A 57,671-nucleotide genomic window follows, 5' to 3' on the forward strand; every position below is an offset into this window, starting at 1 on the left:
CGCAGCTGATATGGGAATAAATATTTCATGGATGTCATGGGCAGCAGCAGGTTTTGTTCCTGGATTGGTAGCCTTTATCTTGACTCCAATAGTATTGTATAAGATCTTTCCACCAGAACTTAAGAAAACAGGAGATGCACCTAAAGTAGCTGCTGAAAAATTAAGAGAAATGGGTAAGTTAACTGTATCGGAGATATTGATGTTAATGACTTTTGTTATATTGCTAGTGCTTTGGATCACAGGAGACTTATTTAGTATTGATGCTACTACGACTGCTTTTATTGGTCTAGCAATCTTATTGTTGACTTCTGTGTTGACATGGGATGATGTAAAAGCAGAAAAAGGAGCTTGGGATACTATCGTGTGGTTCGCAGTATTAGTGATGATGGCGAGCTCATTGAATAAATTAGGATTCATTGGATGGTTCAGTGATTTAGTAAAAGGTAAGATGGGCGATATGGATTGGCATTATGCTTTCCCTATTATCGTCATTGTATATTTCTTTAGTCACTATATCTTTGCGAGTGCCACTGCTCATGTAGCAGCTATGTATGCTGCCTTATTAGGAGTAGGGGTATCACTAGGAGTGCCACCTGTATTATTAGCGATGATGTTAGGTTTTATGGGATCTATCTACGGAACACTAACACACTATGGACACGGTCCTGCACCGGTATTCTTTGGAAGTGGGTATGTAGAGCTAAAGTCATGGTGGACTTATGGTCTAATCATCGGAGTAATGTTACTGGCTATTTATTTAGTAGTAGGTACGAGTTGGATGAGTCTGATAGGAGCTTTTTAATACATAGTTTATAATTTATAATTTGATTTAGTAGGGCTAAGTATTCTTTTATATCTTTCGGGAATAAAAGAATGCTTAGCCCTTTTTTTATAAGCTAATATTAAAATATAGTGGTAAAATGGAAAAAATAGAAGTAGTAATAGTCTGGTTTAGACGCGATTTAAGATTAGAAGACAATGTTGCCTTGTATCACGCTGTACAGAGTGGATATCCTATTTTGCCTTTATTTATCTTTGATAAAGATATTTTAAAACAGTTTAGTCATGTAGAAGATAGGCGAGTACAGTATATTCATGAGCAGATCGGGAAGATAAATGATGAGCTTAAGAAGTATAATTCAGGTATTCAATGTTTGCATAGTACTGTATCTCAGGCATTCGTCCAGTTAAGTGATACATATCGAATAAAAGCTGTTTATAGCAATGAGGATTATGAACCTCAAACTATACAGAGAGATCGAGAAGTAGCTTCTTTCTTTCAACAAAAGAATATTCCTTTCTATCAGTATAAAGATCACGTCATTTTCAGAGGAGGAGAGATCCTAAAACAAGATGGTACAGCATATCAGGTATACACTCCTTATGCTAAAAAGTGGAGATCATTATTGACAACGAATCATTTGTTTGACTACACTGTGCCTTTAGAAAAGATTTTGTTTCATCATTTTCAAAGTGATATTATTTCTTTAGACCAGCTAGGGTATCGTTATTCAGAGTATATGCATGTAGCTAATGCAATAGATCTAGCTGTTATATCAACCTATGATCAGTATAGGGATTATCCTAGTATTAAAGGAACTAGTTTATTAGGCACAGCATTGCGTTTTGGAAGTTTATCTATTAGAAAGTGTGTGCGTATTGCTTTAAAAGAAAATGATGTATGGCTATCGGAGTTGATTTGGAGGGAGTTTTTTAGTCAGATTATGTATTTGTATCCAGAGGTAGAAAAGCATTGTTTTAAACGTAAATACGAAGGTATAGAATATCGCAATAATGAAGAAGACTTCTTAGCATGGTGTGAAGGAAATACAGGTTATCCATTAGTGGATGCAGGGATGAGAGAATTAAATGCTACAGGATTTATGCATAATAGAGTGCGTATGGTAGTTGCTAGTTTTTTAGTGAAGCATTTATTGATTGATTGGCGTTGGGGAGAAGCTTATTTCGCTCAACACCTATTAGATTATGACTTAGCTTCTAATAATGGAAATTGGCAATGGGTAGCGGGCTGTGGATGTGATGCTGCACCATACTTTAGAATATTCAATCCTACAGAACAGGCAAAGAAGTTTGATAAGGATGGTAGCTATATGGATAAATGGGTTCTAGAGTGGCGAGAACTTTACTATAGAAGACCAATAGTAGAGCATAAGTTTGCTAGAGAGAGGGCTTTAGAAGTGTTTAAGAGGGGATTGAAAGAATATTAGTATAAATTGTTTTTAAAATATAATATATTAATAAAATAAATGGTAAAAACAGTGTATAAGATTATTTTTTTATATTTTTAGCTTTTCTTAGAATTAGGAAGTGTAATGTTTAAAAAATACATTTTATATTGTTTATTAATATCCTTTTGTTTTAGTTGTACTAAGAATAAGGAAAGGCAACTAGATGTACAAAAACACACTCAGGAACTCGACTTGATAGAGAAAGAAGAGGATAGTGATTCTATTCATTATTTAGAGTCAGGCCGATTGGCTAAACGTCTACTATTATTAGGTAATGCATATTATTATAAGCAAAATACTTTAGCTAATAAAGAAGATGTATACAATGAAAAAAACAGATTGACTTATCAGTATATCAATGCTTTAAAAAATAAGGACAGCGTATCACTAGCAAGTACTTATTTTGAGTTAGGAGAGCATTATCAATACACTGCTATTTCAGATAGTAGTTATTACTATTATAATAAATCAGCACAGTATTATAAGAGGATAAAGGATATTAAAAACCTTCAAAAAACCTATTTATATTTCAGTATATTACTTTCTAGTAGAGGTGTTTACTCAGAAGCTCAATTGCAGTTGTTACAAGCAATAGCATTAAATGGAGATAGTGTAGATAAGCACACTTTATACAGCCAAACATTTGTATCAGCTGTAATAGAATTGGGCTTAGAAAGGAATGATAAGGCTATAAGTATGCTAAATAAAGCTGAAGCGTATTTAGATTTTGAAGAACTTAGAAATTTCTATTCAGAGGAACAGATACTGATGAATAGGATTTCTATTAGAAATAATTTATCTCGTGCATATATAGATAAAGGAGAGTATGATCAGGCAGAATTAGCAATTCAAGAAGCTTTTAAGTGTTTAGAACAATTAGATAATAAGGATAAAGAATCTTTTTACTCTATGCTTTTGCATACGAATGCCTTACTTCAGTTAAAAAATGAACAATATGATTCGGCTGTAAGTTATGTAGTTGAAGCTATGGATCATAGTCTAGCTATAGGGAATCTACATGCTTATAACTTGAACAAATTACTATATGCAGAGTATTTATTAGAAAGAGGAGAGCATGTAAATGGAGTGAAGTTGTTAGAAGACATACTCTCATCTGCTGCTGAATATGATGATTTAAAAATACAGAAGAAAACTATAGAATTGTTCATGATGTATGATAAAGTCGACTCTAGGTCTAATCTTTATTATTATAAATATATCAATGAATTGATAAACAAGGATATAAATACGGTTAGAAGCAAGTTTGCACGCTTACAATATGAATCCGATTTACTTATTCGTTCAAATCAAATTTTAAAGAATCAAAATAACCTTATTACTTATGCGAGTATTGCTCTTGTTTTTAGTTTTATCGGGATACTATGTGTCATCTTTTATAGGAATAAGGCAAAGGAAATAGCGTTGGTTCAAATGTATCAAAAGGACACAGAAAAATATTATGATTCTATTATTCATATTCAAAATAGTATAACTAGAGCACAAGAATTAGAACGAAAGAAATTTGCTAAAGAATTACACGACGGTGTCTTGAATAAGCTATTTGTTACACGATTTTCTCTTCTGCAATTAGAAAACGACAATCTAGAGACAATTAAAGCATCTTTAGTCAAAGAGGTGCAAGAGGTAGAACATTTTATTAGGAATAGTTCTCATGCCTTGTACAATGAAGAGAAGTTTCTAGTTAGTAATTTTGGACAACTTTTAGAGGAGTTAGTTTATTTACAAAATAGAAATGTTAGTACAGTTTTTAGTTTTAAAATTGATTCTAGAATAGAATTAGAAAAACTAAGTCATAAGGTAAAGATTAATATTTATAGAGTTCTTCAAGAAGCATTCCAGAACGTTCAGAAATATGCTGAAGCTAAAGAATGTAGATTGGTAGTGGAATATTTATCTGATCAATATTTCAGAATTGAGGTTATCGATAATGGTAAAGGATTTAATGTTAAATCTGTCAAGCGGGGATTAGGAATTAAAAATATGGAAGAACGACTTCGAGGGTTGAATTCAAAGCTTATTGTAAGGAGTAAAAAAGGAACAGGTACTTCTATATCTTTTACTATTCAGAATCGTTAGACTTATAGCCTGTATATCATCCAAATATTGGGCTCTGTATAATATCCCTTATTAAGTTCAACATTTACTTTAAGCGTAGTAAGTCCCATCGGTAAAATATATTCTCCAGAAGACTGAAAGGTATAGCCAGTCCATTTTTCCCATTGTAGTATAGTTCCTTCAACGTAGAAGGATGAAGAGCAAATCCCTTGAATAATAGCTCCGCTGACTACATGTTTTCTAATTTCAATATCGTATGGCAATCCCGAATTATTAATCCATTGAGAATAATTCATTATATCTTGTAGAGGATAATGCTGTTTCATCTTAGGTCTTATGGGACAGATAATGTTTTGATATCCTTCTTGAGTAGAAGTGATTTTTAAGTTATTCATTATATATTGGTGTACCTCATTTTCTATGTAAGATTTATCTGTAAAAATAGATAAACAACACAATGTATTGGTTTTAAGAATACGTTCATGGTCAGCAAAAGATTTTTCCAATGCCCATCTCCATCCACCATCTGAGAGTTTAGCAAATTCTGTTTTAGTTAAATGTAAAGGAACACAGTGTACAGTAGCAACAAGATTATTGTTCTCTAGTACTATAAACTGATGAGCAGGAAATACCTTAAAAATAGTGTTCCAATATTTAACTTTAACACTGTCAGCTTTTAAGTATAGTGGAAAGCTGTCTAGTTCTATGAGTTTTTGTACTAAGTTATCTTTCTGAACTGAATTTAATTGATCAAAACATATAAAGCTAAATTCTGCTGTATTCATTGTGTGTAGAAAATTACCATTTGCTAAGAGTTAGAAAGATACTGCATTTACACAGATAAATATATTTTTATTTAAATTTTTATTAACTATTTTATAATCAGACAATAAAGTTAATGTGCTTTAAAAAAACGTATTTTAGATATAGAAATGGCGTAAAATTTGAGTGTAGTATATAAATTCAAATATTGAAGCTATTTATAGTTTTTTAAAACACAATAGATTTAATCAATAGTTGTATTGAATCAAAGTATGCTGAAATCTAGTTATCAGTATATTATAGCTGTAAGTTTGTAAAAGAAAAAGAGAAATAAACGACAAAAATAAAAATTATGAAAGAACAAAAATTAACGACAGCTTCAGGAAGACCTTATGTAGATCACGAGGATTCATTAACAGCAGGTGCTAGAGGTCCTGTATTATTAGAAGATTATATTTTACATGAAAAGTTAGCTCACTTTAATAGAGAGCGTATTCCAGAGCGTATTGTACATGCTAAAGGTTCAGGTGCTTACGGTACATTTACAGTAACGAATGATATTACCAAATATACGAAAGCAAAACTGTTCAGTGAGGTAGGAAAACAGACAGAAGTATTTGTTCGATTCTCTACAGTGGGTGGAGAGAAAGGATCGGCAGATTCAGAAAGAGATCCACGTGGTTTTGCAGTGAAGTTCTATACAGAAGATGGTAACTGGGATTTAGTAGGTAATAATACACCTGTATTCTTTATTAAAGATGCTAAGAAATTCCCTGACTTTATCCATACTCAAAAAAGACACCCAGGTACTAATTTAAAATCACCTACTATGGTGTGGGATTTTTGGTCATTGAACCCTGAGAGTTTACACCAAGTATTAATCTTAATGTCAGATAGAGGTACTCCTTTTGGGTTTAGACATATGAATGGATACGGAAGTCATACATTCTCTATGATTAATAGTGAAAATGAAAGAGTATATGTGAAGTTTCACTTTAAAACAGCTCAAGGAATTAAAAACCTTACTGGGCCAGAAGCTGATCAAATGAGAGCGACTGATATGGATTATGCTCAACGTGATCTATATGATAATATCTCTAAGGGTAATTTCCCAAAATGGAATTTGAAAATTCAAGTAATGACAGAAGAGCAAGCTAAAACAGCTGTAGTAAATCCTTTTGATGTTACTAAAGTATGGCCTCATGGTGACTATCCATTAATTGACGTAGGTGTAATGGAATTGAATAAAATGCCTCGTAACTATTTCCAAGATGTAGAGCAAGCTGCTTTTGCACCAACACATATTGTAGATGGTATTGGTTTCTCTCCTGATAAGATGTTACAAGGACGTATTTTATCTTATCCTGATGCACAACGTTATAGATTAGGGACAAACTATGAACAAATACCTGTGAACCGTTGTCCATTTATGACTAATAATTATCAAAGAGATGGTTATATGAGAGTAGATGGTAATGGTGATGATGCACCAAACTACTTCCCAAATAGTTTTGATAATATTACAGTAGATCAAAGTTATAAAGAACCAGCTCAAGAATTGAATAGCATAGTGGCAGATAGATATGATAGAAATGGAGAAGGAGAGAATGATCACTTCAGTCAACCAGGAAAGTTATATGAGATCATGACTGCAGAGGAAAAAACAAATACCGTTGCTAATATTGTTGCAGCAATGGGGGGTGTAGAAGGACCTAAGCGTGATGAAATCATCGGAAGACAGTTATGTCACTGGTTTAGAGCGAATGTTGAATTAGGGACTAGAATTGCACAAGGACTTAACTTCGATATTAGTAAACACATGAATTCATAATAGTTATCTATATATTTTAAAAGATCCCATATTGCCTTCGGCATTTGGGATCTTTTTTATGGTAAATGTTACAGATTGTATTCTAAATTATTATACCTATTTTTGTTAGTAACAGTAATATTAATATTTATGCGTTATTATACTTTTTTTACGATAATACTTATATCATTTTTTTTTGTAGGATGTTCTTATCAAACCTACCAACCTATTTCTTTTTCTGATTTAGATAAAACTGATAAGGTAACAGAAGGTAAAAAAGGTTATATGGTACAATTGGCTCCTGATGAGAAACTTGTTCTTGATCAACATACTCAGGTGGAGACAGAAGTAGGTAAATATTTTGTACATACTAGTGAGAGACAAGTATATCCTATTGTATCTAATCATGATACTATTTATCAATCTAATAGACATATTGAGTTTAAGAAGGTTCATAATTTTCGAGATATGGGAGGGATTATAAATAAAGATGGAAAGCAGATTGTATGGGGGCACTTTTTTAGAAGTGGACATTTATCTAAGTTAAAGAAAAGAGAGTACGCTAAACTTGATAAGCTAGATGTAAAAACCGTTATAGACTTGCGTACAGATAAAGAAGTGACGAAAAAATCGGATAGAATACCAGAAGGCATAGAATACAAGAATGTCCAGGTATATGATGATTCTGAAGATATGTTTTCTAAGACTAAAAAGGATGTACTGAAAGGGAAGGTTACTCCTGTACAGTCAGATAGTCTAGTGATGGAATTTTATAAACTGTATATGACAGAGAACCCACAATTAGTGAGGGAGATAATGGATGATGTTTTTGAATCAAAACACGCAGTATTATTTCATTGTTCGGCTGGTAAAGACAGGACAGGTATGATAGGAGCCATGATACTTAGCATTCTAGATGTAGATAGAGAGACTATCATTTCTGAATATATGTTGTCTAATAATTATAGAGTTAGCGAAGTCGAGGGTAGAATGAAACTCGCTAAAGTAGGTAAAGTGATTTTTCCAAAGATTAACTATCAAGTTATAGAGAACTTCTCTTGGATTAAACCAATCTATATTCAAGCAATGTTTCAAGGGATAGAAGAGAAGTATGGTTCTGTTGATAATTATATTGAGCAAGGATTAAAAATAACTAAAGAGAAACGAGCTGAATATATTCAGAAATTTACGTACTAGTTATTTTGTGTTCACTTTCAATTGTTTTAATTTAGAGAAATTAAAAGGAGAATTATGTATAGAGTAGTATTTACTATGGTAGCCTTTCTTAGTGTAACACTTCTGTTTGCACAGGAGCAGTCTTTTAGCAAAAAGATTGGTCAATTAATGGAATTGGTTACAGAGGAAAATGTTGATAATGGTCAAGTAAGAGAAATATTAAAAACATTAGCTATTGCTCCTAAAGAGATGAAGGAAGGGGCTATGGATTACAGTATATATGATAATTATGAAGGAGATACTTTGTATTATATCCCTTATAAAACCGCAGATGAATCTCGTTTTTCTGTTGAAAAATTAAGACAAGGAGATAAATTGTTTTATACGCTTCAGTTTTTAATGAAAAGTACTTATACAAGAGATGCAAAAGGCGAAGTAGAGTTTACAGATCCTACATATCTTTATAATACAACAATAGAAGAGCTACAGCCTTACTGTACTACCCCTATGAAGTATAAGAATGGTAAGGGAAACAGTCCTGATTCTCCTTTGTTAAGCTGTGTTTATACTAATCCTAAGAGTAATAGAAAGCTAATGTATTGGGTAGTTTGTGAAAATAAAATAGGAGATACAAAAGGGAATACTATCAAAGAAATTAAGATACAAAGTCAAGAGCTTTGGAGATAAACTATAAATACAAATTAGAAATATGTTATTGTCTAATGTGAGTAGAGGAGATGTTTTACTTGTTGCGATTAAGTTATTGATAATATCTTCAGTAGCAAGTTTAAACTGTTTATTAATCCAGTACAATATATATACTAAAGTGAATCTAGGTGTTCAATATATGAATAAGGATTTAATAAGGTTTGAGACCATAAATTTTATTGTCACAGTCTTGAATATTGTAGCAGCTCTCTTTTTCTTTATAGTATTCATTATATGGTTCTATAGAGCTTATATAAATATGCAATCTTTAGATACTCGATTACGTGATTCTAAGTATTGGATAATTTTCGGATGGTTGTTGCCTGTTTTTAATTTAGTGATGCCTTATCGATTATTGAATAAAATGACTATCAGTTCGGTATCATATATACATGAAAATACCAATACTAGATTAAAGAAGTTTAGGTCTTATTGGATCTTATTACTTTGGATTAGTTTCTTATTGATCTATTTGTTGCGTATGTATCAGTATAGTATAGCTTCTAGAGTGGATGTTATGTATATAATCGAACTAGGAGTGATTATTAATGCTCTGTCATTACTTACTCTTTTTGTATTTGCGTCATATTTTAGTTTCTATAGAAAAATGGAGGCCTTGATCTATAAGTTAGAACATGAAAATAACGATGAGGGTACAAATTGTATTGAATTAGTAAGAGAATAAAATACAATCTTTTAAACTGTTTTTATGTCAGGAAAACAAGTTTTTTTACAATTCGTCCACAGTATCAGTGTACGTTATTTACAGGAAGGGTTTGTAGCTACACAAAAAGGTATGATACTAAAACAAAGAGTGGAAACTTCAGATTTTGAATTCATATTGAAGTTTCATGCTATTCAGAGCGAAGTAAAAAATAGTGTACAGTTATCATGTCTTGTCATGGTATTATCAGAACAGCTAAAAGGATGGAGATTACAAAAGTATAGAAGTAAAGATTTAGCAGTAGATACTGTTTTTATAGCTAATCTCAACGATATTATATCTGTTCAATCTAAGAAATTTAGTTGGGAAATTAACTCAAAGAATATCGATGATCAAATAGCCGTTTTTAATAAACTTCTATCGACTTATGTGAATCCTATATTTGAGCAGTTTAGAAATAGAGAATCACTTATCGCTTACACTATAGAGCAAGGATGGAGGTTTAATGTACATATGTCCCCTAAACAGTTTATTTATCCTATTGATTTTATGACCTGTTTCGCTTCTTATGAAGAAAACTGTTTAGGATTTAATAACTTTATAAAGCAAGAAGGACTAATAGGGCAGGCTAAACGCATCTATAAAGAAATGAGCTCTCCTAAGTATAAAGGGTATATTAGCAGTGATGCTATAGAGGATAAATTATTTCAACAAGCTTATCTACATAAAATACCGATTTGGTGATAGGCAATATAGAAAAGAGGAAAGTACATTTTTATGATACTTTCCTCTTTTTTTAGGTTTGAAGGTATAAATTACTTTAAATCTACCCTTTTATATGTGAACTCTTGATTGTTTTTTTCTAGAACTATTATATTTTCACTAGTTGCTTTTACTATAAAGCGGAGTGTATCCTTATTAGAAAGAACTAGCAGTTCGTGATTCTGTACCCACCAATTCTTATATTCGTTATTGATCATATTCACAGAAGTTGCTTCTCCATTTTCTTTCAATGAGAAGCTCTTAGGCTTATTCGCATTAAAAGGAGTGAATTCTGTCCAATCCCCAATAATAGCCTTGCTTAATGACTTTTCGTGTTCTGACATTTCAGGAAGTTTAAAACTATCTTCCTTTTTACAGCTATAAAGGACTACTCCACATAAAATAATAAAAATATAAGTCTTAAATGCTTTCATATTAATTGTTAAAATAAGTAAATACTAAACAAATATAGTTATAATAATTAAATATCTCTGCTTAAATTGATGTGGGTTGCTTTCTATTTAGAAGGTTTTAGAGCATGTATGGAACGATAGAGGATATCTAGGTTAACTTCCATTTCTTCTTTCGTTAAATGACCAAAACCTAACCTTACTCCTGTTAATTTCTTATCTTGATAGAGTAATGTTTTAGGGAGATACAGATTATTTTTAGCACACTGTTTATGGAGTTGCATTAGGTTGATAGGTATATTCCATTCTGTCCAAATCGCTAATCCACCAGCAGGTACTGTAAAAAGGATATCGTCATTGAAAAAATGTTGTAATAGCCCAGCAAAAGAGTCGCGTCTTTCCTTATATATTTTAGAAGCTTTTTTTAAGTACCTAAAGATCTCGCCTTCTTCTATTAATTCATTTAATACCTGCTCCATGATGATGTCTCCCCTAGGATCTAGTAATCTTAGGTATTTCTGCATTTCTATTAATACACTTTCTGGTGCTACAATGAACCCATGTTCAAAAGTCGGGGCTAAAGATTTGCCAAATGATCCAATGTATATTACCATCCCTTCTGAGTCAACACTCGCCAGTGGTAATACAGGACTCTTATCATAATGAAAATCATAGTCATAATCATCTTCTAAGATAATAAAGCCATATTTACGTGCCAAGTTAAGTAGTTTTACTCTGCGTTGTGCACTTAAAGTTACGGTAGTAGGGTAGTGATGATGAGGTGTGAGATATAACATGCGAATAGTGTGTGATTTACATATTTCTTCTACAGCTCGTACATCTATACCATATTCATCTACTGGTACTGTTAGTACGTGAGCTCCTGTTTCTTTGAATGTCATATTACTAGAGTAATAGCTCAGTTTGGCTACGATAACTTTATCACCAGGAGAGAGTAATACCCTACATGCTATATATATACTCATCTCAGTATTGCGTGTAATGAGGATATTATTCTTACTTATATGTAGTCCCCTAGATAAGTTTAGATAATTAGCCATATTACTTTTGAAAGGATAATTATCTTCACTTTTTATATTGTATAGTTTCTTTCGATTGCTTTTTCTTTTCAGATTAGCACTGTAAAAAGAAGATAATTGGCTCAGTTGACTTATTCTAGTATCTGTTGTTCCCTCGTTAAATATATAGTTACAATGATTTGTCTCATAAGGAGAGTCTAGTACATTATTGACTTGAAAGGAGTATCCAGGTTTATCAGGATATTGTTGAATATTTTGATAATCAATATCAGTATTTGTTTTAGGTCGAATTGATTTTTTGCTTAATACAAAACAGCCTTTATTAGGAATCATTTCTATCCATCCTTGCGCTGCTATCTCTTCAAATGCGGCGATTACTGTATTTCTATTTACAGAGAGCAATGTAGCGATTGTTCTAGTTCCAGGTAGTTTAGTTCCTTCAGGGATAAAGTTGCGTTGTATCGCATTACTAAATTGATTAGCTATCTGCATATATATTGCAGTAGATGAGTTTTTATCTATTTTTATAAAACTCTGATAAGGGATTTTAGCCGGACTAGCCATCATTAGAAAAATTAAGTGTAATCTACACCGGCAATATACAGTTTTTAGCATATAATAGTACCTTTTTAGAACCAATATTTTTGAGAATATTGGCATTTAGTTTTTTGTGTCGTATTCTATATTTATATAATTTAGAGCTTTATTTTATAGCTATGAATGTATCGATACTTCAGATGGTTAGTGTAGTAAGTTATTCTAACGCATATTTAAATGATCGCCTACCAGAGATTTCTAATCAAGGAGAGAAGATTTCTATGTATTGTAATAAAGTGTTATTTCATATTCCTGTAGTAGGCGATAAGAATCAATATACAACTCAGGCACCTATAGATTGGTTTATTTCTCTAAAATTTAGAGGAGTGAAGCAAGTGAAGTTATTTTATCAATCTTTTGCTAAACCTAATACTCCCGAGTATATGACAGCCGGGTTTGTAGGAGGTGGAGGAGTATGGATGGTAGAGACTATTCTAGAAGATCGATCAGAATTTTGGTATAGTAAGTGGGAAGTCAATGAGGATAAACGTCAGCTAGGGGCAGATAGGGTGTGGGATGTAATCTATAGACTTGCCCCTATCCATGAGTTGCCTAGTACTAAATATGATGTGACAGAACAGAGTGTTGCCCTTGCGTCTGTATTAGATGCATTAGTAGCTTTCTGTAAGGCAGAAGAATTGTCTAATTGGGAAACCATATTCGCAGGAGCTAAGCAGGTATTAGAGAGTAAGAAGCCTTCTACTAATACTTATCTAAAAGATATGATAGTAGAAGGAAGTTATACAGAAGAGGCTTTAGCTTTAATGGAAGCTGCTGATCGAGCTTATGTATTTGGAGGAATGGGGTCATGGAATGATATAGGGCAGCTAAGTAGTGAAACTCAAGAGAAGAAGTATAAAGAACTGTCAGAACAATTATACTCTGTCTTAAACAGAAGTATTCTCGCATTTGCTAATTCGTGTTTATAGGATAAGTATAATTTGCTTTAACCTATGAATTTCTATATTGAAAATAAATGAGAATTTTATTTTCATTTGATAAAAAATAATAAAATTATATTATCCACCTTTGCACGCTTAAATTTTTAGAACAAATGAACTGGATAATTTTAATTATTGGTGGATTATTTGAAGTAGGTTTTACTTTTTGCTTAGGTAAAGCTAAGGAAGCTACAGGAACAGAAGCAGTGGGATGGTATGCCGCTTTTTTAATAGCCTTAGTTTGTAGTATGGCTGCTCTTGTAAAGGCAACTCAATCCTTACCACTAGGAACAGCTTATGCAGTATGGACTGGTATAGGTGCTGTAGGAACGGTATTAGTAGGTATTTTTGTATTTAAAGATCCTGCTACTTTTTGGAGGATGTTTTTTATAGCTACTTTGATAGGCTCTATTATTGGGCTTAAAGTAGTTGCTGCATCATAAGTAGTACTAAAAAGTGTTTTTTATAATCTATTATAGATAAATTAAAAAAGGGGCTATCATTTGATAGTCCCTTTTTCATGATAAAAAGTAGTTAATTGTGTTATTAATAGTAGTAACTATAGATTAAGACCATCTAACCATTGATTGTCTCACCCTAAAAGTAATAAAGCTTTTTATAATATAAAACACAGATATTTGTTAAGCTTCATTATAAATTGATATTATTTGAAAAATGATATCTTTTGTTGTAAAGAAAGCTTTTTTAAACATTTTTATATTGCGCTAAAAGGTGTTTCTTTGTTTTTTATTTTGGAGCAATGAGTATAGAGGAGCAATATTTTCAAGTTTTTAAAGCACATTTAAGACAGACTATTACACTAGATGAGCAGGCTGTGAATAGAGTATTAGATAGTGTAGAGATAGTCAAATTAAAAAGGAAGGAGTTTCTGCTTACACCAGGACAACCTTCTAGATATATGCGCTTTATAGTAGAAGGAAGTGCTAGATGTTATTATCTAGATGAGAATAGTCAAGAGCACACCTTACAGATTGGTATTGAGAATTGGTGGATAAATGACTTGTATAGTTTTTTGACACAAAAGGATTCTCAGATGTATATTCAGGCTATAGAACCTGCTGTAATCTTACAAATCAGTCAATCCAATCTAGAACAACTTTATCAAGAGATTCCAGAGATATCTACGTTTTTTAGAATTAAGATTCAGAATGCATATGTAGCGCTACAAGAACGTATGTTAGAAAATTTAAGCACAGAGGTTTATACTAGATACCAGAAGTTTATTAAGGATTACAGAGATATAGAACAGCGAGTACCTCAGTATATCATAGCTTCTTATCTAGGTGTTACTCCTGAATTTCTAAGTTATTTAAAGAAAAAGCACTTATAATAGATCAGTTTCTTACCCAATAAGTGTTTCTTAAGTTATCTTAAGAAGTACGTTGTCTTGAGCTAATACATTTGTCCTGTACAAATAAGGATAGAAGACAAATGAGATTAGCTTTTTTTTATGTAGTAATTTTAATGATTTTTGGGCAAGGTGTTTTAGCTCAGAAATTTTCATATAATCCAGAAGGAATGGTAGGGCACCGTTCTTACTTTTACACCCATACATTTAATTATCAGATTAGTGATAAGGTAAAACTTCAGAACCTTATTCTATTCGATACAGAATATGATAATGATAAGCACAATATTCTATTCATGCGTAATACGCTAGCTTATCAATTCTCAAAACACTTTAGTTTAAATACATCTATAGGAATTAAAAATCCAGGCAAATTTGCCAGTATGTTAGTACAGTATCAGGTTGCGAAAAAGGACATCTTGTTTTCTTATGCGATTGGGACAACTTATCAAGCAGGTTTTACTCTAGAACAATCATTGTTATTTGAATACAGCCCGCAGATTACAGATAAAGTAAAGGGACTATTTAGAGTATCAGCAGTAGGTAATATGAATGCAGAAGAATACACCAGAGGATTTCAACACATTCGATTAGGGGTGAAGTATGAGGAATATAGCTTTGGGGTTGCAGTCAATTTAGAACAGTTTAATAATTCATGGAAACACCTTGAAAACGTAGGAGTTTTTGCAAAAATAAATCTTTAAAATACAATAGAAATGAACAAGAATCAAGACATCGGTTTATTAATTACGCGTATTAGTATTGGCTTTCCAATGTTGCTATACGGGATAGGAAAATTGTTTAACGGTATTTCGTTTATTCAGAGCGTGTTATTGGATAAAGGACTTCCTGCCTTTTTTGGATATGGAGTTTATGTAGGGGAAGTAATAGCACCACTTCTGATCTTAGCTGGTTATAGAACACGATTAGCGAGCTTAGTATTTGCTATTAATTGTATTACAGCTATGCTATTAGTACAAAGCGCAGATATCTTTAGTCTAAATGATAATGGTGGATGGAAGGTAGAATTATTAGGTATCTACGCTTTAGTCGCTGTTGGGTTATTTTTTACAGGAGGAGGTAAGTTAGCCTTGTCATCTGAGCATAAATGGGATTAAATAAAAGAGGTGGAGTAGGTATCAATTTTATTTTAAAGTTTTCAGAAAAAAGCTGTATCGGTTGAATACAAGGCTTTTATGTGGATAATCAAGATTGTAAGGTAACGATTTGGTAACGGTGCTTATTACTTTGCTTTTCAACGTGTTTCCGTTAGCTCAAGGCAAATATACAAAAATAGAAGGATAGGTTTAATTTTCCTATCCTTTATTTATCACTCCTAAATATTTTTGATTCTTATGAATGCCTCCTAGAATAAAACATTAATTTCCTGATATTCCATTAACAAAAGTGTCTACGAATCCTATGATTTTATTTAGAATACGATCTCCGATTTCCTTAGATTTTAATACACTCGGTCTCCCTTCTTTTCGCAAATCTAAAATTTCTTTTCGCAAAGGTTCACGTTCTGTAAACAAATAATTCTCTATCAGTCTTTCTGTTTTTTCTTCGGAAAGATTTTCTGTCTTGACCAATTCCTGAAGTGCCTTTTCTTGCTCTACAGTCCAGAATTTTTCAAACTCTTCGGGAATGGTATCCGTATCTTCAATATGTGGTAAACTTTCCTGAATAAATTTTTCAATCAATTCTCTTTTACTTCTTAATGAGACTTCGGTGTTCAGTAAATTGAAAATGTCTTTTTCAATACTTTCTTTGTCTTTTGCACTATGTTTCGAATTGAATTTAATCAATAACTGAAGTATGTAAGTTACATTGATGGTATCACGTCTAATCAATTCCAATTCAAAATCTATATCATTGAGAATAGACGCTTTTTTAGACGGGTCAGTAGGATCAAGTCTTTCCTTTAAATCCAAATATTTGCTCGTGTAATCTGCAAAAAGCTGTTCTTCCATCTGTAAATCATCCCAAGTAAATTCTGTATAATGGCTCATTTTTTTGTGCAAACGCATCATGGCACGGAAAGCCAAAATAAATTGTAGCTGATCTTCTTCCGAATATAAACCGTCGACAGATACTACTTGTGGAACGATTTCTAATAATTTCTGCGTGGCTTCGTTGAACTTTTCTACATACGCTTCGTATGGTTCCACTATAATTTCGTCAATTGCTTCTTTATTGCTGAATAAAGCGATGGCTTCGTCTGTTTTGTCTTTAAGGTTTCGGAAACATACAATATTTCCCTGTGTTTTATTCTTATCCAGAATACGATTGGTACGGCTAAATGCTTGTATCAATCCATGATATTTCAAATTCTTATCAACATATAAGGTGTTTAAATATTTACTATCGAACCCTGTCAAAAACATATTGGCAACCAACAAAATATCTGTCTCATTTTGTTTTGACTTCTTTGCTACTGCATTGTAATAGTTGTAAAATCCTTCGGTATCTTTTACGTTCTGTTTCTCTCCAAATAGTTCATTAAAGTCTTGCACATACGTTTCTAATAATTCTCTACGATGTGGCTTGTATCCGTATGCTGCTTGTGGTTCGGCAACCATTCCTAAGTGGGAATAAACAGCATCTTCCATTTCCTCTTCGTTCTGAGCAAAGCTAAAAATAGTCGCTATTTTTAAATCGTGCTGTCCTTCTTGTTTTTTACGCTTGAAAATTTCATAGTATTGAATGACGGAATCAATATCCTGTACACACATCATGGCACAAAACTTCCTGTTTTGCGTTTTCTGATCGTGGTATTGAATGATGTAATCTACAATGGCTTCCTTTCGTTCAGGAGCTTCAAAAACTTCAGTTTCATTGATTTGTTCTACTTTTAAATCAATGATATGTTCTTTCTGTTTGAAAGTCTGAATGTATTCTACAGAAAACTTCAGTACATTCTCATCACGTATGGCATCTGTAATTACATATTTATGCAGACATTTTCCAAACAAGCTTGCAGTTGTTTTTTCTCCATCTGCATTCTCTGCCAAAATAGGTGTACCTGTAAAGCCAAATAATTGAATATTGGTAAAATAATTGACGATGTTTTTGTGGGTATCACCAAATTGCGAACGATGGCACTCGTCAAAGATAAAAACCATCCTTTCGTGCTGAATGGATTTCATTTTTGATAAGTTTCTACCTGAAATTGCATTATTTAGTTTTTGAATGGTGGTAACAATGATGCGAACATTCGGGTCGTTTAATTTACGAATAAGGTCATCCGTATTAGTAGCAGAACTTACCGAGCCCTTACTGAATTTATCATACTCCTGATTGGTTTGATAATCCAAATCTTTTCTATCTACCACAAAAACCACTTTTTTGATAGCTGGAATTTTGGATAGAATCTGACTGGCTTTGAAACTGGTTAAGGTTTTTCCACTTCCAGTTGTATGCCAGATGTAGCCATTTTTTTCGATATTATAGCCATTCAGTATTTCGTTTTCTTTTACCTTTTTGATAATACTCTCTACCGCATAATATTGGTATGGGCGAAGTACCATCAGACGTTTATCGGTTTCATTCAGAACGATATATTTACAGATCATTTTACTGATATGACAAGGTTCTAAAAAAGAATCGGTAAAGCCGTTTAAAATATTATTTAATGGATTATTTTGTTCGTCTGTCCAATGAAAAGTTTGAAGATATTCCTGTTTATGTGTTCCAAAATTGCTAAAATATTTAGTATTTACACCATTGCTAATAATGAATAACTGTACAAAATGAAACAAACCCTTTCCAGCACCAAAGCTATGTTTTTGATAGCGGTTGATTTGGTTGAATGCTTCTTTCATTTCCAAACCTCTTCGTTTCAGCTCGATTTGCACTAAAGGCAATCCATTCACCAGTAAGGTAACATCATAACGGTTTTCATATTTTCCTTCTTGCGTGATTTGATTGGTTACCTGATATTTGTTCTGACACCAATGTTCTACATTGAGAAATTCAAAATACAGATTATCCCCATTATCCCGAATAATATGATGTTTCTTTTCACGCAATACTTTGGCTTTTTCGAACACAGAACCTTTATTGAGTATATTCAATACTTTTTCAAATTCACTATCGCTAAATTGTATATGATTGTGCTTTTCTAATTGTGTTTTCAGGTTTGCCAGTAAAGCTTTTTCATCAGCAATAAAAGCGTATTTATATCCCAATTTCTGTAATTGGTCAACGAGTTGCTCTTCTAGAATTTGTTCGGACTGTTTGCTCAAAATAATTATGAATTAGGAGTTTATCTTATTCTTTTCATCTATGTACAAATTTAACAAAATAAAATGTTCTCCTAATCCATAATCTAAAACTTATCTAAGAGCCTTAAACATCTGCTCAATAGCTTTCTTCTTTTGTTCCATATTAGGATGTACATAAAGATTTAACGTGGTGCTGATGTTGGAATGCCCTAATAGTACACTTACCGTTTTATAATCGCAATTACTTTCAATACATCGGGTTGCGAAACTATGTCTTAACCCGTGAAATTTAAGTTCAGGCATTTTTAATTCTTTCATTAAATTTTTGTAATAGCTTCTATAGGTTCTCGGTTCAGTTGGTTTAGCATCGTTTGTCAATACAAAAAAGGACGGATTCACAATCTTTTTAAATGGTTTCAATATTCTTAATAAATCCTTACTTATCGGAATTTCACGAATAGAATTTTTAGTTTTCGGGGTATCCAGAATCAATTCCGTTCTACGAGTTCCATCCTCTATCACATAAATACGCTGGATAGTTCTGTTAACACTGATAATTCCGTTATCGGTATCAATATCTTCCCAAGTTAAGGCACATACTTCCCCAATACGCATTCCTGCACTTAAACATATATATACACCTAAATTTCTAAATGTAAAATGTTCTTGTATATAGTTCATTATTTTTTTCTGATCAGTCTTGGTTAGCACTTCAATATTATGCTTTTCTCGTTCAGTAGGAAACTGAATATCAAAAGGGGTATACTGTAACCATTTGTTTTTAGCTCCAAATTTCAAAATCATTTTCAGAACAATTAAAATATCCTTAATTGTTTTATGACTTAAACCCGTTTCCAATTTTTGAAAAACAAAGCTTTGAACATCAGCTTCCTCAATCGCAATTTTGTTCCCGAAATTAGGCAGTAGATGATTTTCAATCAATAGCGTATAAGCTGAGAAACTTGATTTTTTTACATACTGTTTTTTGTCTATTTTCCATAGATCGATAACTTCTGAGAGTTGTTTTTGTTCATTCATTATAATTTAATTTTTTAAAATCTCAAAGGAAAGCAATTAAGGACACTTTATCCCCCAGATAGATTTGTGACTAAGGTTCCTAATTTGAGATTTCCTGAATTTACAGAGGAATGGCAGTCAAGTAGATTAGCTGATACATGTGAGATAAACCCTAAAAATGAAGGGTTACCTAGTTCATTTGTCTATATTGATTTAGAAAGTGTTGAAAATGGACGATTATTGAAAGAAGATTTTATTTCAAAATACGGAGCTCCAAGCAGAGCTCAAAGAGTGTTGTCGAAAAATGATGTCCTTTTTCAAATGGTTAGACCGTATCAAAAAAATAATCTATTTTTTGATAAAGAAGGAAAATATGTAGCATCAACAGGATATGCACAGATTAGAACAAAACAAAATTCTCGGTTTATTTTTCAATATTTACATAATCAAAAATTCGTTGATAATGTTATTGAAAGATGTACAGGTACTAGTTATCCTGCTATCAATTCAACAGATTTAGGAAATATTAAAATAGGTTACCCAAGTCTTGAAGAACAAACTAAAATTGCATCATTTCTATCTCTGATAGACGAAAGAATTCAAACCCAAAACAAAATAATTGAACAATTAGAAACCTTAATTAAAGGGCTTTGTCAGAAACTAATTCTAAATCAAGTACCAAATAAGAAAATAAATAATTGTGTTTCTTGCTATTCATCATCATTAACAGAATCTGATGTAATTGATAAAAATGGAATTTACCCAGTTTATGGAGCTACAGGTGTTATTGCATTTACGGAAAATTCTCAAATTAATGAAGATGCGATTTTAATAATAAAAGATGGTTCTGGAGTTGGAAAGGTTCAATACGCATCGGATAAGTTTTCGCTTATTGGTACTTTGAACTATCTAACTGTAAAACCAGATGTTAATTTGAAGTATATTTTTTTCTGTTTAAAATTCTTCAACTTTGAGAAATACAAAGTTGGCTCTGGGATTCCACATATCTATTTCAAAGACTACGGAGAAGCTTTTATATATTGTCCTTCTGTAGAAGAACAAATTAAAATAGAAAGGTTATTATCTTCTATTGATGAAAAAATAAAAACTGAAAAAACTTTACTACAAAAGTATGAGATAAAGAAAAGGCACCTACTACAAAACCTGTTTATATAAACAGGTTTTGTAGTAGGAATTGCTTTTTAGATTGATATTTATCCAAAATATTTTTCTCTGTTTGGAGCTTTTGGTCAATGCTTGATAAAAATCGAGCGATAGTAATTTGTTCTTTTGAACTAGGCAATGAAATTGTTAATTTCATTAATCCAATTTTAGACATATTATATCGAGTACTCCCTTGGGCTAATTTAACTATTTCGTTTCTAAATACGGAACTTCTAAACAGGTAACTTGCAAAAAGCGGATTTAGAACTTGAAGTGAGAAAGGTCTATATCCAAAACAAAAACTATTCAGGTACATTTCATTCACTTCATCTAATAAGACCGAGGACATTCCTATTTCATCAGGAGTTTCAGATGATATGGTAAAAAAAATATCACCATACTTCACACTGTTTTGATTTTCATTTTGTGCAATTTCTACAAGTCCGCATTTTTTTATTTGAACTGTGGCAGAGTCAAAGATCTGTTTGTATTGAATATAAGGTATGCCTTTCCCAAAATCCTCTTTAGTTTTTCCAGATAAACCATTAAAAGTATTGCCCATTTCTCCCAAACTCTTCACTTTCCATTCGTCAGTAAATTCCTTAAATCTAATTTTCTGAGAAAATATCTTTTCACTTAGCCCTTTAATTAGGGATTTTATTTCCTATGTGATTACGCTTCGCAATCAACTATACGAACAAATTCTTAATCAAGAAAATGAATATGTTCAAGTTAAGGATACTTTAAACTATGAACAGCCAACTAAATATTTGGTTACAAATACGGATTATTCATCTGATATTTCGCTAATTCCAGTTCTAACTGCAAATAAAGCTTTTGTATTAGGATATACTGATGAAGAATTTGGTATTTATGACAAAGGTCAATGTATCATTTTCGATGATTTTACAATGGATATAAAGTTTGTTAATTTTCTATTTAAAGTAAAATCTTCAGCAATTAAAATACTGACAGCGAAACCAAATGTTAACCTAAAATTTATATTTGAGTATTTGTCATTTTTAAATCTATCATCAAATGAACACAAACGGCATTATATATCCGAAATTGAGCCTATGGAAATGCAATTACCAAATTATGTTCAACAAACATATGTTGCAGATTTTCTATCAAGTATTGACGATAAAATAAAAACTGAATTTGAAATTCATACGCTATTACTTAAGCAGAAACAATACTTGTTAGCTAGCTTATTTATATAAATAAATTAGCTAACAAGTATCTCTTTTGTTCTTCAAATTTATGCAATAGTTGGCTTTCAATATCAATCTTTGAATCTATAGATGAAAGGTAATCAGCAATCTTTTTTTGCTCTTCAATACAAGGTAAATCAAATTTAATTCTCGCAAAATTGTCATAGAAAAGATAATCTCTTACTCCTCCTTCAACATTTTTTAAAACTTCTCTATTAAAAAAATCTGTCTTTAGATATTGATATAGAAAGTTATCATTTACGATGTTATCTGTTTTAAAACAAACATACAATGAACTGATAATAATATTCTCTAAGTTTTCACTATAGCCAATAGATCCCACATTAATTCTTGCTGGATTATAGGCAAAGGTATTCTTGTCAATTATTTTGTATAATTTAATATCGTAACCTCTATCTTCACTATCAACTCCCTCGAATTGCTCACTTTGCGGAACGAATCCTAATTTGTTATTTATAGAATAAACAGGAAACTTTTCGTTATTTTTATTTCTCCTATTTATAAGAGTTGTAACCTCTCCCAACTTTTTAGTATACCAATCTATATAATTTTCATTGTTTCCATTTTTAAATCTCAATTGACGTAAGAATAATTTCTTACTAATCGTAATCTTTAATAATTTCAACTCCTCAATTATTTTGTTTTGGGTTTGAATTCTTTCGTCAAGTAAATCCAAAAATGAAGAAATTCTATTTTGCTCATTAAGCTTTGGTAGACTTAAAGAAATAGAAGCTAGTTGACTTGAATATAAATGTACTACGGAAATACCTTGTGCTAAATTAGCTATTTCCATTTTCTTTTTACTGTTTAGATAATAAGACAAAAAGATTCCATTATTATTCGTTTTAATAATATTCAAATCACCCCCTAGTGCAATGCCAGATTTCAAGACACAGGAAGCTGTTGCAATATCGATTGTTGTTTCGCCAGAAGCAGGAATTATGACGTCATTCTTTTCACTTAAGACTAAAGTCGATGGATTTACATTAGTCTTGGATTTTATCTCGTTGATAACCTCTCTATAATGCGTATAGAGTTCGCCATATCTTATACATTCAATAATTCCATCTTCTTCTATATCACTTTTAGAAATTCCCTTTCCTTTTGAAAACGTAGCAATCTCCCCCAACTTCTTAGTTTCCCATTCCTCTGTAAATTCAGGAAATCTCAAATTAGGAACGTTACCTACTTTTAATTTTTTATTTATCATCTCGATGATTCAATTTTCGTTAGTAAAAACATTAAGGATGTAAAAAATTAAAAAACAAGTCCCAATTCTTTGAAGTATACATCAATCTCTTTGTCTAGTTCCGCTCGTTTTGCTTCTAAAGATTTAATTTCCTGCATTACGGCTTGGATATCGATTTCTTCTTCGGCTTCAAACGTGTCTACGTAGCGAGGAATGTTGAGGTTATAGTCGTTCTCTTCAACTTCTTTTAAAGTAGCTAAGTGACTGTATTTTTCAATAGTCATTCTGTTACGGTAGGTTTCTATAATCTTATCGATATGTTCTTCCCGCAACATATTTTGGTTCTTTACCTTTTCAAATTCTTTACTGGCATCGATAAATAAGATATGGTCAGGATCTTCTTTACATTTTTTAAATACCAGAATACAAGTCGGTATACTTGTTCCGTAGAAAATATTGGCAGGCAAGCCGATGACTGCATCCAAATAATTTTTCTGTTCAATCAAGTATTTACGGATATGCAGTTCTGCTGCTCCACGGAACAACACACCATGAGGCAGAACAATAGCCATTGTTCCATTCTCTGCCAAATGATAAATCATGTGTTGCACAAACGCAAAGTCGGCTTTACTTGAAGGAGCTAATTTTCCATATTGGCTAAAACGGTCATCATTTAAAAATAATGGATTGGCACTCCATTTCGCTGAGAAAGGAGGATTTGCTACAATCGCTTCAAACGGCATATCGTTCAAATGCTGTGGGTGTTCAAGTGTATCTTCTTGCTTAATATCGAACTGACGATAATGCACTCCATGCAATATCATATTCATTCGAGCAAGATTGTAGGTGGTACGGTTCATCTCTTGTCCGTAGAAATTATTGACATCTTTTACTTCTCTTGCAACCCGTAATAATAATGATCCCGAACCGCAAGTTGGATCATATACTGATTTTAAACGATTTTTTCCAGTTGTAACGATTTTTGCAAGAATCTTAGAAACTTCCTGAGGGGTATAAAACTCCCCCGCTTTTTTTCCTGCACCGCTGGCAAACTGACCAATCAAATACTCATAAGCATCACCTAATACATCTAATTCTGTATCATTCAATTTGAAATCAATTTCATCGAGATGCTTTAGAACTTTTACGATAAGTGTATTTCTAGCATCAGCCGTTCTCCCCAGATTATTACTATTCAAATCCATATCAGAAAATAAGTCCTCAAAGTCTTCTTCACTTTGTGTCCCCATTGTACTGAGCTGGATATTGGTCAGGATTTTTTGTAAATCTTCAAGAATAAAATTGTTATCACCTCTTTTGGTAATTTCGCTAAATAGCTCAGAAGGTTTTAAAAAATACCCTAATGTTTCCAAGGCTTCTTCTCGAATAGCTTCAATATATTCCAAGCCTTTAGGAGTATCTTCTTTAATATCTCTGAATTGGATTTGATCCTCCTCCAAAATGGAATTCGCATAGATTTCCATTTTTTCAGCCAAATATTTATAAAAAATAAATCCCAAAATATAATCTCGGAATTCATCTGCATTCATTTTTCCACGTAACGTATTGGCTATATTCCAGAGCTGTTGCTCTAATATTTTCTTCTGTTCTTCTGACATTGAAATAAGCGTTATTTGATTAGGGATTTTTAATCCTTAAGAATCCACTAAAATAGTAAACTTTTAGCTACTAAACATTATGTAGGCTGTAAAAAAGGTGGTTGTTTGAATAGATAAATTCAGTCTAGAAAATTTTAAAAATTCGTTTATTACAAGTAATACTAAGAGAAGTCGTCTATTTCTTTCATTTTATTCATCTGTTTCCTTATATGTTTTTTATAAATCTTTGTCCATATATTCTTCTAAAGAAGATTTCAGTTGGTCTAAAAATGCGGTTCGGGAGCCGGCACGGTATTTCATTCGGTGGAAAGAATTGTGCAAATCTCCTAATGTAATCTGGAATAATTTTTCTAAAGTCAAACTGATTTTTCGTATTCCTACTTTACCATAGGAAAGAGAGCCATTCGCATAAAGAGCATAAATTAATTCTATCAAGGCATTTTTGCTATCCGTCCAAAGAATACCATCGGATGAAATATCCCTTGCAGAAAGAGAACCTGTTATTTCATCCTCATTAATTTTTTGGAGAATGTAGGTATAGAGTAGTTCGTTGGCTATTATCCGAGCCACTTTGTTATCATAATAGGTTGAAAACAATGGGTCAATTTCAAAGACAAAACTATTCAAGCCGTCGTGGAAATTGATGTTGCCCAACCTAAAGTAAGTTTCATCACGATCGGTTCTTCCTGAGCGATAATATCGGTAAAAGTCCGAATTATAGATGTGTTCCCTGTATTCCTGTTTTAATTCCCTTAATTGTTCTGAAAAATAACTTGTGTACATTTTTCCTCCTTCAACAGGGCAGGCTGTCTGTATGCGAAATATCTTATTGTGGTAAATGAGTTTAGAGAGGATATATGGCTTGATATTGCGAAAAAAATTGATTTCCTCCCAGTGGTTTTTAAAGCCCTGCTTGGTAATATCCTCTCTTATCGACCACAAGTACTCTTTCAGATAAATCGTCATTTGATATGCTTCATCAATTGCATTAGGAGCAGACAACGAAATAGCATTTTCCTTTCGTTGTATCTCTGAGATGATATGATTTAATGAAGATGTCATTTTGTTAGTTTATTTAATTTCCTTCTTTTCCAATCTCATTGGAAAGTCGAGGCATCCGATTAGCCTAAAATTTATGTTTACGATTGTCACATGAATTATACTTCCATATGATTTTATCTGCTTTAATAAAATTAATAAGGAATATTACCTTTTCTTAATCTCAAAACAACGTTTTGAATTTGAGGTAAAAGAAGTAAAACAACAATTACGATAATCACAGCTGTCAGCATCCAATCATAATAATCTCTGGTAGCACGAGCCAATATTTGATGACCTACCATTTGATTAAAATAGCCTGAGGATACTGCTTTTGAAGTATAGATATCGCTACCGGTATTCATATATTGATTTTGAATATCGAGTAAGGTAGTTGGCAATTGAGGGTTGGTTTCCGTAACTGCTTCCCGAATCTTTTCGCGAACTGCTGATTTTGCAAATAATTGAAGTTCGTTATTCAGTGCCAGACTAGCTGTAAACCCTGTAAACCTAGCCAATATACCAACGAGCGATGCATTGATAGCAATTGCTGGCGGTGCTGATGAAGCGGTAAACGAAACAATAGGAACAAATAAGATTCCTGTTGCCACACCATAAATAAACATCGGTAAAATGAAATCCATTGTTTCGCCCTGTACAGAAACAAATAGTATCATATATGCATAATAAATCGCCATAATTCCAAAGCCAACAATAATCATTCTTATCAGGTTATAACCCATCAAAACAAATCTGGAAGTAACGAACATGCTCAGTGTAGTCCCTAAAATTACAGACGTCCATATCGGAATGGTGCTCAATGGGTCATTTCCTAAAATCACTTCAAGATAGCCGTAGGCAAGTCCTGTACTTCCTTTAAAAATATAAAATGTAAAAAGGAGTAATAGACCAATGACAAAATTCTTGGTCTTGAAAATCTGTAAGTTGATTAATGGTCGTTTAAGTTTCAGTTCTCTAATGATGAAAAGTGAAAGAATAATTAGATTGATTACACTAAGCGTAGTGATTAATGAACTACCGAACCATCCCAATTGTCGCCCATAGACAAGGATGTATCCCAAGATTAAGATGAAAGACACGTAAAACAGATAGCCTATCCAATCCACCTGATACAATGGAATCTTTTTGGTAAATCGAGCTTTGCTGTTCATCGTAAGCAATATTGTAATCGTTAGAATGAAGAGTATGACGATAAATCCGTAGAATAGCCAGTTAAAATCAAAAAAATGAATGATTACACTGGTAAAAATAGAATAAAAAGGAACGGCAATCTGTATGCTGCCATACAGTAGACTAAAAGCAATCACACGGGCACGTACAGATTGTAATCTTGGAAAAATGAGTTGTAACACAATTCCTGACATCAATGCACAGGTAATTCCTTGAAAGAACTGGCAAATAACAAACAATGTCCAATCTTTAAAATGAAAACAGAGCACAGAACATATTGCGTTTACAGCAAGGGCAATCAGTAAATATTTCCTAGGTGCAAAATATTTTACGATCCGAAAATCAAGTGCCAGGAAAGCTACAGTAGAGCCATAGATAACGACCATGCCATATTGCACATCGGTAGGTTGTATACCGTAAAAACCCATCGCAGCAACTGGATTACCGTAATAAGCAAAGCTAAACAGACAGGTCATAAGAATGGCAAATATGACAGATCTCGCCACCCATTCAGATAACCAGGATTTGAAAATCGGTATTTTATGTGCTTGCATCATTAATCTTTTAAAACATAAACATTAGCATTCATCCCGGCAGAGAGTTTCCCTAATTTTTCAGGCGTATCGGTCAGTTTAATTCTTACAGGAATCCGTTGGATGATTTTGACAAAATTACCTGTTGCATTATCTGGTGGAAGTAGCGAATAACGTGAACCTGTGGTGGGCGAAAGTGATTCGATAGTACCTTTGAATTTTTCATTCGGAAAAGCATCAACTTCAATAAACACTGCTTGTCCAATCTTAAAGTTGCCAATCTGTGTTTCTTTAAAATTTGCAATCACCCATTTTTCCTCGGCTTTGTTCACCAAAAAAGCCAAAGTTTGCCCAGCTTGTATCAGTTGCCCTTCCTGAATGGTCTTTTTACCAATTTGCCCATCAAAAGGTGCAGTGATAACCGTATATCGAATGTCCAATTCTTGTCTTTGAACAAGTGTCTCTTTAATTTTTATCTCTGCCTGTATAGCATTATGTTGAGCTCTGAAATCATTCAATTTAGATTCTGCTACTTCTAAAGAAGCTTTAGCCTGATCATAATCTGACTGTGCAATGGATAAAGAAGCATTGATGTTGTCGAATTTTTGTTGTGTGGTAGATTCATCCGCCAGTAGATTTTTATAACGGTCAAATTCTTTTTGCTGTTGGTTCAATCTCGCCTTAGCTCCTGCTAATTGTGCTTTTATAACCTCAATACTTTTAAGTTGCGTTTCTTCGCTCGCAGTTAAAATCGGTAATTTAGCGTGTGAGCTCATGAGTTCTGCTGATGCCGCGTCTTTTTTCAGTCCATACTCGTCCAACTCAATGACCACAAGTGTATCACCTTTTTTAACAAACTGATTGTCCTTGTAATATATTTTGCTGATATAGCCACCCACTTTTGCGTTTATCGGTGAGAGATAAGCATCTACCTGTGCGTCATTAGTTTGTTCATAGCGATATCCTTTAAAGAAATAGGTAGCTCCCCAGATAATGATCCCTACGAATAATGCGATACCAAACCATTTGGTTAGGCTTACAATAATTTTATCTGTTTTATTTTTGTTCATAATATTTGTATTAAAGAATTCCTATAATTGCTAATAGTCTGATATGGGTTACTTTTACGTTTGTTTGTGCTGTTGTCAGATTGAATTTTGCTTCCAATAAGGCATTTTCTGCTTCCAAAAGATCGGTCAGTAATGATTCCTGATTTAGGTAGCTACTTCTGATAACACGAACGGTTTCGGCGGTTTTAATAATATTTTGTTCTGCCGTTAGCACACTTTCCAAAGCCTGTTTTTGCTGTAAATAAGCTTCTTTTACCTGAAGAGAGATTTCGTCCTTCTTCATTTCTGCTTTTTCTTTCGCTTGATTGCTGACAACTTGGGCACGAGCAATGGTATGTTTGCTTTTGTACAAATTATCAATAGAATACTGGACTTTAATTCCTGTCTGACCAAATCCCCACAAATCGTTTGAATACGGATAAAAGGAAATCTGTGGATAGTTGTAATTATAGTTAGAGTACAAAGAAACTTTGGGTAATAGCGTAGCTTTCACTTGTTTTACGTTCAGTTCACTCCATTTGATGTCACTACCAGCCATTTTGTATTCTGGGGATTTGTTGAAAGCAATGTCTACATAGTAATTGTAGTCACCGTCTGTGATAGTGTTTAATTCAATTGTATCTTCGTATTTGATTGCTAGCCCCATATCATTTTCACGTCCCATCAGAATATTGAGCCGTTGTTTGGCGATTTCAATCTTTTTCGTAACATCGGAAAGATTAAGTTCCAGTTGAGACAATTTCACGGAGGTTCTCAGTACATCACTCTTTAATACGGTACCGTTTTTATGCAGACTTTCTATCAATCTCAATTGCTTTTTTTCGGCTTCAATCTCTGCATGAAGAAAATCATAGAAATGCAAAAACTTATATAAATCAAAATAAGCAACTGCGACATTATATTTTACACTATGCTTTTGCAGATCCAATTCATATTGTTTTCTTATTTCTTCTTCCTTTTTCATGGCAATGTTTCTTTTGTCTTTACCACCATTGTAAAGATTAAAGTTCAAGTTGTAACCTACTCCGTAACCATAGCCTTTTACAGGCACATCCTGTGGAGAAGAGAATAATCCATTGTCGTAAATCAGAAACTTGGAATTGAGCTTTACGTCTCCACCTACTGAAAGTTCGGGCAACAAACGGTCTTTAGCTTCCAATATTTCTATTTTACTTTGCTGATGATTTAGGTCAGATAGTTTTAGTTGTCGATTATTCATTTCAGCAACTTTCCATATTTCTTCCAAACTTAAGGGTTGGACTTCTTCTGTATGCTGAGCGTAAATAGAGGATGTAAATAACAGCAACAGTGTGCTCAAAATCGAAACTGCTTTATATTGTTTCATTAGTTTTGTTTTTATAAATAATTGGTTTTTTTCTCTTTTCAAAACATTGTTTTATAAGTTTTTTCAACTCATCAAAAGCAAAGCTTAAATCGACCATTGGCATAAAGGGACTGGAATAGGCACAAGCCAGCCAGTAGATATTGGTTTTATCTATTTCTTCATCTGTATGAGGTAATTTATGTTCAGATTTTCGGGCTTGTATTTCAAGCTCAAAATCTTTGTCAGGTTTTATGATTTTATATTTCATAATGATTCAACTACTATTAACACAGCAAAATTATTAAGCACATCAATCTATGTTTTTATATAATTAGCCTAATATTTGCTATATTTGGCCATATGGAAATTCTTAGCCAATTAATACAAATTGTGGATCAAAATCCTGATTCCATCCTCGTGATGCGACAGCAGACGGAACAGCGTTTGCCTGCTCATCAGCACGATAAGGCTCAGTTATTATTGGTTTATGGGGGAATTGCTTACCTACAAACAGACGAAAAGGACTTGTACATTCCAGCTAATCATTATATTTGGATACCAAAAAATTATCCGCACAACCTGATGTTTAATACACAAGATTTGTACATTATCAATATTTACTTTCCAAACAAAAAAGCGGATAGTTTTTATGATGAACTGGGTATTTATCCTGTGAGTAAGCTTCTGGCAGAGATGCTCTCATTTAGCGAGAAATGGCAAGGTGATTATTACAAAGGTTCATGGGAATTTGAGTTTTTATTAATGCTTAAACGAGTATTATCAAAGGAAAATCTCAAAAAATTCTCCATTCAACTTCCTACAACGGACGATCAACGGCTTAATACCATAATCGACAGCTTTAGAAATCGATTAAATGAAAATCTAAGTTTAGATAATATTGCCCAGCAATCGGGAATGAGCGTGAGAAGTTTGACCAGATTATTCCAAACGAAATTGCATATCACTTTTGTTCAATATTTAAAAATGCTTCGTATTATCAGAGCGATGGAACTGATAAAAGATACCGATTTGAATATGACAGAGATAGCCTATGAAATAGGGTATTCGAATATATCTGCGTTTAGTAATAATTTTCATCAACTGACCAATATGAGGCCTACTGAGTTTAAAATGCGTTCTTAATACGTAAAATAGAATTTGTAAATAGTTGATTGTAGTCCTATTATTTTTTTAATCTTTAATCTCTGCTAACACTTTATTAAGCAATTCAGTTAGATTTTTTAAATCATCTTTCGTTAAGGTTTTAGAAGCTTTTTTAGCTACTGTCTCCCTAAAATTCTCAGAATTATCTATAATGAATTTGCCTTTATCCGTTACACTCAAATTGAAAATTCTACGATCGAGTGATGACTGTTGCTGTTTAATGAAATTATGCTCAATCAAAAATTTGAGCTGTTTGGAAATAGCAGGCGGACTTATGTTAAACGCTTTAGCAATCTCCTTTACGATACATTTATCATTGCGGTATATGTATTCGATAATGTTATAGTGAGTTGCTGTTACTCCATTTATATCACTCCTATTCATATTTGCCAAGATGAAGCATTGTAAATCTGTAAACACTTCATAAAATTTCTTTTCAGCTTTGTTCATAGAATGTAAAATAGTTAACTTTATTAATAATTTCCAAAGTTAATTAATATGGCGCATATTAACATCATAAATGCAAGGCAAAATAATCTGAAGAATATTTCTGTACAGATACCTAAGAATAAAATTACTGTTTTTACAGGTGTTTCAGGTTCGGGTAAATCATCTTTAGTATTTGAAACGATAGGAGCTGAAGCACAAAGACAGTTCAATGAAACACAAGGCAGTTTTATCAGAAACCGCCTGCAACATATCGGCGTTCCTGATGTGGATAAAATAGAAAATCTTAATGTCCCTATTATTATCAACCAAAAAAGATTAGGCGGAAATGCAAGGTCAACCGTTGGTACAGCCACTGATGTTTATGCATCTTTGAGATTGCTTTTTTCCCGGATGGGAAAGCCATTTGTGGGATATTCCAATGCTTTTTCATTCAATAACCCTTTGGGAATGTGCAAGGAGTGTGAAGGGCTTGGCATTGTGCAAACTGTCAATATAGATGCACTTATAAATAAAGAAAAGTCCTTGAACGAGGGTGCGATACGATTTCCGACTTTTCAACCTGACGGTTGGCGTTTGACACGATACACATTATCAGGTTATTTTGATAATGATAAAAAACTGAAAGATTATACTACGGAAGAATGGGATATACTTTTGAATGCTACCGAACACAAACCGAAGAACCCCCATAAAGAATGGGGGAAAACGGTAAAATATGAGGGTATAATCCCCCGAATTGAAAAAGCATTCTTAAAAAAGCAATCAAAGGAAATCATCATCAGAAAAGAGGCTTTGAAAAATATTATCATTACCAAACCTTGTCCTGTATGCAACGGGCAAAGATTGAACGACAAGATTTTGTCTTGTAAAATAAACGGTAAAAATATTGCTGACTGTACGGCTCTTTCGATAGATGAACTTTTGGAATTTGTTGGTTCTTTACAATCCAAAACTTTTGATATAATTATTACTGAACTGAAAAAGAAACTTCAAAACATCGTAAACATAGGTTTACAGTATTTGACATTGGACAGAAGAACAGACTCCTTGTCGGGTGGAGAAAGTCAAAGAATAAAAATGGTAAGAAATCTTGGGAACAATCTTACGGATTTACTCTATATTTTTGACGAGCCAAGCATTGGACTTCATCCAAAAGATTTGCAAAATATCGCTACAATTATTAAGCAGATACGTGACAAAGGCAATACGGTATTGATTGTTGAACACGACCCTGATTTAATAAAAATTGCTGATTGGGTTATTGATATGGGATTACAATCAGGGAAGAATGGCGGAGAAATTGTTTATGAGGGCACATTTCAGGGATTGAAAAAATCAAAAGGAAAAACAGGTATGTACTTTGCAAAAGCACCTGAAATCAATAACAGTCCAAGATTTGCAAGAGGATATTTGGAAATCAGGAATGCTAACCTGTATAATCTTAAAAACATCAATGTAAACATTCCCCAAAACGTAATGACAGTAATTACAGGCGTTGCAGGATCGGGTAAGAGTACACTGATTAACAAAGTGTTGCCCAAATTTTATCCTGAAAGTACCATTATTGACCAATCTTTGTTTGCTACAGGCATACGCTCCAATCTGTTGACTTATCTGAACTTATCTGATGACGTAAGAAAACGGTTTTCAAAGGTGAATAATGTATCCGATAAACTGTTTAGCAGAAATAGCGAGGGAGCTTGTGAAAACTGTAGAGGTATCGGTATGGAAAAAATTGATTTGGCATTTATGGATGATATTGAACAACCTTGCGAAGTCTGTGGTGGTTCGGGTTTTAAGCCAAAGGTTCTGAAATATCATTACAACAATAAAAATATTGTTGAGATAATGGATATGACCGTAGAAGAAGCCTTTGATTTTTTCCCTGACAAACTCTATCGTCAATCTTTTGATATGTTACTTAAATTAGGTTTAGGGTATCTTACTTTGGGGCAAAGATTAGACAGTTTTTCGGGTGGGGAAAGACAACGCTTAAAACTGACCAAAGAATTGAAAAATTCCAATAAAATAATTGTTCTCGATGAACCAAGCACGGGCTTACATCCAAGCGATACTGAAAAACTATTACACTTTATAAATGGGCTTGTTGACAACAATAATACTTTAATCGTTATAGAGCATAATCTTGACGTAATTGCTCAAGCCGATTGGGTTATAGATATTGGGCTTGGAGCCGGTAAATACGGTGGAAATATTGTATTTACAGGAACGGTTTCTAATTTGTTGAAAGACAATGTTTCGGTAACGGCAGAATGTTTACGGCAACATCTGTGTAAGGTGGAATAGTCGCTTCACAACTTCCTTCGTTTCTTTTTCTTCTTCATTCGATTGGCAAACTGTTCTTCCTCGTAATCCTCGCCCTGTGCATCGGGCAACAGGCTGAACAATCCCCAATCGAAATTAGACGAATGTTTCTGTGGACTAAACTCAAAAAGGTCTTTCGTTGGCAAATCGTCCGATGTGTTTGTTTTGGAAACAAGGCTGTCCTGTATTTTTAGTTCGGGTTTGTTGCCGTTGTGCCACCATTCGTTAAATACATTTGCCGACAGGTTTCTGTCCAACTGTGAAGCGTTCCAAACGTTTCTACTTTCGTGGTCGATAAAAGTCATTCCATAAATTCGCCCGCTTTCGTTCCTGCGGACAACCGTATTAATACCTTGCTCTACAAGTTGCTTTTTAAACTCCGTTTCGCTGTTTGTGGTATGTATCGCTAATTCAATGGTATTCTTTAGGACAGACCTTACAGGATTGGTTTTCATTTTTTCTTTGGACTGCCCAAAATGTTTTTGAAGCTGTATTACTCCTGCATCTTTTCCAAAAAGTGATGCTTTGAACGGATTACTTACCTTGTATCCGTTCCCATCTAATACCATGTAAACCAATCCGTTTACAGGCTGTCCGTTCCGCTCTCCTTTGACTTCTTCTGCTGTGATGTTGAATAGAGAAAGCAAAGCATTGTAACTACCCATAGTAGAATAGCTATAATACTTTGGTAGATGACGTACTACCGAAGCAATCTGACTTTTGATGTCGCCATTTTCATGATTTACAGGCTTAAAAACTTTGTTGGCTTGTTTATGCTCCTGCTCGGTGGCTTTTTTTAGGTTATATTTGATTTCCAAATCCCGACAAATAGCCATTGAACGTGGGTGATCGTAATCATCGGGGATTTTCTTACCGTCAATTCCCACACAGGTCGAAACGATATGGATATGTGTACGGTCTATATCCGTATGCTTGAAAACAATATACGGCTGATTGCCGTAGCCCATACGTTCCATATACTCTTGTGCCATTTGGGTAAACTGTTCATCGCTTACCGTGTCTTTCGGATCGGGGTTCAATGAAATGTGCCGTACCGTTTTTTCCGTTTTGATATTGGCTGACAAATACGGTTCAAAACATTTGTTGAAATATTGGGTAGAATACCTGCCGTTCATTGTATCTGGTATCTTATTTAGCAATAGAACAGCTCCGTTTTCATTATCCACTTTTTGTTGATTGTATAAAATCGCTCCGTACATATTGCTTCCTTTTCCAATTTTTGCAATCATAACTTTACTCTTTTTTCAAATACTTCTCTTCAAATTCCTTTGTCAAACGGATAACCTCTTTAGTAACTTGTACCAATTCTATGGTTTCCTTTTCCAATCTAAAAAGATATGTTCCTGCTTTTTTCTCGGAAAAATTGCGGTATAATATCTTCACAATCTGATTGTAATTTGTTCCGATTGCTCGGAACTGGCTAAAAAATCGGGTCAACTTTTCGTGATATTCTATTGCATCCATATCAATCTTTACGGTCTTTACGGTCTTTTGAAAGATGCAGGCGGTAATAAAATGGGCGATTACTTTCATATCTGATTGGTCAAAGAGGGCAATAAATTTAGCATTATCCTCATCATTCAGGTTAAAGGAATAACGATGTACCGCAGGGTCAATCTTCGGTTTTCTCCCTGTCTTTTTAATCTGTTTTCTGTCTTTCTCTTCCATAACAAATCCATTTTAATTTTTAAACAAACGGGCGACTTCGGAGCCGTTTCCAGCCCCCTGCAAGGGCAAGTGCTTTTGAGGTGCCGAAATTCATTTCGAGGACCTCAAGAGATAACTTGCTCTGAACACGGGTTCAGAAAATCCGTTTTGCAAACGGATTGGAGTTAGTAGGGAAAATCCATCGCTTCCGATTACAAAGTTCGATAAGACTATTTGAATAACAGCTACTTACAATTACGCCAAATAAAGCCAATGAACGCCAAATAGTACCACCTCTATACACATTGGGACTGCCTTTATTTCCTTTGTATATGGTTAGCTGGTTGATTGGTTATATCCTTAATTAAGTAAATGAATAGAAAAAAAACCGACAGCAAATCTGCCTGATTGAATGCAGGCTAATTACAAATTTTTGAGTTAATGAACTAGCCAATTAAGGGTATGCAAGTGCTTAGGTAGATAGGTAGTTATATAGATACAACTGTATATACAGCTGATTGCTTAGTTAACCAAACAGCTAATTGGATATAATATTAAAAATAAGAGATATGATACACGAAGAAAACAAAAATCAGCAACCCGAAAAAGAGGACTTTTCTATTGAAAATTTCCTAACTGATGAAAAGAAACAACCTTTGACGGAACAACAGGCAGCAATACATCGGATAGATTTTGCCAAACCCGAAGTAGACGAGGAAGCACTGATGAACATAATTGCAAGGGAAGAACCCAAGGAAATAGCAACAGAAACGGAACAAACCAAACCGTCAGCGAAGACCACGAAAAAAAGTACCTCCAAGCCAAAGAAGCTGACCAAAGAGGACTACTGCGGACAGTTTTTCAAAATCCCGACCACAACGGCAAGCAAAGGAAAATCTGTCTATGTTCGGCAGGAACACCACGATAGGTTTAACAGGCTTACAAGCATTATGGGAATTGATAAACTGACGATTTATGCGTATTTAGATAACATTATCGAATACCATTTTCAGGAGTTCGGGGAATTGATTAGCGAAATCTACAACGATAAGCACAAACCGTTGTTTTGATAGTGGTTCGGTGTCGGGCGTGGTGCGTAGCTCCCCTTAAAATTATTTTCCAAAACAAAAAAACAGAAAAAAAAGAAAGCCATTCTAACAAGGTGGACAGGCGGAAAGACCAAAAGGAAACGGAATAAGTCCCGAAGGGTGGCAGGGCAAACGCAATAACTCGGCGAAGCCACCATATTTGCCCTGCCATTATGCCGTAAGCTTTTGGTGGGGTGGTGCGGTGGCTGTACGCCTTATCTTTGCTACCTTTTGTTCTTTTTTTAATCCCATTCCAATAAATGAAAGGTTACTAAAAACACGTATGGGATAAGTATTGGGTGTTTTTGGTATGCTTTCCCTTATCCGTACAAAACTTTTTAAATGTGAAGGGGCTTTGCGAGGAAAATTTAAAGTGTTTTGAGGATTGCTTTCCATTTATATTGTGCCAACACAAGCCAAATACTGCCACATAATGCCAAAGCAAGACAACACATTTACCTGTGTTCTATATTGGGAAAAATTTTGAACCTATGGCACAAAAAGCAACAACCGACAAGGAGCAGAAAGAGAAAGAACAAATCAGGAAAAAAGAGAGTAGCCCCCTGATACAGGTTGACAAACAAGGCGACCCGATTTCCAATTTTATCGCCAATTTCAAACGCCAGTTCAGGGAAGCAAAAGGTTTACTAAATTGGGGCAAGCTGTTCGGGAGCAAACGTACTGAACCGCCAAAACTACCTGCCCAGCCCGAAAGCATAATTGGTGCAACAAAAACGGTTATCCGTTCAGATTACAAAAACGCTGACGACAATCAAGCCATACAAATCAATAAAAAGCCTGCTTTGAGAATGGGCAATACGGTCAAAACGCAACAGGCTCGCCCGAAAAACAACAAACCAAAGTTAGGATTGTAGTACAGTATTCGGCATCTGCACGCCAAATGCTACCTCTGAAAGCAACATTGGAAATTACTTTATAAGTAGCTTTTATTTTTGAGGTTTAAATGATGCAGATATGGAAATAACGGTTTTAGACATTCAGATTTTGAAAGCATTGCACAGGGAAGTAAAGGAAGTTTCTTTATTGATTAAGGAAATAACTGCACCCTACAAAGCATTGCAACAGGCAACGAAATGGCTCGACCAGCAGGAAGCCTGTCAACTGCTAAATATCAGTAAAAGAACTTTACAGACGTACAGGGCAAAAGGTATTCTTGGAGCAACGCAAATCAATCGGAAAACGTATTTCAGATTGTCCGAAGTGGAATTACTGATGCAGGGAGAGCGACCATTAAAAAAGCAAAAGAAATGAAACAGATTGGAGATTCAAACGAAGATATGCTTGCTCTGCTCGAAGCTGTGGTAGGCATCAAAAATGAACTGTTGTATATCAGGGAATATTTCCACCCTTTATTGAAAGGGGAAATCTACCTGTCAGGTGAACAGGTTTGTCAAATGTTACACATAAGCAAACGGACGTTGCAGCAATACAGAGATGACGGGCTGATACCGTTTATCAAACTCGAACGGAAAATCCTTTTCCGTGAAAGTGATATTATAAAAGTATTGGAAGATAACTACCAGCGTTAGCTGATTGTGTGAAACTGTAATCGTATCGGTAAAAAAACAGCCCACTGCTTTAAGAAGTGGGCTGTAATATTTATGATTGAGGTGCTTCTGATTCAGCAAGAACTTCGACTCCAATGCTTAAAAGTAAAGCTTCATATTGTTCACAGTCTTTTTCTTTGATTTTATCTAAAATGAATGTTGCCGTTTTTTTCATTTCAGGTATATCAATGGGGGTCATACCTTTTTCAAACAATGCTTCTAAATGTGAAAATTCATTATTTATTCTGTCTGTTAAGCTTGAAGCTTGTCTATTCCCTCCAAAAAATCTTATTAGTTTATCGTCTTTTTCGACTGCGTTTGGATACTTGTAATAAAGAAACGCTTCTAAAAACTTTCGTGTATTGTTTCCGAAGTTGTAAAATAAGTTATGTTGGATTTCATCATCAGCATTGGCTGTTGAACACAAATAAATTTGATGAAACAAAAAATTAAATTCAGTTACATAATCCTTTAAATAACGTGGCATTATTTTGATTTTACTGCTTTCTTTTTCTCGTGTAATCAAGAAGTATGCACTCTGATTTTTGTTTAAAGCACTCGGCAAACGTTTCAAGTATTTTAGAAAATCAAGGTTGTGTGTAGAAATGAATATTTGTTCAAACTCTTGTTTGGCAATAATTTCAGCATTAATAAGAGAATAAACGAAAAAAATGTGATTACTATCTAAACTTGAAATTGGATCATCAATCCAGATGATTGGTTTGCTTCCTTTGGTGTCAACATCTTCAAGTTTTGCCATGAAGTAACAAAATGCAATCAAACTACATTCACCTTCGCTTAGGTGGTGTGCTTTCTTTCCGCTTCTTACTATTTCAAATCGTATTTTTTTACCGCCTAAAACATCTGCATCTTCTAAGGCTTGTAATGTTAGAAAATCATGTCCGAAGAAATTGTTTAGATATTCATTTACTTTCAACGCTCCTTTTTCTTCATCTTTCATCAGGCGTTCTTTATCTTCAATCTGGGTAATCTGTTGTCTAATTTTCTCTTCTACAGCTTGCTTGCCCTGCCTTTCGTTTTCGGAAGTTTCTTTCAATGTCTGTATTCTTGCGGTTGCATTCGAATATTGAATTGTTGTTACAAAATCGAAGACTTCACGTAATCTCAAAAGTTTTTTTGCTTCTGTTTGTTCGCTGCCCAAGGAATTACTATAACCGTTTGCTTCATTTTTATATTTTTCAAAAATTTCCCAACACCATTGAATTCTCTTACTATTATCAATAATATCAATATATTCTTTAGTATTTAAAAGGTCATCTTTTCGTTCTTTAAGGCTTGTAATAATGCGATTTAATTCTATTTTGATTTTATCAACGATGTTTTGTCTTAGTGAAATTAATCTATCTAAATCCGAATGAAATTTTGAATAAAAAGCACTTTTGTCGATTTGAAGTTGTGAATCAACATCGCGAATTGAATTTTCAACTTGAGAAATTAACACATTGATTTCTATTTCTAATTTCTCAGATTCTTCGTCAAAATGGCTGTCCAGTTCGTTCCAACGATTCTCTGAGATATCATTGCCACAAAAAGCACATTGTTCAAGTTTATCTTTGTGTATTTGTCGTCCATCTTTAACCCAACGATTAAGAATAGCATCTTTCAAAAGTTGCTCAATTTTGTTAGAACTGCTGATTGATTTCGTAACCAGTTCTTTCGCCTTTGTATTAAGCGTGTTTAAATTTAAATTTGGTTTTACAATTGTGGGAATATCTGCATTTGTTCTTTCATTCAGTAAATCTTGTTTTTCTGTTATTTCGGTATCTGTTAATGGTAGAAACGAAGTTTCTAAAACAGTGGAAATATCATTTTGAAGTTTATTGATGTTATAATTTTGGTCACCAAACTTTTCAGATTTGTATTTTATTCCATTAGGGTTATTAGTTGCTTTATGGCTCAGTTGTTGGCTCAAACTACTGTTCTCTGTTTGATATGCTTGTAATGCTGTGTTTGCAATTGTTGTAGCATTTTTAAGTTCAAGATAAAATCCAGTTTCGTTTGCTTCTTCGTTGCTCCCTAAATCATTTTTTAATGTTTGTATTTCTTCTTCAATCGTAGCATTACCTCCAATTATTGCAAATGGGGTAATACTTTCATCCGAATTCACAATGAAACGAAGGTTCTCTTTTACAAAATCTTCATTAAACACTCTGATTTTCTTTCCATGTGCCGTTAGATTATTTGGAGTGGTGTCCGTAATGTCTTGAATACTAACTTCAAATTGTGGATTTTCGTATTTATCAGAAATGTTGCCTATTTCTAATGCTCTTACTATTCTAGAAAGAGTTGTTTTACCAGAATAGTTACGTCCGTATAAAATGTTGATGGGTTTAAATAAAACTATATTATTTCCATCATCGCGAATAGCTGTGTCCCAATTGAAATTTTTGAAAACAGCAAGGTTATTGATTGATTTGAACTTCGTAATCATTATAGCATTATCTGAATTTATGATTTAAGTATTATAATGGATAAACTACGAATATAATGAAATATAACTATTTGTTATGATGATGAAACTTACAAAATCTAACATCTGAAGAATATTGTATTAAAGTTGGGTCATAAAAGACTGCTCCATACCCTTAAATTTATGCGATACCTTTTGCATATCCTTACCGACTTTCTCGTTGAGAATTTTGGCGTAAATCTGAGTGGTGGCAATATTCTTATGCCCTAACATCTTGCTCAAACTTTCCAATGGAACGCCCTCGCTTAAAAACAGTGTGGCAAACGTATGCCGTGCCAAATGAAAGGTTACTTTCTTTTCTTTTAGGCAGTCGATTTGTTGTGATATTCGCTTTAGGCTGTCGTTACAAACTGTATTTGATGGTACGGAAAATACCTTTTCGTTCTTTGAAAATCCTGCATATTTTTCAATAATCATTTTCGGAATATCCAAAAGCATCACGTTTGACGATGTAGCAGTTTTCTTCCTGCGTATAATAATCCACTGGTTACCATCAAAGAAATCCTGAATATTACTGTTTCTAAGCCCTTCCATATCTGAATAAGACAATCCTGTAAAGCAACTGAAAACAAACAAATCTTTAACCAATTCGTCTTTCTTTTTCTCGCAGTTGAACTTTACAAGCTGTTCCAATTCGTTCCGTAACAGATAACCTCTATCTTTATCCTTTTTGGTATTCTTGTATTCGCTGAACGGATTGAAGGCAAGGTGCTTTCTGCTCATTGCCAACCTGCAAAGTGTGATAAATCCAATCATATACAGCCAAATGGTGTTGTGGGTTAAACTTTGGTCGTCACGTAGATAATAATCAAAGTCCTGCACAAAATCAGAGGTAAGGTCTTTGAATGATAAATCAGAGTAACCGTATTTCGCAAAGGCAAAATTACGCAGGTGTTTTAGAAGTGTTTTGTACTTACTGCGTGTGCCATTTACCCGAAGTCCGCTGTTTACTTTTTTCTCATAATCGGAAAGGAACTGTTCGTAGAACTTGAAAAAGGTCAGTTCTCCACTTTCCATACCAAGAACGGCATTTTTAAGTTTAGCACTATTTACCGTTCCCTCGTTCTTTAGGGTTTTGGAATAGCATTCCTCAATACCTAAACGAATTTTGTGAAGTTTGTTGTTTGTGTCTTGGGCTTCTCGGCTTTTTCCTAAAACCCTGCCATACTTCAAATCCCAATTTGTTGCAGAAATATCCAACTTGGTACTGAATGCAGACTGTTTGCCGTTTACGGTAATTCTGCACATAACCGTAACTTTTCCGTTCTTCTTCGGGGCATTCTTTTTAAGGTAAAACAATACCTTAAACGTTGATTTTTTTGTAGTTTCCATACTCACAATTCTTAATGATAAAATTAAACTTCTGTGAGCTACGGAACAATATGAAAAACTATGCAAAAAACTGAAATACAGTATTTTAAATGTTATTTTTATGTTTTCCAAGAGTAACGTTTTAGTAACCTTACTTTTGCCAAACCTCGCTTTTTACTGCTTTTTACATCATTCCCAAAAAATCATAAAACGGTTGTAAAGTCTTTATTTACAACCGTTTTGCCTGTTATTAATCTTTGATGTATTTTTACTGAAAATTTATTTTAAAAAGAATAATGTAACTATATAGGTAATAAAATACTCTAAAATACTATATGTGATAAAAATAGCCTTACCCTTTGTCAATACTCAAGTTTAGTGAACTAATTGATGAGGTATAGTGTAGAATTATGAATAAAAAATCATTCTATTCGCTCAAATTGCTTTTTTGGCACAGCATTTGTTATTCTATAAGTGTAGTATACAATTTCATAGTTATTTTTTTTTGAGCGATGTTAACCTAGTTAATTAACATCAGATAAGTAATAAAGATTTTATTATTTAGGTTTTGTTTATAAAGCATAAGTTTATTGAGTTGACTTATGCTTTATTTTTTTTATATATCACTCATGAGAGTAGAGACTCAGTCTCGGTGTAAGATGCTAGGAGATTCTTTGCAGGTTTCTAGGAGTATTCTTGCTGAAAAGCGTGCTTTGGGCTAGTAAACTCGAGGAATACCCCTAAGAAACCTCAAGAAACCCGAAGGGAATATGAGGAGGAAGTCTATTTATGATAACGATGTATTGTTATAAACGTTAAAAAAGTGTTTTCCACTATACAGATCCTAGAGAATCAGTATCTTTAAAGAGAAGAGTTTTAGGGAGAGGATCAAGCAGTTCTTAATCTATATTAACTAGTAATGAGTAGAACTTCTATACTTTTACACTAGAACAATTAAGTTTTCAATCAATTAAATATTCATATTATGTCAAACGTAGATTTAGTTATAGAGGAACGTGCAGCAAGTATTGGTAATTTCTTAGTAGGTAGATTATTACCTTTTAGACAAAAGAGAACCGTAGGACCATTTTCTTTTATAGATCATATGGGGCCTATATCCGTAGCAGAACACGATAATTTAGATGTAGATCCACATCCTCATATAGGTCTATCTACATTGACTTACCTATTCGAAGGGCAGATTATGCATAGAGATAGTGTGGGAAGCGTAGAACGTATCACACCAGGAGCAGTAAACTGGATGACAGCAGGTAGAGGAGTGGTGCATTCTGAGCGTATGCCAGAAGATATTCGTACGACTATGCCTGATGCTATTCTACACGGTTTACAGATTTGGATAGCGTTACCTAAAGAGTTAGAAGATATGGAACCTTCTTTTGTACATATTGAAGCAAAAGATTTGCCTAGCTGGGAAGAGGATGGTGTATCGTATAAGCTGATAGCAGGAGAAGCATTAGGTAAGAAATCACCTGTGCCTGTATATAGCCCACTATACTATATTGAAATTAAATCTACAGAACATAAGAAAATCAATATTGGGAGTGGACTATTTGGAGAGGCAGCGATGTATATTTTAGAAGGAGGAGTGAAAAGTGGAGAACATGAGTATGAACCTAAAAATATTCTGATTTCTAATGATAGTACATTATGTGAGTTCGAAATGAAACCGAATACGACAGTGTACATTTTCGGAGGTGAACCTCTACCTGAGGAGCGCTATATATTGTGGAACTTCGTATCTCATGATACAGACAAATTAGAGAAAGCAAAACAAGATTGGATTAATCAGAACTATGAGGTATTTCCTTTGATTGAAGGGGATAGTGATAGTTATGTGCCATTCCCAGAAGGGATGAAATCATTTAAAAATAAGAAGTAATATGGACGTGACAGTAAAAGCCGTTTTAGGTACAGAATTATACTATACAGAGGTTACTGCTGGTAGTAATGTGTTAATTACAGATGAACCAGTTGATTTAGGAGGACAAAATAAGGGATTTAACCCATTCGAAGTATTAGCTACTTCACTAGCTAGCTGTACAGCTGCTACCTTGAGAATGTATATGGATAGAAAGAAGTGGGAAGCTGAGAAGATCGTGGTGGAAATAGAAATGACTAGAGATACTACAGGGACAAAGACTACATTTAATAGAAAAATATCTTTTGAAGGAGCTTCATTAGATGCTGATATGGAAAAGAGATTGGCTATTATAGCTGATAAATGTCCTGTACATAAGGTATTGACAGGGGAAGTAAGCATTAATACAGAGTTGGTTATTTAACTTTAGTAAGTTAGGAAACAGGAAACATATAATAACATTAATCAATAATAAGATACAGTATGGAAATAAAACATGAAGCTCAAGAGACAAAGGGTGCATTTGTAGCGTATGTAGACGGACAGCGCGCTGGAGAAATGACTTATTCAGTAGCGGGTACAGATAAGATTATCATTGATCATACGGGAGTAGAAGAGGCATTTAATGGTAAAGGAGTAGGGAAGACTATATTACTTGAAGGTGTAATCCCTTATGTAAGAGAAAAAAATTTAAAGGTATTGCCATTATGTCCTTTTGCATCAGCTATGTTTAAAAAGATGCATGCTGAGATAGGAGACGTATTAGTATAATTAAGAATTAAGTTTTTTCTTATAGACAATATGTACTTAGTGTCGTGAGGCAGCTTGTGGTTATTGTGAGGTTTGATTACCACAGATTAACTTGCCATCATCATTACAATACTATACTGAAGACAATTCTGTTAATAGATCACTGTACACTGTAAGCTAAATAAGTTTAGTGTTATAGAAGTATGTCTATATTGTTTTTGCTACCTTTGCATAAAATTAAATGCTTTAAATCTTATGAACGAAAAAACATCTTTTGGATTAATATCTACAATAGAAGTACCTTACGCGTTGAGTGTAAAGGGGAGCTGTTGGAATAAAGAGGGATTGTTAATCGCAAATTATATTTATTCGAATGAAGGAGATACTAATACTTTTGAATTAGTATATACGATCATTGATAAAGATGGAAATACAAAAGAGGAGAAAGAGACTAGAGGAGTATTGCCTACTTTATTTTTAAGTCCTGCTAAGGATAACTTTGTTTCTTTAGTTAATGGAGAGGAAGAAGAGATGACTTCTTATGCTGTATTTGATAAAAGCGCAAAGGGATTTAAAGGGAGTAAATCATTTGATGGACGTTTCGTTGGATGTACAACTAATTACAGTATTTTTTATAATGTAGATATCTGGAGCGAAAAAGCAGCAGATGTTATGAATGTTATAGAGTTTAAAGATGGTGTATTGGTGAATGAAAAGAAAGTGGAGATTCCTTTCCCTAAAGACAATAAAATCTGTGTGCGAAATGGAGAGATTCATATCATTACTGAGGTAGAGGATGGATGGCTTCACCGTCAGATAGATGAGAATGGGGAAGAACTGAGAAGAAGATTATTAGAGTTTGATTTTCCTTTTGTACACGAAGCTTTGACACTTTCATTTGATGAGAAATCATATTTATTATGTGAGGAAAATGGTGAAATAGGTATCGTAGAGATAGATTCAGATGGAGAAGGGATGTACGGAGATTTATTTAATATCGGTGATGAGTTCTTCGGTACTTGGCATCCACAGCGCGTAAGTGATGATACTAATGCAGTACAATTCACTACTGAGTTTGGAAATGGATGGTTAGTAATCAAGAATGATGAGCTAGTGGAACTATTCTATAACAAGAATAAAAAAGGGTATCAAAACTTATTGACTAAAGAAGTGTTGTCTATTGATAATAACGATTTAGTACTATCAGGGATTAATCCTATTACTGATGGTAAGATAGGCTTAGTATTCTATCCTCGTAAACAACGCAAAGAGACTTATAATAAAGCTTTCGTATTACAACACGAGATATAATTAAGAATTAAGAATTAAGAATTAAGAATTAAGAATTTTCTGACTTAATGTACTTGATTTAAAGATATAATAAAGGTCACTAGCTTCAGTTAGTGACCTTTATTTTTTTGTGTTTATCTACTATTTAGCAGGCATGTATTTATTGATAAACTTCACTAGTTCATCATTCTTCCATACGATCGCTTGAGTATGCCCAGCACCTTCTACTAAGATGATCTCTACACTAGGTGAGCCTAGGTCTTGTAAGCCTTTTACCATTCCCTGAGTCACAATAGCAGGTACATTTGTATCCGCTTGTCCTTGGATGACTAAGATAGGTTTGTCTATTTTCTTAGTACCTGGTTGACTATCTAGTAAGAACTTTTGGATGACAGGATCATTCTTAAATTTCTCATTATTAAGACCAGGATAAGTCATTACTTTATTACTAGGATCTTCATTCATATACTTGATGATGTCAGCCATAAAAGCTTGACGTACTCCATCTAGACAGTCACCGTCATCACCATTACTTCCCTCGGCTAGTTTGGCAAAACCTTTAGCTCTTTCTTCAAATATCGCAGTATAGTCATAAGAAGGAGTTTCTGCTTTAATACCCACCCCTGCTAAGGCTGCATAAGCTAATAGGGTAGCATAAGATGAAACAGAACTTCTTTGCTCTAATGGTCGCCCTCCAGCTATTTCTTGAGCTTCTAATCCTGCTAAAGCTACTGGAGCTACTTCTAGAATAATCTTTCCTAAACTAGAGGCAGGTGCACCAGCTACAGCCCCTTTATAAGTGGCATCAGTATTCGCTAATTCTGCTATACCTAGAGAAGCTTGCCCGCCTTGAGATTGTCCAGCAGACATCCAGTCTCCGTTAAATTCGCTAGTGTATTTTTCTTTTACAGCTTTGATAGCATAAGTAGCAGACAGCGCTTCACTCTTTAGGTGTAAATAAGGGTGTATACCAGGAGTACCTAGTCCTTCATAATCTGGAGCTACGATGACATACCCTTGCGCTAATAAGGCTTTAGCTGTTACTTTAAAGTTCTCTCCTAACGGATTATTACTTGGAGCACAAGCGTCTGCTACTCCTACTGTACCATGAGCCCATACCACGATGCGGTAACCATCTTTTGGCTTCGGTGTTTTAGGGTACATGATAAGAGCTGTGGCACTTTGGTTTTTTCCATTTAAATAAGGCATATTATAAGTCATTACTTTAATAGACCCTGCTTCATCCAGTTTATCTAGACTATATTCCTTCTCAGAAACGAAGTGTTCTTCTTGTGGTTTGTTTCCGTTGTCATCATTCTTGTTACAAGCTGTTAATGACGTGAATATAAGAGCAGAGCACAGAATCGTACTCACTAAAAAAATTCTTTTTTTCATAATAGTTCACGAGTTTAAAAATTCGATATGTTTTAGTTATATTACTAAATATAGTAAATAGTTTTTATTGACAATAAAAGGCAGTGTGTTAAAATTTTAAGAATGATAGTAATTACAAGATATTTAAAAAATTCAGTTGTATATTGTATAAGAGTTAAATTGACATTTTATTGCAATAAAATAAGAGATAGAGAGTTATTTTAGATAAAATCTATATTATGAAGAAAAATGTATTAATACTATTATTAGGAGCTATTATGTTAGGTAGCTGTAATACTGCGAAGAAAGAAAGCTTAGGAAATGAAATAGAATTAAGTGATACAGATAAGTTACAAGAGGTGGAATATGAGTTAGCTCATGGATATTTTGTAAAAAATACAGTTAAGAATGATAAAGTAGAAAGTCTTCGTATTACTTCACAAGATCATTTTGAATCTTATTTTGGTGCAGCGGCTACAATGGGAGAACAAGAATTACCAACGTCTATTGATTTTAAAAAATCATTTGTTTTAGCCTTAGTAGGACAACCTACAGATAAAGATACCTCTTTTGAAATAAAGGAATTAGTAGCAAAAGGTGAGGTATTAGAATTGTCTTATACAATTAAGCAAAGTCAAGAAAATAGGAGCTTTACTATACATCCATGTGTTATTATAGTGGTGGATAAAACGAAAGAAAAGGATGTTCATTTTATAGCTGAATAAAGATTAGACTTTTCTACATATGACAATAGAATTAATAAAGAAAGAAGAAATCACAGCTAATGTTTGGTCTGGAGGCAAAACCAATGAGTATGTGATATACCCCAAAGGTGCTCAATATGCGAATAAGGATTTTATGTTTAGAATAAGCAGTGCGACTATAGAAGCTGTTCCTTCTGAGTTTACCCGTTTTAAGGGGTATAAAAGATATTTATCTATGCTAGAAGGAGATTTAGAACTATATAGACAAGGGAAAGAGGAATATTATACTCCCAATTCTCTTTTTTCATTTGGATCTGAAGAGGAGATTATTTCTTATTCACTAGGTAAGGATTTTAATCTCATGTTACATCAATCTATAAAGGATGAAATCGTGGAGATTAGCTCTGATGGGGTGAATATTAATGCTGTATACCTATTTATATTTGCATTAGCAGATAATACTGTAGTGGTTAACGATGTGTGTTACTCAATGCAAAAATATGATTGTTTATTAATTGTTAATGAAGAATCTAATGAAATATCTATTACTTTAGCTCAAAAAGCTATTATCGGATATTGGTAAATATAAAAACACTAAAAAAACAAGATAATGTTTAAATAAAGCTTGTATTATATATGATTAAGGTTAAAAAGTTTGATTTGTTTCTTTTTTATTGTGATTTTAATGATTTAGTTATAATTACTTAAGATTTTGGTTACAATACAATGTATTATATATAGTAATTTGGATAAAGATAACTTTAATCTGAGTTGTATATGGAAATGTCTTATATCGTAGTACCTTTAGTAGACTGTAATGAGAATGCCTTTAATCATGAATTGAGTATGTTATTTCCCTCTAGTAATATTGTGAATGTGTTATGTCATCAGAAACAATTCTTAGTTGTATATAGAGATATTGATACTCTAATACACGAAGTAAAGGATGTATCTGCGTATGACAATGGAATAGAGTCTTTCAGTAGACGACATCCTTATTTAGATATAGCTGTTTTACAAGTATTGGGAAAGGAAAAGACTTGTTTTTATGATGGTTTTATCATGAAAAATAAGAAGAAAATAAAAGAACATAGTGGTATGCACAATGCTTATATTCCTTTATTAAAACATTTTATACCTGAGTTTGACGGAAGTGATTTAACTATATTTATTGGAAATTTGTAAAATGTAAAAGTGATGAAAGAGAAGATGATTGTTATACAAGGAGACATAACACAACAGAATGTTGATGTAATTGTTAATGCTGCTAATAGTTCTCTATTGGGCGGTAGTGGTGTAGATGGAGCCATCCATCGTGCTGGAGGAGAAGATATTCTAGCAGAGTGTAGAATGATTAGGGCTAAGCAGGGGCAATGTGAAACGGGAAAAGCAGTCATTACAACTGGGGGTAAATTAAGTGCTAAGTATGTTATCCATACTGTAGGACCTGTGTGGAATGGAGGGACTAAAGATGAGGCTATTCTATTAGCAGACTGCTATCGAAATAGTCTAAAATTAGCAGTAGAACATCACTGCGAAACGATTGCAATTCCCAATATTAGTACGGGAATATATGGTTTTCCAAAAGAGTTGGCGGTTGAAATAGCAATACGTGAGGTAAAGGCGTTTTTAGAACACAATGAGAGTATCAGAGTAGTAGTCTTTGTGTGTTATGATTTTGAGAACTTTAGTTTATACAGAAAAAGATTTGAACAAAAATAAAGAGAGACATCCTTATTGTAATATTAAGATGTCAGGAATAGAACAATATAGTCAAATCGTGAGATTGACTGAGGTAGAGAAATATAGAAAAGAAGGATGGTTAACTTATCAAGAGATACAACTACCTGAAGGTGATGAGGAAGCCTATCTACTGTATGGAGAGTTTGACCCTATAAAGGAAACACTGATGTTTAATAAGCCTAATCAACTAGAGGATGGCACGTCGTTAGTGGGAAGAAGTATTACTTCATATAGTACTCATTTAGGTACATATGGTATGGGGGGACCTGGATTCTTTGGACTTTTACTTGATGATCGAGAATACTTAGTATATACTGCTTGGGACTCTTCGTCATATGTGGAAGTTAATAAGCGTATAGTGTCTTGTAACCCGAAGTATTATGATGAGGCGATACCTTGGATATCTACTTATGGAGAGGGTTTATCTTGGGATGAATTGAGTGAAATATTAGTAGGAGCTGTAATTAGTGAGGTGATAGATAGTAGAGGGAAATTAGTAATTCATGCAATAAAAGATAAGGAATTATTAGAGATAAAGTACCTTCGTTCTCATCCTTATCAAGTAGGTCGAAAAGCGTATAAAAAAGGAAAGTTACAAGACTATATTCTGTTTCAAGATAAAGAAGCAATTCTCATAGTATAAAATACCTTTTTAAAGGGGGATTATTAAAGTGTAAAAATAGTTTCTTTGTAGTTAGGAAAAGAAAGTAATGAATATACAGGTTAAAAGAATAAAAGATAAGCTGGCTACGATCAAGGATTTTGATAGAGACTATGTGGTTTTTGGAGCGGATTCGCATGAATATGAGATAGGAAAGGTGGTAAGTCAAGGAGAAATAAACCATTTCGAACAAGAATATAATATAAAGCTACCTGAAGCTTATGTGTCTTTTCTTACCCAAGTGGGAAATGGAAATGATGGAGCAGAAGCTTATGGAGGAAGTGCTGCAGGACCTTATTACGGTATTTATCCCTTAGGAGAAGGGTTAAATGATATCAACGTAGAAGACTTTAAAAGTGCCTTGTCTAAGCCGTGTATTTTAACTCCTAAAATGACAAAAGAGCAGTGGGAAGATTTGACTAATCCTCTATCTGGAGACAAAATATCTGATGAGGAATACTATGCAATCCAAGAGAAGCTATTTGGAGGGTTACTAGCGATAGGGACTCAAGGATGTGCTATTACTACTTGCTTGATAGTGACAGGAGAGTATAAAGGAAGAATCGTTTATATCAATGAAGATTTTCAACCCGTATTTGCTTATGAAAACCACTTTTTAGATTGGTATGAACGCTGGTTAAACGAAATTATATCAGGAGAGTTAGTAAGTAAAGACGCTGGATGGTTTGGGTATTCTAGAGGAGGAAGTAGTGAATCTTTATGGAAGTCATTTAAGACAGCAGAAGATCAAGAGAGAAAGTTAGAATACTTAGAAGGACTGATTAAGAAAAAAGACATCAGTGAATCTATTCTCCAAGAGATAGAAATTATTCTTCCCCATACTAACCATGATGAGGTTAAGAATAGCTTAGTTATGATTCTAGCAAAGGTATCGTTTAAAAGGGCTATTCCTTTTGTCAAAGAATTAATTAATCGAGATCTACTTCACTCGTTAAAAATAATGCATTGGTATGCAGAGGACATGGCGTATTGGATGCCATTTATCGTTCCCTTAAATGATAAAATAAATGATGAAGAGACTTTTCGTTTTTATACTTACGTTGTGTCAAAAGCAACAGAAGATTTCGGGAAGTATGTCTTAGCAGGACTTCAGTCTTCTAATGAAGCTATCCGTAGACAAGCGATTTATACTTTAGGGCAAGTGAGGAATAAAAAAGAGTATCTTGATTATTTTATAAAGTGTTTAAATGATCATGATGATAGCGTAGTCTTATATACTTTACAAGGATTAGGAGGAATAGACGATATGCAATTACTGTCGTGTTATAAAACAGTATATAGCAAGTATAAAAATAGGGAAACGGAGAACTATATTATCACTAATCTAGAACATAGATTAGAAGAATTAGGATGTTCTCTAAAAGATTTAGAATAAAGAATGGATGAAATAAGAAAGAAGAGTATAGGTAAGTTTCTAAGTTTAGTGCTTAGACACGAACCGAGTAAAATAGGAATACAATTAGACGATAATGGATGGGCTGATGTAGAGGAATTAATCAGTAAATGTGGTAAACACAGAGTCTCATTTACCAAGAAAGAGTTGGATGAAATCGTAGAGACTAATAATAAAAAGAGATATGCGTATAGTGAAGACGGTACTAAAATAAGAGCTAACCAAGGACACTCTATAATTGTTGATTTAGAGTTTACATCTGTAGAGCCTCCTCAATTTTTATATCATGGAACAGCAGATCGCTTTTTGAATAGTATAGAGGTAGAGGGGATTAAGAAGATGAGTAGACAGCATGTACACCTAAGCCAAGATAAAGAGACAGCAATCAATGTTGGCTCTCGCCATGGTAGAGTAGTAGTGTTAACTATTTTAGCGCATAAGATGTATGAAGATGGGATAGCGTTTTTCCAATCCGCTAATGGAGTATGGTTGACAGATTATATCGATCCTAAGTATATCTCTAAATAAGCAAGGAACATTAAATCTGTGTTAATACCCTATGATACTTGTTTTGATTACTTGAATATGTAAAAGAGATAAGTATTTTTGCACAGTAGGCTAGTAGGATTCTAGTAGTCAAAATTAAAATATAAAACACTTAGTATGGAAAAAGAGAATCCAGTTTTTTACGCAAAAGGAGATGACCCTATTTTAATAGAGGCATATAAGAAAGCTCAAGATACCTTCAAATACTTTTGGAGAGAGTTATCTTGGGAATATAGAAGAATAGTACCTGCTTTTGATATGGCAAGTGTTAAAGTGGCTTTCACACAAGAGGTGGAAGGTGAAGTAGAGCCTGTAGTAGAGCATATGTGGATAGGTGATGTAGATTTCGATGGAGATATTATCTATGGAGAGTTATTAAATCAACCGAATCTGCTTACGAATATAGAAGAAGGAGAACAAATAGGAGTAACTCTTGATCAAATCAGTGACTGGATGTTCATCAGTCAAGGTAAATCTTTTGGAGGTTTTACTGTTCAGGCTATGCGTTCTGTGATGACTGAAGAAGAGAGAAAAGAGCACGATGAAGCTTGGGGATTAGAGTTTGGAGATTTTAATGATGTGGTCTATGTTTATGAGCAAAAAGAACATCCTGAGAACCTTATAGAGCACTCTATGAGTAAGAATATGAAAGAGAGCTTAGAGAAATTCTTAGATGAGAATCCGGATGAGGTAACTAATAAAGATGAGGCTGGATATACATTCTTACACAAAGAAGTTATCGCAGGAAATCTTACCAGTGTTGAGGTATTATTAGCAAAAGGCGCTAATAAGAACGAACCAAATAATGAAGGTAAGACTCCAATAGACTATGCTAAACAATTAAATTGGGAGCATATCATCCCTGTATTAGGATAATCAATTTTTAAATAAAAGTAGGAAAGCTCTAGTAGATAATACTAGGGCTTTTTTTTGTTTACAGCTTACGGTTAACGGTTTACAGTCAACAGTTATGGTCACTTTGTAAGTTTGACGGTTTTTAGTTACTGTATTTGGTATGTTTAGAGGATTAGTATATTTGCATTTATGGTTATATTTGAACATCAGTAATAATCAAAATGACACACAAAGAGCTTTATCAGATCGTATTAGAAACAGATATACACATTAAGAGTCGTGTAAACACTTTAGCAGTTATTGGTAGTGATGAGGAGGTATTAAAGTTCTTACTGAAGTATAGTTTCAAATACGATGATACTATACATGTGATGTCAACTGTCTTGTTGCAAGATATTTTAGATAAGGATATCTTCCGTTTAGAACCTTATTTAGACACTTTTATAGGGAATGTAGAATTCATTACTAATGAATCAAGTAAGCGCCTAATAAGTCGTATATGTTGGTTGATAGCTAAGAGTAAAAAACTAGTCTGTACTTCTGTCCAAGAAAAACAATTAATAGATGCTTCTCTATTGTGGTTGTCTACCGATTCTAAAGTAGCCTCAGAAGCTTTTGCGATGGATATTTTGATGCTATTAGGACATAAGTATAAAGAGGATATGAAATTAATCAGTGAGGTGATAGAGCTGAATTATCCTAAGCGAACAGCTGCTTATCAGAATAAAGCGAAGAAGTTTATGCGTTATTACAGTGCTTTATAGATACAAGATAACTTATTTAATACCGTGTTTCTTAAGGAATTTTAATGCCCAATCATAATGGCTAGAAGTAGCGGATACAAGATAAGCTCCTAATGAGGTGCTTCCTGTCCAATGATATTTCTTCTTCTCAAATAATTCTTCGTCTGTGTGCTTTTGAATAATTTGAAGTACAGTACAGTGAGACTTTTTAACCTTTTGAATACTGTCAATTACATTAGTATTTTGATACTTATGGTTGATAGCACTGTTTAATTCAGGTGTAGTTTTCCATGTATACCCCTCAGCGGGCATAGTTGGTTTGTTTCCTGTCATACCTACTTTATACCAAGATAGAAACATTATGTGCCATTCGTATAAATGGGTGAGTACATCTCTCACATTTTTGTTTAGGCTATGTGATGTAAAATTGTCATTTAAACGCTTATTATCTAACGATTCGATAATTGACATCAACTGATCGAATAGATGATTAGAAAGCGCTAATAATTCCGTTTTGTTTGTAGGTCTTGCCATGGCTTTTTATTTAAGCATATTCTTATCTAATTGTTGTTTAATGACAATCGCTAATTCGATATCAGATACGTTAAGCATATTTGTATTAATGAAGATAGATGTACCATGGGTCTTTAAGTTAGCTTGCATAGATTTTTTCTTGATAATATTCTTTTGTTTAGCGATATATTCTTCTGGATTCTTTACATAGACTAGTACAAACTTTTGACTTTGCATTTTATAGAGTTCAACAGAAGTAATATCCTGCCAAGGGATTAGCCCATTTACAACAGCAGTAGCATTCTCAAATATACCTTGTTCATTAATTACAATACCTGGTTTATTACTAAAAAGTTTACTGATAAACATTACAGAAGCATAGCCAAAGAATAAAATAGCTAGTATAGCGATGCCGTAGGTGAGTTCAATAGAACCTAAAAGATATCTGCCTTGCTCGTGTAAGCAATTATATAAAACAAGTATTCCTGCAGCGACTAGAAGTATTGCTCCTAAAAGATACAAAGCCACTTTAAATTTGTTAATCGAGTAGATAATAGGTAGGGATTTATTCATGCTATTTAATAGTTAGAGTGAATTGCTGCATCTCTCTCATTCTGTTTTTTAAAGGACTAGGTTCTATAATAAAGTCGTAGGTATGAGTAAAACCAAATTTACTAGGGATACTAACACTAGCTTCATTACCTTTTTCTACTGCATATAGAATAGATGAAGTATTAATCTCTGATTTGGTTATTTCTATTAGTTTTTCAGTCACTTCAGCGCCATATCCTTTACCTTGTTCAGACGCTTTAATCCAAAGTCCTATTTCTACAGATTCATCGTTGATATCACTTAATCCACAACTTCCAATGAACTCATTAGTTTCTTTGTTTAAAACAACTAATACTAATGCGGTTCCATTAGCTATTTCGATGCGTGAGCGTCGGATGTATTCCTTTAATAAGGTATGATTACCATTAACATCAAAGCTTAGAAACTTTGTGATTTCTGGAGTTAAGTTAGTTAAAAAGTCTTCTAGATAAGTATCTTCTACAATAACATATTTTAGATGTTTGCTAGTCCAATTTTCGTTAAAAGAAATTATGTTTCTTTTTTGATCTTTGACCATTTTGATTACAGTGAGTATGTCATAAATAAGTCCTTGTTCTATGTCATCACGAGCTATTAATTGTTCTAAAACAGGCTGATAAGCACAAAGCACTTCTTTTGTATAATACCAAGCATGGTCAAAAACTTTTTGCATATCAGTAGCAGCCCATATTATAGCATCTTGTTCCCTAGTTTCGAATTCAGGCCATAAGAAAGAAGATTGATTACTGTATAACTCCGCTATAGAAGGAATAGAGTCAAATGCATTACTATCTCTAAAATGTTCCCATTGAAAACCAATTGCCTTAGCCACTTTTAGAACAACACGCAGTAGCATGTCTTGATTATAAGGCGTCTCTTTAAACAACTGAAACAAACGTATTAGTACAATAGGGGTAGTGGTAATCACTGTACCTTTGTGTTCTATATTATTTGCTAGAGAAAAAAGAGCATATCTACTATCTCTAATATCACTACCAGTAGCTTGATCAAATAAGGGAGGTAAATCATCTGCACGTCCATTATAATGGACTAGAAATTCCCAAGGTATGGTATTAAAGTCGATTTGTTCTAATTCTATTATTGTGTAAGGCATAATTTTAATTATAATCTCTTAAAAAAAAGTTCAAGTAAAACTACTTGAACTTTGGTTTATTATTTCTTTTTATTGTCTTTGCGGTACTGAAGCATATTAAGTGTCTTCTCTTCACTAATGTTTCTTACAAAATCACTGTGATATACGTATCCTAATTTCTCAGCTATTTTAATACTTCCATGGTTATTCTTCTCTACATTGTAGATAAGATAGTCCACAGTAAGGTTTTCGTTTACATAAGTTTCTAACGCTGTTATAAGTTCTTGTCCATATCCCTTGCCAAAAGCTGATTCTTTTAACCAGATTCCTAAAGAGATAGACTCTTGATTCACATCGTGAATACCACAACATCCGATGAATTCCTTTGTATCTTTATCTACTGCTACTAAAGTAATATCAGTCCCTTGCTCTAATACACCTAGGCTATAATCAATAAATCCTTGTGTATCCTCTATTTTACCTGTTGGTATAAAAGGTAAAAACTTAGCTACTGTAGGTGTTAACTCACGAAAAATATCTTCTTTAAAGCTATCATTTACTACTAAGTAAGATAGTCTATCAGAAGAAAACTGGATATCTCTACTAAATCCCATATTTGTTATTATTTGTTCTTTTTAAAATGGCAGTACACGAAGTTCTGTTTGGTGTCAAATGGCGTAATATGATCCTCATAAAAGCTGTCTTTTAGTGTAAAAGAATCTTTAAAAAGCTCATTTAAATCTTCTGCATTGTATTGAATTATATCTAATCCACTACACTTCAGGGGGCCTTGTTTAGAGAAAGTAGCTATAATAAGATTCTCTTTTACTGTCTTGGAAACTAATTGTGTATAAATCTGAGTTTCCTCAACTGTCAGAAAGTGAAACACAGCTCGGTCATGCCATATTTCATATTGTTCAGTAGGTGTAAAAGTAGTGATATTACTTTCTATCCACTTTACCTTTTGAGCTTTATTACCTAATCTCTTCTTAGCTCGTTCTAGTGCTTCTCTAGAGATGTCTAACACTGTGATATCCGTATATCCCTCTTCTAGTAAGTAGTCAACTAAATTACTATCTCCGCCACCGATATCGATGATTTTAGCATCTTTAGAGATATTGCTATTCTCTATTAGGCGAAGTGAGTTAATCGGTTTTACTTGTGTCCAACTTACCTGATCGGGTGTTTTAGTTTTATATACACCTTCCCAGTGTTCTTTTATATTCTCCATGACATTAAAATAGTACTAAATAACAAAAATAGTAATTCCCTATACAAGA

The 57,671-nt window shown here is 33.6% G+C and carries 58 protein-coding genes (1 of these 58 only partly in view); 34 read left to right on the forward strand and 24 right to left on the reverse strand.

The features are described 5' to 3' along the window. The 3 genes from AABL85_RS09875 to AABL85_RS09885 all read left to right on the forward strand — a co-directional run. A protein-coding gene (locus AABL85_RS09875; RefSeq protein ID WP_341309964.1) for an anion permease crosses the window boundary here: on the forward strand, positions 1-802 show its 3' portion. Its footprint begins 629 nt before the window's first position; 802 of the gene's 1,431 nt are visible here — the last part of the coding sequence; its start codon lies beyond the left edge, outside the window; its stop codon occupies positions 800-802. 118 nt (positions 803-920) lie between these two features. Continuing rightward, positions 921-2,228 carry a deoxyribodipyrimidine photo-lyase gene (locus AABL85_RS09880; protein ID WP_341309965.1) on the forward strand — a complete coding sequence of 436 codons (1,308 nt, stop codon included), beginning with the start codon at positions 921-923 and terminating at the stop codon, positions 2,226-2,228. 213 nt (positions 2,229-2,441) lie between these two features. Further along, positions 2,442-4,346 carry a tetratricopeptide repeat-containing sensor histidine kinase gene (locus tag AABL85_RS09885; protein ID WP_341309966.1) on the forward strand — a complete coding sequence of 635 codons (1,905 nt, stop codon included), beginning with the start codon at positions 2,442-2,444 and terminating at the stop codon, positions 4,344-4,346. Between the two features lie 2 nt (positions 4,347-4,348). On the opposite strand, the gene AABL85_RS09890 is transcribed toward AABL85_RS09885, so the two are convergent. Then, positions 4,349-5,110: a hypothetical protein gene (locus tag AABL85_RS09890; protein ID WP_341309967.1), complete on the reverse strand. Its 762-nt coding sequence runs from the start codon at positions 5,108-5,110 to the stop codon at positions 4,349-4,351. A gap of 329 nt (positions 5,111-5,439) precedes the next feature. Between AABL85_RS09890 and AABL85_RS09895 the strand changes: the two genes are divergently transcribed. The 5 genes from AABL85_RS09895 to AABL85_RS09915 all read left to right on the forward strand — a co-directional run bounded on the left by AABL85_RS09895 (position 5,440) and on the right by AABL85_RS09915 (position 10,189). Further along, positions 5,440-6,918, forward strand: coding sequence for a catalase (locus tag AABL85_RS09895; protein ID WP_341309968.1), 1,479 nt, complete (start codon positions 5,440-5,442; stop codon positions 6,916-6,918). 129 nt (positions 6,919-7,047) lie between these two features. Then, complete coding sequence (locus AABL85_RS09900) at positions 7,048-8,094, forward strand: tyrosine-protein phosphatase (protein ID WP_341309969.1); 1,047 nt, start codon at positions 7,048-7,050, stop codon at positions 8,092-8,094. Positions 8,095-8,148: 54 nt separating this feature from the next. Beyond that, the gene (locus tag AABL85_RS09905) at positions 8,149-8,760 is read left to right on the forward strand and encodes a hypothetical protein (protein WP_341309970.1); all 612 of its coding nucleotides are present in this window, start codon (positions 8,149-8,151) and stop codon (positions 8,758-8,760) included. Positions 8,761-8,782: 22 nt separating this feature from the next. Further along, on the forward strand, positions 8,783-9,466 hold the full coding sequence (locus AABL85_RS09910; protein WP_341309971.1) for a DUF4328 domain-containing protein: 684 nt from the start codon (positions 8,783-8,785) through the stop codon (positions 9,464-9,466). Positions 9,467-9,490: 24 nt separating this feature from the next. Next, positions 9,491-10,189: a hypothetical protein gene (locus tag AABL85_RS09915; protein WP_341309972.1), complete on the forward strand. Its 699-nt coding sequence runs from the start codon at positions 9,491-9,493 to the stop codon at positions 10,187-10,189. Positions 10,190-10,260: 71 nt separating this feature from the next. On the opposite strand, the gene AABL85_RS09920 is transcribed toward AABL85_RS09915, so the two are convergent. Together AABL85_RS09920 and AABL85_RS09925 are read right to left on the reverse strand one after the other, a co-directional pair. After that, positions 10,261-10,641: a lipocalin family protein gene (locus AABL85_RS09920; protein ID WP_341309973.1), complete on the reverse strand. Its 381-nt coding sequence runs from the start codon at positions 10,639-10,641 to the stop codon at positions 10,261-10,263. 83 nt (positions 10,642-10,724) lie between these two features. Continuing rightward, complete coding sequence (locus tag AABL85_RS09925; protein WP_341310021.1) at positions 10,725-12,221, reverse strand: PLP-dependent aminotransferase family protein; 1,497 nt, start codon at positions 12,219-12,221, stop codon at positions 10,725-10,727. Between the two features lie 152 nt (positions 12,222-12,373). On the opposite strand from AABL85_RS09925, the gene AABL85_RS09930 reads away from it, so the two are divergent. The 5 genes from AABL85_RS09930 (at position 12,374) to AABL85_RS09950 (ending at position 15,682) form a co-directional block, all read left to right on the forward strand. Next, positions 12,374-13,183: a hypothetical protein gene (locus AABL85_RS09930; protein ID WP_341309974.1), complete on the forward strand. Its 810-nt coding sequence runs from the start codon at positions 12,374-12,376 to the stop codon at positions 13,181-13,183. A gap of 125 nt (positions 13,184-13,308) precedes the next feature. Then, on the forward strand, positions 13,309-13,638 hold the full coding sequence (locus AABL85_RS09935; protein WP_006258431.1) for a DMT family transporter: 330 nt from the start codon (positions 13,309-13,311) through the stop codon (positions 13,636-13,638). Positions 13,639-13,955: 317 nt separating this feature from the next. After that, positions 13,956-14,546 (forward strand): Crp/Fnr family transcriptional regulator, encoded by a 591-nt coding sequence (locus tag AABL85_RS09940; RefSeq protein WP_341309975.1) that lies wholly within the window; start codon positions 13,956-13,958, stop codon positions 14,544-14,546. Between the two features lie 101 nt (positions 14,547-14,647). Next, a complete protein-coding gene (locus AABL85_RS09945; protein ID WP_341309976.1) occupies positions 14,648-15,268 on the forward strand; it encodes a hypothetical protein in 621 nt (206 codons plus the stop codon). 12 nt (positions 15,269-15,280) lie between these two features. After that, positions 15,281-15,682 (forward strand): DoxX family protein, encoded by a 402-nt coding sequence (locus tag AABL85_RS09950; RefSeq protein WP_341309977.1) that lies wholly within the window; start codon positions 15,281-15,283, stop codon positions 15,680-15,682. 261 nt (positions 15,683-15,943) lie between these two features. Here AABL85_RS09950 and AABL85_RS09955 read toward each other — a convergent pair whose 3' ends face one another. Together AABL85_RS09955 and AABL85_RS09960 are read right to left on the reverse strand one after the other, a co-directional pair. Beyond that, complete coding sequence (locus tag AABL85_RS09955; protein WP_341309978.1) at positions 15,944-18,811, reverse strand: type I restriction endonuclease subunit R; 2,868 nt, start codon at positions 18,809-18,811, stop codon at positions 15,944-15,946. 90 nt (positions 18,812-18,901) lie between these two features. After that, positions 18,902-19,828, reverse strand: coding sequence for a tyrosine-type recombinase/integrase (locus AABL85_RS09960; RefSeq protein ID WP_341309979.1), 927 nt, complete (start codon positions 19,826-19,828; stop codon positions 18,902-18,904). 84 nt (positions 19,829-19,912) lie between these two features. On the opposite strand from AABL85_RS09960, the gene AABL85_RS09965 reads away from it, so the two are divergent. After that, the gene (locus tag AABL85_RS09965) at positions 19,913-20,983 is read left to right on the forward strand and encodes a restriction endonuclease subunit S (protein WP_341309980.1); all 1,071 of its coding nucleotides are present in this window, start codon (positions 19,913-19,915) and stop codon (positions 20,981-20,983) included. Here the strand turns inward: AABL85_RS09965 and AABL85_RS09970 are convergent. Continuing rightward, entirely contained in the window at positions 20,976-21,551 is a 576-nt protein-coding gene (locus tag AABL85_RS09970) for a restriction endonuclease subunit S (protein WP_341309981.1), read from the reverse strand. The two genes, AABL85_RS09965 and AABL85_RS09970, sit on opposite strands and share 8 nt — an antisense overlap. Positions 21,552-21,639: 88 nt before the next feature. Here AABL85_RS09970 and AABL85_RS09975 point away from each other — a divergent pair, with 88 nt between their 5' ends. Then, complete coding sequence (locus tag AABL85_RS09975) at positions 21,640-22,194, forward strand: hypothetical protein (protein ID WP_341309982.1); 555 nt, start codon at positions 21,640-21,642, stop codon at positions 22,192-22,194. Here AABL85_RS09975 and AABL85_RS09980 read toward each other — a convergent pair. The 7 genes from AABL85_RS09980 to AABL85_RS10010 all read right to left on the reverse strand — a co-directional run bounded on the left by AABL85_RS09980 (position 22,187) and on the right by AABL85_RS10010 (position 30,438). Then, entirely contained in the window at positions 22,187-23,416 is a 1,230-nt protein-coding gene (locus AABL85_RS09980) for a restriction endonuclease subunit S (protein WP_341309983.1), read from the reverse strand. The two genes, AABL85_RS09975 and AABL85_RS09980, sit on opposite strands and share 8 nt — an antisense overlap. A gap of 47 nt (positions 23,417-23,463) precedes the next feature. Next, the gene (locus AABL85_RS09985; RefSeq protein ID WP_341309984.1) at positions 23,464-25,014 is read right to left on the reverse strand and encodes a type I restriction-modification system subunit M; all 1,551 of its coding nucleotides are present in this window, start codon (positions 25,012-25,014) and stop codon (positions 23,464-23,466) included. 216 nt (positions 25,015-25,230) lie between these two features. After that, positions 25,231-26,076 carry an RteC domain-containing protein gene (locus tag AABL85_RS09990; RefSeq protein ID WP_341309985.1) on the reverse strand — a complete coding sequence of 282 codons (846 nt, stop codon included), beginning with the start codon at positions 26,074-26,076 and terminating at the stop codon, positions 25,231-25,233. 131 nt (positions 26,077-26,207) lie between these two features. Further along, on the reverse strand, positions 26,208-27,800 hold the full coding sequence (locus AABL85_RS09995) for an MFS transporter (protein WP_341309986.1): 1,593 nt from the start codon (positions 27,798-27,800) through the stop codon (positions 26,208-26,210). Beyond that, on the reverse strand, positions 27,800-28,846 hold the full coding sequence (locus AABL85_RS10000) for an HlyD family secretion protein (protein WP_341309987.1): 1,047 nt from the start codon (positions 28,844-28,846) through the stop codon (positions 27,800-27,802). Before AABL85_RS10000 ends, AABL85_RS09995 begins: the two co-directional genes overlap by 1 nt. A gap of 10 nt (positions 28,847-28,856) precedes the next feature. Next, positions 28,857-30,191 (reverse strand): TolC family protein, encoded by a 1,335-nt coding sequence (locus AABL85_RS10005; RefSeq protein ID WP_341309988.1) that lies wholly within the window; start codon positions 30,189-30,191, stop codon positions 28,857-28,859. After that, on the reverse strand, positions 30,178-30,438 hold the full coding sequence (locus AABL85_RS10010) for a hypothetical protein (protein WP_341309989.1): 261 nt from the start codon (positions 30,436-30,438) through the stop codon (positions 30,178-30,180). Before AABL85_RS10010 ends, AABL85_RS10005 begins: the two co-directional genes overlap by 14 nt. Before the next feature lie 92 nt (positions 30,439-30,530). On the opposite strand from AABL85_RS10010, the gene AABL85_RS10015 reads away from it, so the two are divergent. Beyond that, positions 30,531-31,313 carry an AraC family transcriptional regulator gene (locus AABL85_RS10015; protein WP_069213951.1) on the forward strand — a complete coding sequence of 261 codons (783 nt, stop codon included), beginning with the start codon at positions 30,531-30,533 and terminating at the stop codon, positions 31,311-31,313. Positions 31,314-31,361: 48 nt separating this feature from the next. On the opposite strand, the gene AABL85_RS10020 is transcribed toward AABL85_RS10015, so the two are convergent. Further along, positions 31,362-31,784, reverse strand: coding sequence for a MarR family winged helix-turn-helix transcriptional regulator (locus AABL85_RS10020; protein ID WP_069213952.1), 423 nt, complete (start codon positions 31,782-31,784; stop codon positions 31,362-31,364). A 48-nt stretch (positions 31,785-31,832) separates the two neighbouring features. Between AABL85_RS10020 and AABL85_RS10025 the strand changes: the two genes are divergently transcribed. Beyond that, the gene (locus AABL85_RS10025) at positions 31,833-34,091 is read left to right on the forward strand and encodes an excinuclease ABC subunit UvrA (RefSeq protein WP_341309990.1); all 2,259 of its coding nucleotides are present in this window, start codon (positions 31,833-31,835) and stop codon (positions 34,089-34,091) included. 5 nt (positions 34,092-34,096) lie between these two features. On the opposite strand, the gene mobB is transcribed toward AABL85_RS10025, so the two are convergent. Beyond that, positions 34,097-35,359 carry a conjugal transfer protein MobB gene (gene mobB / locus AABL85_RS10030; protein ID WP_341309991.1) on the reverse strand — a complete coding sequence of 421 codons (1,263 nt, stop codon included), beginning with the start codon at positions 35,357-35,359 and terminating at the stop codon, positions 34,097-34,099. Between the two features lie 4 nt (positions 35,360-35,363). After that, the gene (gene mobA / locus AABL85_RS10035; protein ID WP_341309992.1) at positions 35,364-35,798 is read right to left on the reverse strand and encodes a conjugal transfer protein MobA; all 435 of its coding nucleotides are present in this window, start codon (positions 35,796-35,798) and stop codon (positions 35,364-35,366) included. 548 nt (positions 35,799-36,346) lie between these two features. On the opposite strand from mobA, the gene AABL85_RS10040 reads away from it, so the two are divergent. The 4 genes from AABL85_RS10040 (at position 36,347) to AABL85_RS10055 (ending at position 38,415) form a co-directional block, all read left to right on the forward strand. Beyond that, positions 36,347-36,847 carry a DUF3408 domain-containing protein gene (locus AABL85_RS10040; RefSeq protein WP_341309993.1) on the forward strand — a complete coding sequence of 167 codons (501 nt, stop codon included), beginning with the start codon at positions 36,347-36,349 and terminating at the stop codon, positions 36,845-36,847. Positions 36,848-37,356: 509 nt separating this feature from the next. Continuing rightward, complete coding sequence (locus AABL85_RS10045; RefSeq protein ID WP_069213958.1) at positions 37,357-37,740, forward strand: hypothetical protein; 384 nt, start codon at positions 37,357-37,359, stop codon at positions 37,738-37,740. Between the two features lie 100 nt (positions 37,741-37,840). Then, on the forward strand, positions 37,841-38,137 hold the full coding sequence (locus AABL85_RS10050; protein ID WP_094772800.1) for a helix-turn-helix domain-containing protein: 297 nt from the start codon (positions 37,841-37,843) through the stop codon (positions 38,135-38,137). Beyond that, the gene (locus tag AABL85_RS10055) at positions 38,134-38,415 is read left to right on the forward strand and encodes a helix-turn-helix domain-containing protein (RefSeq protein WP_125203391.1); all 282 of its coding nucleotides are present in this window, start codon (positions 38,134-38,136) and stop codon (positions 38,413-38,415) included. Before AABL85_RS10050 ends, AABL85_RS10055 begins: the two co-directional genes overlap by 4 nt. Positions 38,416-38,485: 70 nt before the next feature. Here the strand turns inward: AABL85_RS10055 and AABL85_RS10060 are convergent, their stop codons facing one another. Both AABL85_RS10060 and AABL85_RS10065 read right to left on the reverse strand, forming a co-directional pair. Next, entirely contained in the window at positions 38,486-40,885 is a 2,400-nt protein-coding gene (locus AABL85_RS10060) for an AAA family ATPase (protein ID WP_069213961.1), read from the reverse strand. Positions 40,886-41,005: 120 nt separating this feature from the next. Continuing rightward, a complete protein-coding gene (locus AABL85_RS10065) occupies positions 41,006-42,256 on the reverse strand; it encodes a site-specific integrase (protein ID WP_341309994.1) in 1,251 nt (416 codons plus the stop codon). Positions 42,257-43,220: 964 nt separating this feature from the next. Between AABL85_RS10065 and AABL85_RS10070 the strand changes: the two genes are divergently transcribed. From AABL85_RS10070 to AABL85_RS10085, 4 genes are all read left to right on the forward strand, one after another. Then, positions 43,221-44,135 carry a pirin family protein gene (locus AABL85_RS10070; RefSeq protein ID WP_341309995.1) on the forward strand — a complete coding sequence of 305 codons (915 nt, stop codon included), beginning with the start codon at positions 43,221-43,223 and terminating at the stop codon, positions 44,133-44,135. Position 44,136: 1 nt separating this feature from the next. Further along, the gene (locus tag AABL85_RS10075) at positions 44,137-44,538 is read left to right on the forward strand and encodes an OsmC family protein (RefSeq protein ID WP_341309996.1); all 402 of its coding nucleotides are present in this window, start codon (positions 44,137-44,139) and stop codon (positions 44,536-44,538) included. 59 nt (positions 44,539-44,597) lie between these two features. Next, positions 44,598-44,885, forward strand: coding sequence for a GNAT family N-acetyltransferase (locus AABL85_RS10080; protein WP_341309997.1), 288 nt, complete (start codon positions 44,598-44,600; stop codon positions 44,883-44,885). Positions 44,886-45,119: 234 nt separating this feature from the next. After that, complete coding sequence (locus tag AABL85_RS10085; RefSeq protein WP_341309998.1) at positions 45,120-46,175, forward strand: hypothetical protein; 1,056 nt, start codon at positions 45,120-45,122, stop codon at positions 46,173-46,175. A gap of 120 nt (positions 46,176-46,295) precedes the next feature. Here the strand turns inward: AABL85_RS10085 and AABL85_RS10090 are convergent, their stop codons facing one another. Beyond that, positions 46,296-47,549, reverse strand: coding sequence for an alpha/beta hydrolase family protein (locus AABL85_RS10090; protein WP_341309999.1), 1,254 nt, complete (start codon positions 47,547-47,549; stop codon positions 46,296-46,298). A 218-nt stretch (positions 47,550-47,767) separates the two neighbouring features. Here AABL85_RS10090 and AABL85_RS10095 point away from each other — a divergent pair, with 218 nt between their 5' ends. From AABL85_RS10095 to AABL85_RS10135, 9 genes are all read left to right on the forward strand, one after another. Further along, positions 47,768-48,253 carry a hypothetical protein gene (locus tag AABL85_RS10095; RefSeq protein ID WP_341310000.1) on the forward strand — a complete coding sequence of 162 codons (486 nt, stop codon included), beginning with the start codon at positions 47,768-47,770 and terminating at the stop codon, positions 48,251-48,253. A 19-nt stretch (positions 48,254-48,272) separates the two neighbouring features. Beyond that, complete coding sequence (locus AABL85_RS10100) at positions 48,273-48,815, forward strand: HutD family protein (RefSeq protein WP_341310001.1); 543 nt, start codon at positions 48,273-48,275, stop codon at positions 48,813-48,815. Between the two features lie 194 nt (positions 48,816-49,009). Beyond that, the gene (locus AABL85_RS10105) at positions 49,010-49,417 is read left to right on the forward strand and encodes a hypothetical protein (RefSeq protein WP_341310002.1); all 408 of its coding nucleotides are present in this window, start codon (positions 49,010-49,012) and stop codon (positions 49,415-49,417) included. Between the two features lie 12 nt (positions 49,418-49,429). Then, positions 49,430-49,954, forward strand: coding sequence for an O-acetyl-ADP-ribose deacetylase (locus AABL85_RS10110; protein ID WP_341310003.1), 525 nt, complete (start codon positions 49,430-49,432; stop codon positions 49,952-49,954). After that, positions 49,941-50,618, forward strand: a complete 678-nt coding sequence (locus AABL85_RS10115; protein ID WP_341310004.1) for a hypothetical protein — start codon at positions 49,941-49,943, stop codon at positions 50,616-50,618. The genes AABL85_RS10110 and AABL85_RS10115 overlap by 14 nt, the downstream gene beginning before the upstream one ends. Positions 50,619-50,685: 67 nt before the next feature. After that, the gene (locus AABL85_RS10120; RefSeq protein ID WP_341310005.1) at positions 50,686-52,032 is read left to right on the forward strand and encodes an SMI1/KNR4 family protein; all 1,347 of its coding nucleotides are present in this window, start codon (positions 50,686-50,688) and stop codon (positions 52,030-52,032) included. A 3-nt stretch (positions 52,033-52,035) separates the two neighbouring features. Further along, complete coding sequence (locus tag AABL85_RS10125; protein WP_341310006.1) at positions 52,036-52,578, forward strand: RNA 2'-phosphotransferase; 543 nt, start codon at positions 52,036-52,038, stop codon at positions 52,576-52,578. 135 nt (positions 52,579-52,713) lie between these two features. After that, positions 52,714-53,472, forward strand: a complete 759-nt coding sequence (locus AABL85_RS10130) for a DUF2314 domain-containing protein (RefSeq protein WP_341310007.1) — start codon at positions 52,714-52,716, stop codon at positions 53,470-53,472. Positions 53,473-53,672: 200 nt separating this feature from the next. Next, positions 53,673-54,215: a hypothetical protein gene (locus AABL85_RS10135; protein ID WP_341310008.1), complete on the forward strand. Its 543-nt coding sequence runs from the start codon at positions 53,673-53,675 to the stop codon at positions 54,213-54,215. Positions 54,216-54,227: 12 nt separating this feature from the next. Here the strand turns inward: AABL85_RS10135 and AABL85_RS10140 are convergent, their stop codons facing one another. Genes AABL85_RS10140 through AABL85_RS10160 form a run of 5 tightly spaced genes read right to left on the reverse strand, consistent with a single transcriptional unit; the run spans position 54,228 to position 57,622 of the window. Further along, a complete protein-coding gene (locus tag AABL85_RS10140; protein WP_341310009.1) occupies positions 54,228-54,728 on the reverse strand; it encodes a ClbS/DfsB family four-helix bundle protein in 501 nt (166 codons plus the stop codon). A 6-nt stretch (positions 54,729-54,734) separates the two neighbouring features. Next, the gene (locus tag AABL85_RS10145; RefSeq protein WP_341310010.1) at positions 54,735-55,280 is read right to left on the reverse strand and encodes an STM3941 family protein; all 546 of its coding nucleotides are present in this window, start codon (positions 55,278-55,280) and stop codon (positions 54,735-54,737) included. Between the two features lies 1 nt (position 55,281). Continuing rightward, the gene (locus AABL85_RS10150; protein WP_341310011.1) at positions 55,282-56,412 is read right to left on the reverse strand and encodes a GNAT family N-acetyltransferase; all 1,131 of its coding nucleotides are present in this window, start codon (positions 56,410-56,412) and stop codon (positions 55,282-55,284) included. A 59-nt stretch (positions 56,413-56,471) separates the two neighbouring features. After that, the gene (locus AABL85_RS10155) at positions 56,472-57,005 is read right to left on the reverse strand and encodes a GNAT family N-acetyltransferase (protein WP_341310012.1); all 534 of its coding nucleotides are present in this window, start codon (positions 57,003-57,005) and stop codon (positions 56,472-56,474) included. Positions 57,006-57,013: 8 nt separating this feature from the next. Next, complete coding sequence (locus AABL85_RS10160) at positions 57,014-57,622, reverse strand: class I SAM-dependent methyltransferase (RefSeq protein ID WP_341310013.1); 609 nt, start codon at positions 57,620-57,622, stop codon at positions 57,014-57,016. Positions 57,623-57,671: the final 49 nt, after the last annotated feature.

This window comes from Myroides odoratimimus (assembly GCF_038039805.1).
GTDB lineage: Bacteria > Bacteroidota > Bacteroidia > Flavobacteriales > Flavobacteriaceae > Flavobacterium > Flavobacterium odoratimimum_B.

Bases quoted from the DNA above. Each gene is read 5' to 3' on its own strand.
- AABL85_RS10015 (WP_069213951.1), top strand. From the start codon at position 30,531: ATGGAAATTCTTAGCCAATTAATACAAATTGTGGATCAAAATCCTGAT.
- AABL85_RS10120 (WP_341310005.1), top strand. From the start codon at position 50,686: ATGAATATACAGGTTAAAAGAATAAAAGATAAGCTGGCTACGATCAAG.
- AABL85_RS09950 (WP_341309977.1), top strand. From the start codon at position 15,281: ATGAACAAGAATCAAGACATCGGTTTATTAATTACGCGTATTAGTATT.
- AABL85_RS10135 (WP_341310008.1), top strand. From the start codon at position 53,673: ATGACACACAAAGAGCTTTATCAGATCGTATTAGAAACAGATATACAC.
- AABL85_RS10060 (WP_069213961.1), bottom strand. From the start codon at position 40,885: ATGATTACGAAGTTCAAATCAATCAATAACCTTGCTGTTTTCAAAAAT.
- AABL85_RS10095 (WP_341310000.1), top strand. From the start codon at position 47,768: ATGAAGAAAAATGTATTAATACTATTATTAGGAGCTATTATGTTAGGT.
- AABL85_RS09995 (WP_341309986.1), bottom strand. From the start codon at position 27,800: ATGATGCAAGCACATAAAATACCGATTTTCAAATCCTGGTTATCTGAA.
- AABL85_RS10100 (WP_341310001.1), top strand. From the start codon at position 48,273: ATGACAATAGAATTAATAAAGAAAGAAGAAATCACAGCTAATGTTTGG.
- AABL85_RS10075 (WP_341309996.1), top strand. From the start codon at position 44,137: ATGGACGTGACAGTAAAAGCCGTTTTAGGTACAGAATTATACTATACA.
- AABL85_RS09905 (WP_341309970.1), top strand. From the start codon at position 8,149: ATGTATAGAGTAGTATTTACTATGGTAGCCTTTCTTAGTGTAACACTT.
- AABL85_RS10130 (WP_341310007.1), top strand. From the start codon at position 52,714: ATGGAAAAAGAGAATCCAGTTTTTTACGCAAAAGGAGATGACCCTATT.
- AABL85_RS10040 (WP_341309993.1), top strand. From the start codon at position 36,347: ATGATACACGAAGAAAACAAAAATCAGCAACCCGAAAAAGAGGACTTT.
- AABL85_RS10025 (WP_341309990.1), top strand. From the start codon at position 31,833: ATGGCGCATATTAACATCATAAATGCAAGGCAAAATAATCTGAAGAAT.
- AABL85_RS10010 (WP_341309989.1), bottom strand. From the start codon at position 30,438: ATGAAATATAAAATCATAAAACCTGACAAAGATTTTGAGCTTGAAATA.
- AABL85_RS10070 (WP_341309995.1), top strand. From the start codon at position 43,221: ATGTCAAACGTAGATTTAGTTATAGAGGAACGTGCAGCAAGTATTGGT.
- AABL85_RS09915 (WP_341309972.1), top strand. From the start codon at position 9,491: ATGTCAGGAAAACAAGTTTTTTTACAATTCGTCCACAGTATCAGTGTA.
- AABL85_RS10125 (WP_341310006.1), top strand. From the start codon at position 52,036: ATGGATGAAATAAGAAAGAAGAGTATAGGTAAGTTTCTAAGTTTAGTG.
- AABL85_RS10150 (WP_341310011.1), bottom strand. From the start codon at position 56,412: ATGCCTTACACAATAATAGAATTAGAACAAATCGACTTTAATACCATA.
- mobB (WP_341309991.1), bottom strand. From the start codon at position 35,359: ATGATTGCAAAAATTGGAAAAGGAAGCAATATGTACGGAGCGATTTTA.
- mobA (WP_341309992.1), bottom strand. From the start codon at position 35,798: ATGGAAGAGAAAGACAGAAAACAGATTAAAAAGACAGGGAGAAAACCG.
- AABL85_RS09980 (WP_341309983.1), bottom strand. From the start codon at position 23,416: ATGATAAATAAAAAATTAAAAGTAGGTAACGTTCCTAATTTGAGATTT.
- AABL85_RS10110 (WP_341310003.1), top strand. From the start codon at position 49,430: ATGAAAGAGAAGATGATTGTTATACAAGGAGACATAACACAACAGAAT.
- AABL85_RS09890 (WP_341309967.1), bottom strand. From the start codon at position 5,110: ATGAATACAGCAGAATTTAGCTTTATATGTTTTGATCAATTAAATTCA.
- AABL85_RS10020 (WP_069213952.1), bottom strand. From the start codon at position 31,784: ATGAACAAAGCTGAAAAGAAATTTTATGAAGTGTTTACAGATTTACAA.
- AABL85_RS10000 (WP_341309987.1), bottom strand. From the start codon at position 28,846: ATGAACAAAAATAAAACAGATAAAATTATTGTAAGCCTAACCAAATGG.
- AABL85_RS09930 (WP_341309974.1), top strand. From the start codon at position 12,374: ATGAATGTATCGATACTTCAGATGGTTAGTGTAGTAAGTTATTCTAAC.
- AABL85_RS10055 (WP_125203391.1), top strand. From the start codon at position 38,134: ATGAAACAGATTGGAGATTCAAACGAAGATATGCTTGCTCTGCTCGAA.
- AABL85_RS09910 (WP_341309971.1), top strand. From the start codon at position 8,783: ATGTTATTGTCTAATGTGAGTAGAGGAGATGTTTTACTTGTTGCGATT.
- AABL85_RS10140 (WP_341310009.1), bottom strand. From the start codon at position 54,728: ATGGCAAGACCTACAAACAAAACGGAATTATTAGCGCTTTCTAATCAT.
- AABL85_RS09935 (WP_006258431.1), top strand. From the start codon at position 13,309: ATGAACTGGATAATTTTAATTATTGGTGGATTATTTGAAGTAGGTTTT.
- AABL85_RS09945 (WP_341309976.1), top strand. From the start codon at position 14,648: ATGAGATTAGCTTTTTTTTATGTAGTAATTTTAATGATTTTTGGGCAA.
- AABL85_RS10085 (WP_341309998.1), top strand. From the start codon at position 45,120: ATGAACGAAAAAACATCTTTTGGATTAATATCTACAATAGAAGTACCT.
- AABL85_RS10005 (WP_341309988.1), bottom strand. From the start codon at position 30,191: ATGAAACAATATAAAGCAGTTTCGATTTTGAGCACACTGTTGCTGTTA.
- AABL85_RS10145 (WP_341310010.1), bottom strand. From the start codon at position 55,280: ATGAATAAATCCCTACCTATTATCTACTCGATTAACAAATTTAAAGTG.
- AABL85_RS09900 (WP_341309969.1), top strand. From the start codon at position 7,048: ATGCGTTATTATACTTTTTTTACGATAATACTTATATCATTTTTTTTT.
- AABL85_RS10080 (WP_341309997.1), top strand. From the start codon at position 44,598: ATGGAAATAAAACATGAAGCTCAAGAGACAAAGGGTGCATTTGTAGCG.
- AABL85_RS10045 (WP_069213958.1), top strand. From the start codon at position 37,357: ATGGCACAAAAAGCAACAACCGACAAGGAGCAGAAAGAGAAAGAACAA.
- AABL85_RS09990 (WP_341309985.1), bottom strand. From the start codon at position 26,076: ATGACATCTTCATTAAATCATATCATCTCAGAGATACAACGAAAGGAA.
- AABL85_RS09925 (WP_341310021.1), bottom strand. From the start codon at position 12,221: ATGGCTAGTCCGGCTAAAATCCCTTATCAGAGTTTTATAAAAATAGAT.
- AABL85_RS09960 (WP_341309979.1), bottom strand. From the start codon at position 19,828: ATGAATGAACAAAAACAACTCTCAGAAGTTATCGATCTATGGAAAATA.
- AABL85_RS09985 (WP_341309984.1), bottom strand. From the start codon at position 25,014: ATGTCAGAAGAACAGAAGAAAATATTAGAGCAACAGCTCTGGAATATA.
- AABL85_RS10090 (WP_341309999.1), bottom strand. From the start codon at position 47,549: ATGAAAAAAAGAATTTTTTTAGTGAGTACGATTCTGTGCTCTGCTCTT.
- AABL85_RS09895 (WP_341309968.1), top strand. From the start codon at position 5,440: ATGAAAGAACAAAAATTAACGACAGCTTCAGGAAGACCTTATGTAGAT.
- AABL85_RS10160 (WP_341310013.1), bottom strand. From the start codon at position 57,622: ATGGAGAATATAAAAGAACACTGGGAAGGTGTATATAAAACTAAAACA.
- AABL85_RS10105 (WP_341310002.1), top strand. From the start codon at position 49,010: ATGGAAATGTCTTATATCGTAGTACCTTTAGTAGACTGTAATGAGAAT.
- AABL85_RS09880 (WP_341309965.1), top strand. From the start codon at position 921: ATGGAAAAAATAGAAGTAGTAATAGTCTGGTTTAGACGCGATTTAAGA.
- AABL85_RS09920 (WP_341309973.1), bottom strand. From the start codon at position 10,641: ATGAAAGCATTTAAGACTTATATTTTTATTATTTTATGTGGAGTAGTC.
- AABL85_RS10050 (WP_094772800.1), top strand. From the start codon at position 37,841: ATGGAAATAACGGTTTTAGACATTCAGATTTTGAAAGCATTGCACAGG.
- AABL85_RS09940 (WP_341309975.1), top strand. From the start codon at position 13,956: ATGAGTATAGAGGAGCAATATTTTCAAGTTTTTAAAGCACATTTAAGA.
- AABL85_RS10155 (WP_341310012.1), bottom strand. From the start codon at position 57,005: ATGGGATTTAGTAGAGATATCCAGTTTTCTTCTGATAGACTATCTTAC.
- AABL85_RS10065 (WP_341309994.1), bottom strand. From the start codon at position 42,256: ATGGAAACTACAAAAAAATCAACGTTTAAGGTATTGTTTTACCTTAAA.